The 45,871-nt window shown below is 41.3% G+C and carries 48 protein-coding genes; 20 read left to right on the top strand and 28 right to left on the bottom strand.

The window, feature by feature from the left end; genetic code table 11:
- Positions 1-208, top strand: a 208-nt coding sequence (locus M595_RS29175; RefSeq protein WP_023065878.1) for an IS200/IS605 family transposase, incomplete at its 5' end; no start/stop codon positions are given.
- Between the two features lie 336 nt (positions 209-544).
- Here M595_RS29175 and M595_RS31085 read toward each other — a convergent pair.
- The 3 genes from M595_RS31085 to M595_RS09360 all read right to left on the bottom strand — a co-directional run bounded on the left by M595_RS31085 (position 545) and on the right by M595_RS09360 (position 2,045).
- The gene (locus M595_RS31085; RefSeq protein ID WP_023065877.1) at positions 545-676 is read right to left on the bottom strand and encodes a class I SAM-dependent methyltransferase; all 132 of its coding nucleotides are present in this window, start codon (positions 674-676) and stop codon (positions 545-547) included.
- A 188-nt stretch (positions 677-864) separates the two neighbouring features.
- Complete coding sequence (gene rpsU, locus M595_RS09365; RefSeq protein WP_009787297.1) at positions 865-1,077, bottom strand: 30S ribosomal protein S21; 213 nt, start codon at positions 1,075-1,077, stop codon at positions 865-867.
- Positions 1,078-1,505: 428 nt separating this feature from the next.
- Positions 1,506-2,045 carry a DUF1349 domain-containing protein gene (locus tag M595_RS09360; protein ID WP_023065863.1) on the bottom strand — a complete coding sequence of 180 codons (540 nt, stop codon included), beginning with the start codon at positions 2,043-2,045 and terminating at the stop codon, positions 1,506-1,508.
- A 522-nt stretch (positions 2,046-2,567) separates the two neighbouring features.
- On the opposite strand from M595_RS09360, the gene M595_RS09355 reads away from it, so the two are divergent.
- From M595_RS09355 to M595_RS32245, 4 genes are read left to right on the top strand one after another with little or no spacing between them, the layout of a single operon-like run.
- Positions 2,568-4,823, top strand: a complete 2,256-nt coding sequence (locus M595_RS09355; protein ID WP_238987047.1) for an NACHT domain-containing protein — start codon at positions 2,568-2,570, stop codon at positions 4,821-4,823.
- Between the two features lie 18 nt (positions 4,824-4,841).
- Positions 4,842-5,039 (top strand): zinc-ribbon domain-containing protein, encoded by a 198-nt coding sequence (locus M595_RS09350; RefSeq protein ID WP_023065832.1) that lies wholly within the window; start codon positions 4,842-4,844, stop codon positions 5,037-5,039.
- A 26-nt stretch (positions 5,040-5,065) separates the two neighbouring features.
- Positions 5,066-5,302, top strand: coding sequence for a CHAT domain-containing protein (locus M595_RS32250; RefSeq protein ID WP_023065854.1), 237 nt, complete (start codon positions 5,066-5,068; stop codon positions 5,300-5,302).
- Between the two features lie 24 nt (positions 5,303-5,326).
- Positions 5,327-5,812 (top strand): hypothetical protein, encoded by a 486-nt coding sequence (locus M595_RS32245; protein ID WP_023065866.1) that lies wholly within the window; start codon positions 5,327-5,329, stop codon positions 5,810-5,812.
- 468 nt (positions 5,813-6,280) lie between these two features.
- On the opposite strand, the gene M595_RS09335 is transcribed toward M595_RS32245, so the two are convergent.
- Both M595_RS09335 and trpS read right to left on the bottom strand, forming a co-directional pair.
- Positions 6,281-7,171 (bottom strand): methylenetetrahydrofolate reductase, encoded by an 891-nt coding sequence (locus tag M595_RS09335; RefSeq protein WP_023065921.1) that lies wholly within the window; start codon positions 7,169-7,171, stop codon positions 6,281-6,283.
- Between the two features lie 121 nt (positions 7,172-7,292).
- Positions 7,293-8,303, bottom strand: a complete 1,011-nt coding sequence (gene trpS, locus M595_RS09330) for a tryptophan--tRNA ligase (protein ID WP_023065875.1) — start codon at positions 8,301-8,303, stop codon at positions 7,293-7,295.
- A 221-nt stretch (positions 8,304-8,524) separates the two neighbouring features.
- Between trpS and M595_RS09325 the strand changes: the two genes are divergently transcribed.
- On the top strand, positions 8,525-9,118 hold the full coding sequence (locus M595_RS09325; RefSeq protein ID WP_071809897.1) for a DUF2062 domain-containing protein: 594 nt from the start codon (positions 8,525-8,527) through the stop codon (positions 9,116-9,118).
- 141 nt (positions 9,119-9,259) lie between these two features.
- On the opposite strand, the gene M595_RS09320 is transcribed toward M595_RS09325, so the two are convergent.
- The 4 genes from M595_RS09320 to M595_RS09305 all read right to left on the bottom strand — a co-directional run bounded on the left by M595_RS09320 (position 9,260) and on the right by M595_RS09305 (position 13,736).
- Positions 9,260-10,654: a cytochrome c biogenesis protein gene (locus M595_RS09320; RefSeq protein ID WP_023065843.1), complete on the bottom strand. Its 1,395-nt coding sequence runs from the start codon at positions 10,652-10,654 to the stop codon at positions 9,260-9,262.
- Positions 10,655-10,687: 33 nt separating this feature from the next.
- On the bottom strand, positions 10,688-11,425 hold the full coding sequence (locus M595_RS09315; RefSeq protein ID WP_023065895.1) for a cytochrome c biogenesis protein CcdA: 738 nt from the start codon (positions 11,423-11,425) through the stop codon (positions 10,688-10,690).
- Between the two features lie 69 nt (positions 11,426-11,494).
- Positions 11,495-12,178, bottom strand: a complete 684-nt coding sequence (locus M595_RS09310) for a pentapeptide repeat-containing protein (RefSeq protein WP_023065869.1) — start codon at positions 12,176-12,178, stop codon at positions 11,495-11,497.
- Positions 12,179-12,356: 178 nt separating this feature from the next.
- Positions 12,357-13,736: a peptidylprolyl isomerase gene (locus M595_RS09305; RefSeq protein WP_238987046.1), complete on the bottom strand. Its 1,380-nt coding sequence runs from the start codon at positions 13,734-13,736 to the stop codon at positions 12,357-12,359.
- A gap of 193 nt (positions 13,737-13,929) precedes the next feature.
- On the opposite strand from M595_RS09305, the gene M595_RS09300 reads away from it, so the two are divergent.
- Positions 13,930-14,478, top strand: a complete 549-nt coding sequence (locus M595_RS09300; protein ID WP_023065935.1) for a peroxiredoxin — start codon at positions 13,930-13,932, stop codon at positions 14,476-14,478.
- Between the two features lie 44 nt (positions 14,479-14,522).
- On the opposite strand, the gene M595_RS09295 is transcribed toward M595_RS09300, so the two are convergent.
- From M595_RS09295 to M595_RS09285, 3 genes are all read right to left on the bottom strand, one after another.
- Entirely contained in the window at positions 14,523-15,089 is a 567-nt protein-coding gene (locus M595_RS09295) for a metal-dependent hydrolase (protein WP_023065910.1), read from the bottom strand.
- A 146-nt stretch (positions 15,090-15,235) separates the two neighbouring features.
- Entirely contained in the window at positions 15,236-16,720 is a 1,485-nt protein-coding gene (locus M595_RS09290; protein WP_023065852.1) for a M16 family metallopeptidase, read from the bottom strand.
- 73 nt (positions 16,721-16,793) lie between these two features.
- Positions 16,794-18,377, bottom strand: coding sequence for a M16 family metallopeptidase (locus tag M595_RS09285; protein WP_023065888.1), 1,584 nt, complete (start codon positions 18,375-18,377; stop codon positions 16,794-16,796).
- 243 nt (positions 18,378-18,620) lie between these two features.
- Between M595_RS09285 and M595_RS09280 the strand changes: the two genes are divergently transcribed.
- Positions 18,621-19,244 (top strand): TetR/AcrR family transcriptional regulator, encoded by a 624-nt coding sequence (locus tag M595_RS09280; protein ID WP_023065924.1) that lies wholly within the window; start codon positions 18,621-18,623, stop codon positions 19,242-19,244.
- Positions 19,245-19,370: 126 nt separating this feature from the next.
- Here the strand turns inward: M595_RS09280 and M595_RS09275 are convergent, their stop codons facing one another.
- Entirely contained in the window at positions 19,371-19,808 is a 438-nt protein-coding gene (locus tag M595_RS09275) for a DUF4332 domain-containing protein (RefSeq protein ID WP_023065851.1), read from the bottom strand.
- Between the two features lie 284 nt (positions 19,809-20,092).
- The gene (locus tag M595_RS09270) at positions 20,093-21,253 is read right to left on the bottom strand and encodes a histidinol-phosphate transaminase (RefSeq protein ID WP_023065856.1); all 1,161 of its coding nucleotides are present in this window, start codon (positions 21,251-21,253) and stop codon (positions 20,093-20,095) included.
- 110 nt (positions 21,254-21,363) lie between these two features.
- Between M595_RS09270 and M595_RS09265 the strand changes: the two genes are divergently transcribed.
- Positions 21,364-21,834 (top strand): SAM-dependent methyltransferase, encoded by a 471-nt coding sequence (locus tag M595_RS09265; RefSeq protein ID WP_023065930.1) that lies wholly within the window; start codon positions 21,364-21,366, stop codon positions 21,832-21,834.
- On the opposite strand, the gene M595_RS09260 is transcribed toward M595_RS09265, so the two are convergent.
- On the bottom strand, positions 21,816-23,024 hold the full coding sequence (locus tag M595_RS09260) for a glycosyltransferase (RefSeq protein ID WP_023065929.1): 1,209 nt from the start codon (positions 23,022-23,024) through the stop codon (positions 21,816-21,818). The two genes, M595_RS09265 and M595_RS09260, sit on opposite strands and share 19 nt — an antisense overlap.
- Positions 23,025-23,158: 134 nt before the next feature.
- On the bottom strand, positions 23,159-24,364 hold the full coding sequence (locus M595_RS09255; RefSeq protein ID WP_023065871.1) for a glycosyltransferase family 2 protein: 1,206 nt from the start codon (positions 24,362-24,364) through the stop codon (positions 23,159-23,161).
- 618 nt (positions 24,365-24,982) lie between these two features.
- Here M595_RS09255 and M595_RS30100 point away from each other — a divergent pair.
- The 3 genes from M595_RS30100 (at position 24,983) to M595_RS09240 (ending at position 28,854) form a co-directional block, all read left to right on the top strand.
- Positions 24,983-25,867, top strand: a complete 885-nt coding sequence (locus M595_RS30100; protein ID WP_023065857.1) for a polysaccharide biosynthesis/export family protein — start codon at positions 24,983-24,985, stop codon at positions 25,865-25,867.
- Between the two features lie 47 nt (positions 25,868-25,914).
- Positions 25,915-26,412 (top strand): SLBB domain-containing protein, encoded by a 498-nt coding sequence (locus tag M595_RS30095; RefSeq protein ID WP_023065918.1) that lies wholly within the window; start codon positions 25,915-25,917, stop codon positions 26,410-26,412.
- 177 nt (positions 26,413-26,589) lie between these two features.
- Positions 26,590-28,854, top strand: coding sequence for a GumC family protein (locus M595_RS09240; RefSeq protein ID WP_023065906.1), 2,265 nt, complete (start codon positions 26,590-26,592; stop codon positions 28,852-28,854).
- Positions 28,855-28,976: 122 nt separating this feature from the next.
- On the opposite strand, the gene argJ is transcribed toward M595_RS09240, so the two are convergent.
- Both argJ and M595_RS09230 read right to left on the bottom strand, forming a co-directional pair.
- Positions 28,977-30,218, bottom strand: a complete 1,242-nt coding sequence (gene argJ / locus M595_RS09235; RefSeq protein ID WP_023065931.1) for a bifunctional ornithine acetyltransferase/N-acetylglutamate synthase — start codon at positions 30,216-30,218, stop codon at positions 28,977-28,979.
- Positions 30,219-30,432: 214 nt separating this feature from the next.
- Positions 30,433-32,556, bottom strand: a complete 2,124-nt coding sequence (locus M595_RS09230; protein WP_040483834.1) for a S8 family serine peptidase — start codon at positions 32,554-32,556, stop codon at positions 30,433-30,435.
- A 221-nt stretch (positions 32,557-32,777) separates the two neighbouring features.
- On the opposite strand from M595_RS09230, the gene M595_RS09225 reads away from it, so the two are divergent.
- The 3 genes from M595_RS09225 (at position 32,778) to grxD (ending at position 34,186) form a co-directional block, all read left to right on the top strand.
- Complete coding sequence (locus M595_RS09225) at positions 32,778-33,443, top strand: hypothetical protein (protein ID WP_023065846.1); 666 nt, start codon at positions 32,778-32,780, stop codon at positions 33,441-33,443.
- Between the two features lie 44 nt (positions 33,444-33,487).
- The gene (locus M595_RS09220; protein WP_023065849.1) at positions 33,488-33,748 is read left to right on the top strand and encodes a BolA family protein; all 261 of its coding nucleotides are present in this window, start codon (positions 33,488-33,490) and stop codon (positions 33,746-33,748) included.
- A gap of 114 nt (positions 33,749-33,862) precedes the next feature.
- Entirely contained in the window at positions 33,863-34,186 is a 324-nt protein-coding gene (gene grxD / locus M595_RS09215; RefSeq protein ID WP_023065887.1) for a Grx4 family monothiol glutaredoxin, read from the top strand.
- Positions 34,187-34,313: 127 nt separating this feature from the next.
- Here the strand turns inward: grxD and M595_RS09210 are convergent, their stop codons facing one another.
- Positions 34,314-34,568, bottom strand: coding sequence for a DUF6761 family protein (locus M595_RS09210; protein ID WP_023065855.1), 255 nt, complete (start codon positions 34,566-34,568; stop codon positions 34,314-34,316).
- 600 nt (positions 34,569-35,168) lie between these two features.
- Here M595_RS09210 and M595_RS09205 point away from each other — a divergent pair.
- A complete protein-coding gene (locus M595_RS09205; protein WP_040483833.1) occupies positions 35,169-35,918 on the top strand; it encodes a response regulator transcription factor in 750 nt (249 codons plus the stop codon).
- 33 nt (positions 35,919-35,951) lie between these two features.
- On the opposite strand, the gene M595_RS09200 is transcribed toward M595_RS09205, so the two are convergent.
- The 3 genes from M595_RS09200 to M595_RS09190 form a co-directional block, all read right to left on the bottom strand.
- On the bottom strand, positions 35,952-36,719 hold the full coding sequence (locus M595_RS09200) for an ABC transporter ATP-binding protein (RefSeq protein ID WP_023065881.1): 768 nt from the start codon (positions 36,717-36,719) through the stop codon (positions 35,952-35,954).
- 68 nt (positions 36,720-36,787) lie between these two features.
- A complete protein-coding gene (locus M595_RS09195; protein WP_238987045.1) occupies positions 36,788-37,489 on the bottom strand; it encodes an ester cyclase in 702 nt (233 codons plus the stop codon).
- 480 nt (positions 37,490-37,969) lie between these two features.
- Positions 37,970-38,704, bottom strand: coding sequence for a hypothetical protein (locus M595_RS09190; protein WP_023065903.1), 735 nt, complete (start codon positions 38,702-38,704; stop codon positions 37,970-37,972).
- Positions 38,705-38,734: 30 nt separating this feature from the next.
- Between M595_RS09190 and M595_RS31080 the strand changes: the two genes are divergently transcribed.
- The gene (locus M595_RS31080) at positions 38,735-38,875 is read left to right on the top strand and encodes a hypothetical protein (protein WP_161809814.1); all 141 of its coding nucleotides are present in this window, start codon (positions 38,735-38,737) and stop codon (positions 38,873-38,875) included.
- A gap of 32 nt (positions 38,876-38,907) precedes the next feature.
- Here the strand turns inward: M595_RS31080 and M595_RS09185 are convergent, their stop codons facing one another.
- The 4 genes from M595_RS09185 to M595_RS09170 form a co-directional block, all read right to left on the bottom strand.
- Complete coding sequence (locus M595_RS09185; RefSeq protein ID WP_023065927.1) at positions 38,908-39,240, bottom strand: DUF5615 family PIN-like protein; 333 nt, start codon at positions 39,238-39,240, stop codon at positions 38,908-38,910.
- Complete coding sequence (locus tag M595_RS09180; protein WP_040483832.1) at positions 39,237-39,467, bottom strand: DUF433 domain-containing protein; 231 nt, start codon at positions 39,465-39,467, stop codon at positions 39,237-39,239. Before M595_RS09180 ends, M595_RS09185 begins: the two co-directional genes overlap by 4 nt.
- Before the next feature lie 221 nt (positions 39,468-39,688).
- On the bottom strand, positions 39,689-40,279 hold the full coding sequence (locus tag M595_RS09175; protein WP_023065919.1) for a hypothetical protein: 591 nt from the start codon (positions 40,277-40,279) through the stop codon (positions 39,689-39,691).
- A 227-nt stretch (positions 40,280-40,506) separates the two neighbouring features.
- Positions 40,507-40,899, bottom strand: coding sequence for a DUF1830 domain-containing protein (locus M595_RS09170; RefSeq protein WP_023065868.1), 393 nt, complete (start codon positions 40,897-40,899; stop codon positions 40,507-40,509).
- Between the two features lie 379 nt (positions 40,900-41,278).
- Here M595_RS09170 and M595_RS09160 point away from each other — a divergent pair, with 379 nt between their 5' ends.
- Positions 41,279-42,859, top strand: a complete 1,581-nt coding sequence (locus M595_RS09160) for a photosystem II high light acclimation radical SAM protein (RefSeq protein WP_023065901.1) — start codon at positions 41,279-41,281, stop codon at positions 42,857-42,859.
- Between the two features lie 119 nt (positions 42,860-42,978).
- Here M595_RS09160 and M595_RS09155 read toward each other — a convergent pair whose 3' ends face one another.
- On the bottom strand, positions 42,979-44,130 hold the full coding sequence (locus M595_RS09155) for a hypothetical protein (RefSeq protein ID WP_023065892.1): 1,152 nt from the start codon (positions 44,128-44,130) through the stop codon (positions 42,979-42,981).
- Positions 44,111-44,998, bottom strand: coding sequence for an adenine-specific DNA-methyltransferase (gene yhdJ / locus M595_RS09150; protein ID WP_023065907.1), 888 nt, complete (start codon positions 44,996-44,998; stop codon positions 44,111-44,113). Before yhdJ ends, M595_RS09155 begins: the two co-directional genes overlap by 20 nt.
- Positions 44,999-45,210: 212 nt before the next feature.
- Between yhdJ and M595_RS09145 the strand changes: the two genes are divergently transcribed.
- Both M595_RS09145 and M595_RS09140 read left to right on the top strand, forming a co-directional pair.
- A complete protein-coding gene (locus tag M595_RS09145; protein WP_023065834.1) occupies positions 45,211-45,465 on the top strand; it encodes a ribbon-helix-helix domain-containing protein in 255 nt (84 codons plus the stop codon).
- A gap of 9 nt (positions 45,466-45,474) precedes the next feature.
- Complete coding sequence (locus M595_RS09140; RefSeq protein ID WP_023065879.1) at positions 45,475-45,768, top strand: type II toxin-antitoxin system RelE/ParE family toxin; 294 nt, start codon at positions 45,475-45,477, stop codon at positions 45,766-45,768.
- Positions 45,769-45,871: the final 103 nt, after the last annotated feature.

Genomic DNA, 45,871 nt, shown 5'->3' with positions numbered 1-45,871 from the left:
CATTGCTTTAAGTAATTTGGTTAATAATCTCAAATCTGTAACGTCTCGAAAGCTTAGACAAGAATTTTCCGACCACTTAAATTCTTTTTACTGGAAAGATGTTTTATGGAATGGCTCTTACTTTGTTGCTAGTTGCGGCGGAGTTACTATTTCAACTCGGCGACAATATATCGAAAATCAGAACAAACCTAATTCCGATAAACCCTGACCGCAATTCATCTCACGCTGCTCTGTCGGGTCAGACGTGGGGCTTCTTGGGGAAGAAGCTAAAGTTTGACTAACTTTTAGGGCTGATCATAAAATCGTTCAAACCGTTCTGAGTAATCTTGGGGTTGTGCTTCATCATTGAGCATTTTTTCGCTGAAAACAACCCATTTTGAGTGCTTCGAGTCCATCAATTGCCCACAAGTTGAAGCCAACGAGTATCATCCAGTGTTCCGGGTTTGATCTTAATAATTTTAGGGTTACGGGCTGGAGAATGATCAACCCAATGCAGCACAGCGTTGGAGAATACGATCTCAAATTCGGTGGTAAACCGAAGTGATCACGCATCGAGACAGGCAAAAGAAAGATTTGCATACTCAAAAGGTCGATAACTCTGTGCTGCATAGGCAATCAATTCGGGAGAACTATCGATTCCGACGACTTTTCCTGAAGATAGAGAAGCTGCTGGCATTCGCAGTTATTTTTCTATCTCCACAGCCGACATCAAGAACCGATTCACCCCCATTCAAATCGAGATGAGAACGCAATTGCTTTGCCCACCGAAGTTGAGCATCAGAATTTTTTGTATATTCTTCTAGGTTCCACATCTGAGGGCAAATCAAACAATTGAGTTTGGATGATCATTCCATCTCGGAAATCCTAACGAACCTGTTCAAACCGTTTTCGAGAGTTCCGCATTCTGCGGCGTTCTCTATGTCTGGCTATTTCCTTTCGCTTTTGTTTTTCGGCGAGTGTTTCAAAATAGCGGTTCTTTTTCATGTCTGCAAAAATACCCGCCCTAGAGACTTTTTGTTTGAACCGACGCAGGGCTGACTCCAACTGTTCGCTTTCCCCGACGACCACTTGAGCCATTCAATATCCTCCCTTATGAATTACTTGTTAGTTAGTTATTGACACTCTCACCGACAAGTTTTGCGCTTGCTTGGAGATTCTTGCTTCAACCTCTCTTAACTAGACTAGACTTCAGAGAAATCTAACCCCCGTCAGACCGAGTCCACAGGCATTTTGATTTGACTTCCACTGGCTGCCCGACAGCAGAAGGATCTCAATTTTGACTTTTGGTGTTTTTTGGCTCTGCTTGTCAAATGCTTTAACCTGAGCGCTATATCACCGTTACATCTTCTCCGGCAATATTTCAACGCTCTGAGGTTAGGAAAAGCCACTCCCTTTACTCGACTAGATTTTAACACGAGTCGTTCAGGCTTGGATCTGATCAGATTATCATTTTTAACTGTGCGATCGCTGAAAATCTCGAAATCATTTCACCAACGATGATCTGATCAACTCAACTCAGAGAACTTCAATTCTTCAAAGGTGACTGAAAACCCTTTTCCATCAGGTGAGGCACACATCAACCCAACTTGTAGCTTTTCGGTGTCACTGAGATAAGCTAATCGTAACAGATTATAGCGATCGCCATCGAGAGAATATTCAACCTCTACGGCTTCTGCATTTCGTTTTAACCGCAAAATGATCCATTCCGGGTTTTGAGGTAAGGGAACCACTGACCAGTCAGAATAATCTCTAGTCACGACAACACTCGCCTGTTGTACCCCGTTGACGAATTCTATCCCACATTTTAACCAGGTGTTTTCATCCTGACGAATCATCAGCCCTGCTTGATCATAGAGGTCTTGATATTCTCCAATAATTTTAACTTCTGCGGTAAAGTTTCCCGAAACTTCTTGATAATAAAAGTGACCGTTATCCCGAATAAAACCATAATGGGTTGTTCGCCAAAAATCGGTTTTAGCCCCAGACAACACTTGAATTTTATTTTGATCTTCTGTCCATTGGGGCGGTTCATTATACCATTGCATCGTTTTTTTTAGATTAGTAACAATTCAATAATAAGTCAACTGAAAAAGTAATAGTCGGAAAAGTCTAAGTTGATTGGATAGCCCCTAACCCCGGGTCAGTAATACCTGTACTTTTGGCTAGGTAAAAAACTAATCGATGGGTGAGTACCTTTCTTGGATGTATCTCTGTATGGTGGCTTTACTGTCGGAAATTAACTTTGCAGACAGGTCTTAAGAATGTCCAAATGCCTTAAAAATTACTAATTTTGAAAAATTTATCAAAAATTGGGTGAAAAGTTCGGGGATTCCCCGAAGTCAAATAACTTACCCCACTGCTAAAACTCAATCCTGAAGCTAGATTCAGCCTTTAAATTTTCGACTTGCTTGTGTGCAGTTCATCTTGATATTCTCGATACAGCAGCTTTAGAGAGGTTCAGAACCCCAACTCTGAAGCCAAGTGTAAATGCTAATTTATAGTCAAACAAACATTATCCAACCAATGACGAATTCCTTTTTTTCACCGAGGTAAAGGGGGATAATAGCATGATTAGAAGAAAAATATCGGAACAATCGTCAACATCAGTTCTGTACATTTATGATGAGGTAATGATGAGTTTACAACCCAGTCATAACCAACGAGTCAATATTGATGGTGCATCCATAGAAGGCTCTCAAATTGCTCAGGCTGGACGCGATATGATTCAGACTGTAACCATCTATGAGCGTTTGAGTTTTACAGGTTTATTTAGTCGAGAAGTTAAACCCCCAACCCAACAAGAATATCGCTTCCGACAAAAACTATTGAGCCAAGTCAAAGAATTTTGGGTAGAGGATGTCTTAGAACGGTCATTGCATAATAAAGCGATGATTGACCTCGGACTCGAAGAACGACCCGATTTGGTAGAGCGTCCTTTTAGTAATGTTCAAATCTCCCCAGAGCAATCACAAAAACCTTTATCTACAAGTCGAGGAATCACCACTGCATTTAATCAGATGGGAGAGGGGGGAACGCTGCTGATTTTGGGTGAACCCGGAGCCGGAAAAACAACGATTTTGTTGAAGTTAACACGGGATTTAATCGCTCGGACTTCGGAAAATTTTAATCAGCCCATACCTGTGGTTTTTAACTTATCTTCTTGGGCAAAAAAGCAGCAAAAAATCGCCGATTGGTTAGTCGATGAACTTGAGAGCAACTATGGTGTTTCTAAGTCTTTGGGTAAAGCATGGGTGCAAGAGCAACAACTGTTACTTCTACTGGATGGTTTGGATGAGGTGCGAGCCAAACATCGAGAAGATTGTGTAGAAGAAATCAATCAATTTATGAAAGACTATGGAGTAACGGAGATGGTGGTTTGTAGCCGAATAAAAGACTATCAAGCCCTCTCAAATCGCCTACAAGTGCGGGCTGCTATCTGCGTTCAACCTTTAACCTCAGAACATATTAATCAGTATCTAAACAATGCTGGGGAACAACTTCAAGGTATTAAAACTATCTTTCAACAAGATACAGCGATGCAAGAGATGATGAAATCTCCCCTGACTCTCAGTATTGCTAGCATGGCTTACAAAGATATCTCTATTGAAAATTTACAGCAATTCAGTTCTATTGAGGAACGTCGTCAGCATCTTTTTGAAAACTATATTGAGCGAATGTTTCAGCCTCATGGACGGGCTATGAGGATGAAATATACGCCTGAACAAACCAAACATTGGCTCACCTGGCTGGCGACCCGGATGGTACAAGAGTCTCAAACTGTATTTCTCATCGAAAAAATACAGTTTACTTGGTTAGAAAAAAAGGGTGAACGTATCTTTTATCGTATTGTTAGTGCATTGGCTTCTGTGCTGATTTTTGGGCTGATTTTTGGGCTGATTTCTGAGCCGATTTCAGGGCTGATTTCAGGGCCGATTTCTGAGCCGATTTCAGGGCCGTTTCCTGAGCCGATTCATGGGCTGATTTCTAGTCCGATTTATGGGCTGATTTATGGGCTGATTTATGGGCTGATTGGAGGAGAAATTAAAACTGTTGAAAGCTTAAAATGGTCGAGCCAAGAATTTAAAAAAAGTATAAAACAAGGGCTAATTTCAGGGCTAATTTCAGGGCTAATTTCAGGGCTAATTTCAGGGCTGATTGTTGTGCTGATTTTTGAGCCGATTTCAGGGCTGATTTCAGGGCTAATTTTTGGGCTAATTTTTGGGCTAATTGGAGGGCTGATTGGAGGGGAAATTAAAACTGTTGAAAGCTTAAAATGGTCGAGCCAAGAATTTAAAAAAAGTATAAAACAAGGGCTAATTTCAGGGCTAATTTCAGGGCTGATTTCTGTGCTGATTGGAGGGCAGATTTCTGTGCTGATTTTTGTTGGGGTGCCATATGCTATTGTTCAAGGATTAAAAGGGCCAGAAATAGACACTAAAAAGGTTCCAAATCAAGGAATAAAAAAATCTGCATTAAATGCTCTATTTGTTGGGATAATTATAGCTATAGTAGTAGGAATACTAGGATTATTAGGTGGGGAGCTATTTGATATTTTCCTGAAAAAATATGATGGTATATCGTGGGAATCTTTCTTCTTTAGCATACCATTCTGTCTAACAATCGGCCTAGCTTTCGGTGGTGGATATGCTGTCATCCAACACTTAACTTTGCGTTCAATGCTTTACAAAAAAGGCTTTTCTCCCTGGAATTATGCTCGTTTTCTAGACTACGCCACCGAACTAATCTTCCTGCAAAAAGTTGGGGGCGGTTACATCTTTATTCACCGAATGCTACTCGAACATTTTGCCCAAGTTGAACCCTAACAAGTTCCATAAAGTTCGGTGAAAGTTTCTCAGTCGATAGACCTGATAAATGCGGTTAATTCAGAAGAAGTTGAGACTTTAAAAACCGTTGAGACATTAGAACCCGAATCAGTCTCTAATAAAATTTGTGGAAATTGCCAACATGAAAATGCACCGGAGTTTAACTTTTGTTCCCAGTGTGGAACCGCACTAAATTCTGATAGTATTTCTAACTAAACTCGTAACATCAAGGAGATTCAACCATGAAGACCATTTTGATTTTATTATCCAATCCCAAAAATTCGGTTCAGTTGCGTTTGGGAGAAGAAATCCGCGAAATCAAAGAAGCGTTGAAACAGTCAAAAAATCGAGAACAATTTAAAGTTGTGAGTGAGTCAGCCGTTCGGGTGAAAGACTTGCGACGAGCATTATTAGAATATGAACCTGCAATTGTTCACTTTTCGGGTCATGGTTCTGGGAGTAACGGACTGATATTATAAAACGATTTGGGAGAAACTAAACTCGTGAGTAGTGAAGCCTTAGCCAAGCTGTTTAAACAGTTTCAAACCAAAGTTCAATGTGTTGTTCTCAACGCTTGCTACAGCGAAGAACAAGCCCAAGCCATTCATCAATATATTGATTGTGTTGTGGGGATGAATAAAGCCGTTGGAGATGTTGCAGCAATTAATTTTTCTACGGCGTTTTATGAAGCTTTAGGAGCAGGAAAATCCTATGATAAATGTTTCAACTTTGCTGGCAATTCGATTGATTTAGAAGGAATATCAGAGTCGGATACTCCACAAATTCGGTATCGTCCTCGACATTATATTTCTGATATTGAGGAAACTCAGCAGGCTCAAAATCAAGATGATTCATCTTTTAAACCTATGTCAGAACAACCTAAATCTCAATCTATGAACTTTAGTGGCGGGACTTTTTCAAAGGTTCAATTGGGTCAAGCCGGACGTGACCTAACTCAAACTCAAAAGTTCAATTCAGATCACTCTTAAAAACAACTTACTATTACAGAAATTATAACATTAATCCAAAAAATTTAAGCTATTTTTCGCAATTCAAATTTACCCGAAAAACAGCAGGAAAAAGCTCTAAATTACCTAGAAAATGCTCAAGAAGCAGTTCAGGAAGATGAACCTGATAAAAGTTATGCAGCCAAAAGTTTACAAAAAGCTAACAAAGTTCTTAAAGACGCAAATCTCTGGCTTGAATTCAAATCTCAATTAGAACCTCTATTCACTCAGTTAGAACCCTGGCTAGAAGTCGAAGCCAAAACGTTATCGTAATTTCTAGATTTGTTCTAATCCTGTTGTTCTTTAATCGTGTCACTAACTCCCTATTTTTTAAGGTAGATTTAGGGAGATCAAGTATCTGTAGCATTATTTTCTGTATTTCAGATCAGAAGTTAGAAGTCAAGATCTCCCCATCTCCTCCAATTGACAATTAAAAGGTGTGATAGCAGGTTAATATAAGGGTGGAATTCCCGCCACATCTAAAATTTTAGAAATCAAATCTTCTCGTTTAACTGCCATCAAATGAACACCCCGACAAAGTTGACGGGCTGTTTTCACTTGTTCGGCGGCAATTGTTACCCCTTCTTCTAGCGGTTTGGGGGCTTTTTCTAAGCGTTCTATTGTTGATTCGGGAATCTTAACACCGGGAACATACTTATTAATAAATCGGGCATTTTTAGCAGATTTCAATAAAAATATTCCGGCTAAAATCGGTTGGTCAATGCCTGCTGCAACTTCGGTCATAAACTTATCAAGGCGGTCAAAATCTGTGATTAATTGACTTTGAAAAAACTGCGCCCCGGCTTTTAATTTGCGTTCAAATCGACTTTTTAAGCCGGACAAACTGGGAGATTGGGGATCAACCGCCGCCCCCGCAAATAAATCTGTCGCCCCATCAGATAAGGCTTTATCATTCCAATTTGTACCGTTATTTAACTTTTGAATTGCGGTTAATAATCGTACTGATTCAAAATCAAAAACAGACTTTGCTTTGGGATGATCACCGACTTTGACAGGATCACCTGTGAGGGCTAAAACATTGCGAATTCCCAACGCATCTGCCCCCAATAAATCGGCTTGTAAACCAATTCGATTGCGATCGCGACAAGCCATTTGACAAATGGGTTCAATGCCATGACTTTTTAAAATAATCGCAGATGCCAACGAACTCATACCCAAAACCGCCCGACTACCATCAGTAATATTAACTGCATGAACCCGACCTTTTAGGGTGTTTGCCATCTCAATCATGTGAGTCGGATTTGCCCCTTTTGGCGGTGCAATTTCTGCGGTAATAATAAATTCTCCGGGGGTTGAACAAGCTGTACGAAAATAATTCATTAATTGATTGTGAATGTTAGATTAATTAGGGTTTGATTGTTTACTCAAAACTCAGCTTCACCTCTAAAATTATCGAGATGCTTCCTATTTGATCAACTTATTGGTTTGAGTCTGTTTCCACTTAAAGCGGAGTTGAATAACCCAATGCTTTTTTAACTCGGGCTAACGTTGCATTCGCCACCGCTTCTGCTTTTTCTCGACCGTCTTTGAGGACAGATTCTAAATAAGCGCGATCGCCCATTACTGCTTTATACTTTTCTTGAATGGGTTTGAGGGCCTCAATTGTTGTTTCCGTTAATAGGGGTTTAAATTGACCCCAACCCATATCCTGACATTGAATTTTAACTTCGTCTTTAGTTTGACCAGAAAGAATAGCATAAAGCATTAAAAGGTTATGACATTCGGGGCGTTCAGAATTATCAAATTCTAAACCCCTTACCGAGTCCGTTTTACAACGCTTAATTTTTTTAGTGATGGTTTCTGGAGGATCAAGTAAATTAATCCGACTCAATTCAGAAGGGTCTGATTTTGACATTTTGCGGGTACCATCGGTTAAACTCATCACCCTAGCGCCTTCTGTTCTAATCATCGGTTCAGGGATTTTGAGAATTTCTTCTTCTTCCTGACCAAACATATGATTAAACCGCGCGGCGATATCCCGAGTTAATTCTAAATGTTGTTTTTGGTCTTCTCCAACCGGAACTTGATCCGCATCATAGAGTAAAATATCGGCAGCCATTAACACCGGATAATCCAGTAAACCCGTACTGACATTTTCACCTTGTTTGATGGCTTTTTCCTTAAACTGGATCATATCTTGTAGCCAGTTAATCGGCGTAATACAATTGAGCAACCACGTTAACTCGCTATGAGCGCTAATGTGAGACTGAACAAAAATAGTAGAATGCTCTAGATCAATGCCACAAGCCAAATACAAAGCTGCTATGGTGTAGGTATCAGCCGCTAAGGTGGCGGGGTTGTGCGGTACGGTAATGGCGTGTAAATCGACCACACAGAAGAAATTATCATACTGACTTTGACCTTCAACCCAGTTGCGAATTGCGCCTAAGTAGTTGCCGAGATGAAGGTTTCCGGTTGGTTGAACGCCTGAGAGAACTCGCTGTTTACCCATAATCGGTCAATTTCGGACTGGACTTATACTATATTGGCACGTTATGCTCACACCTGAGTGGTGAATTCCTCGGAATCAAGGTAAATTGTAGTCTATTCTCTCTATAATCTCATTGATCACAGAGCAGTTTGCAGAACGTTACCCAAATGTTTAGGGTTAACTGGCAGGATCATGAGAATCTTCTTAAAATAAAGATCAGTAAAAACCAGGAGAAATCACCCGTGTTCCGGTTTAAAAACTCACTACGCCAAACAAAGAAGTCTGTAGTGCGAAGATTTAAACTTCTTTATCGATATTGTGGACGATGGCTGCGCCGTCTCTATCGACGTGTGATGGCGATGAAGGGAACACCGGAATATTTGGCGAGAGGGCTAGCGTTAGGCGTGTTTGCGGGATGTTTTCCTTTCTTTGGCTTACAGATTTTGATGGGTGTCTCCTTCGCCGTGGTGTTTCGAGGTCACAAACTCTTAGCCGCAGCCGGAACTTGGGTGAGTAATCCTTTAACTTACGTGCCGATTTTTCTATTTAACTACAAAATTGGACGATTGTTGCTCGGTTCTCAACAACCCTTATTTGAGGATTGGGGAAGTTTACACTCAATTGAAGATATTTTAGCGGTTGGGGCAGAATTTGCGATCTGTTTATTATTTGGATGTTGTGTCATCGGGACAATGAGTGGGATTTCGACCTATTTGGCTAGCCTAAAAATTATTCGACATTGGCGCAAACAACAAGTTAAACAAGTTTGGAATCTTCATAAAATTTCGAGTAAAATTCCTCCCAAACGTAGAAAGCAGGAACTCGGAGAAAGTTAGGTTAAAACTTCTATAAAAGACTTAAAGATTTACTCCCCGTGCTTTCTCTCCCCTCGCCCTGCTTTGAAACTGGGGAATCAGAATATAAAAAGTCCCCCGCCCCCCCGTGACCCCCAATTCTGGGGGTATTTCTGAGGGGAATTAAACTGGGGCGGTTTTTGATGATGTTTCGTTGTCCGATGTCGGTTGAATTTCATCCAAAATTGCAATCACTTCTCGTTCAAACACAACTTTAGCACGATTGGTTTTTCCGCCCAGATACAAACGGTTATCGGCTTCTAAAACCCAAATTTGGGAGTGAGAAACATAACTCATTAATACACTCACCATCAACAACCCAAACCCTAAATAAACAATCGGAATTCCGGGGTCTGCTTTAATTTGGAGTCCGGTACTTCCAACGACTTCATCGATAAATAACGTGACGCCATTGACTTCGGTAGACATTCCGGGGCGCAACGTTGATACCAGTTGACCTTCATTATCATACAATAATAAAGTTCCTTGTAAATCCCTCGCTAACAGGGAAACACCCGCACTCAAATCAGGTTTTGTGGGAATCCAAGTTCCCCAAATTCGCCCATTTCCGCCTGTATCTAATTGTGCCATTGGCAGTTGTAAAACAGGGCTTCTATTCATCCGAATCTTAATTCCAGCAATTCCCCAATCTGCTTGATAAAAGGTCACACCATTGTGTTTGAGGGGTTTGTTGACGTGAATAGTTTGACGGTCAACTTCTGAACCCTGATTATCGAGAACGGATAAGTCGGAATAAAATTGATCAATGGTTCCGTCTGGAGTATAATCAATCCAAAATCTATTGACTCTAACTGACCAATCTTGAGGAACTTGAGAGGCAGCAAATGGCCCTGCATCAATAATCCGTTTAACTTGAAAGGTTTCTCCACTGGGAACGATTTCTTGGGCGATAAACCCGGTTAAAGAACCCACTAAAGAACCGATTAAAATCAAAATCATACTAGCATGAACAATAATCGGCCCGATACGTCCCATTAATCCTTTTCTGGCATAGAGTTTATGGTCTTCTTCAAAGATACGATAACGACGTTTTTGTAATAGCGTTTTCAGCGTTTCTAGAGAACCTGTTTCTATTTCTGCACTTAATGCGAGGTTTTTAAATTGTTTCGGACTTTGATAATAATTCCAGCGGCGAGCAGATTTCAAGTTGGGGAGTTGTCGGGTAAACGTACAAGCAATTAAGCTACTCCCAAACAGTAATAACAGCGTCAAAAACCACCAAGTTCGATAAACATGATCTAAGCCAACTAATGCAATTATTTTCCAGGTCAGAAACCCAAATAAAGCAGGATTTTCTGGATAATTCGCTTGATAAAATTCCAGAGATTCACCCTGTTCTATAACGGTTCCAGATACACTAAAAATCGCAATCACGAGTAATAATACAATCGCTAATCTTAAGTTTGCTAGAATCGGTAAAATTTCCTTCTGCAAAACTTTTAGAGGCGTTGTTCCCCAGTCAGAAAGTTTAGATAAAAATAATTCTTTTGCTGTCATTTTATGAGATTTTTTCTATATTTTAATATCGGTCTAGGTTATTGGAACAAATCGAGATAACAGCGAAAACACACCAAATCCGACTAATAACGCCCCACTCACGGGAGTAATCCAACCTGACCATTGTCGTAGAGAAAGCAGTTTTTTGATGCTAGCTGTAAAGGTTCCGGCTAAGACTAAAGGGGCGACATATCCAGCCGCATAAGCCAGGAGAAAAACCCCACCTAAGACCCAATCTTTTGAAGTCGAAACCCAAGCTAATAATGTTGCTAAAACGGGAGTGCTACAGGGAGAAGCGACTAAACCAAAAGTCAGTCCTAAAAAGTAGGAACGAACACCATTGGGAATGTTTTTAGGAATCCATTCCATCGTATCAAGAGCAGGTAGGGGAATGGGTAAAGCTTCCAATAAATTTAACCCCATTAAAATCGCAACAATACTGACAATTATCGGTAAGCCAATACCAATCTGACCATAAACTTGTCCGACGACTGTTGCTAGAATTCCTAAACCTGCTAAAGTTGTCGCTAATCCCAATGCAAACCAAGTCGATTGGGCTGCGGCTTGTAGACGATTTTGGGTTTCATAGCCGCCAATATAGCCAATGGTAATCGGTAGCATAGATAGCATACAAGGAGTGAGGCTAGTCAGCAAGCCCGCTAAGAAAATAATCCCCACACTCACCCAACTGAGTTGCGTTAATTGGGTTTTGACGAGGGTGTTGGCATATTGAGCAATTTCATACAGTTGAGTTTGGAGGCTATCGAGCATGAGTTCCGATACAGTTCACGTTCATCACAAATTGTAACGTTTTCTCAGTCTGACTAGAGTTATACGTCCCTATTCGTTAATATGACCATCGGGCATGATTGTACCTCGCATGAGAACACCTTTCAAATTTGTATCTTTTAAATTAGCGCCTTCTAAGTTAGCATTACTGAGATTTGTGATGTTTTGAGATTCTCTAAAATAATAGCTATGCAGGTCAGCATTACTGAGGTTACTGTGTGCTAAATTAGCATATTGAAGATTAGTGCCGTGTAAACTGGCTTGCTTTAAATTAGCTTTGGTTAGGTTCGTTCCCCACAGTTTTGCTTGTAATAAATTAGCATTTTCTAAGTTAACGTTGGTGAGATTTGCTAAGGTTAAATCTGCCGCCCACAACCCGGCTTCTCGTAAATCTGCCCCTTCTAAATTAGCCCGACGTAAATTCGCTCTAAATAAGTTCGCTTTTGTGAGTTTAGCATCTCTTAAATCAGCCCCGGATAAATCAGCAGATTTAAGGATGGCATTTCTTAAGTCTGCCCCTCTCAAATTGGCGCCTGAAAGTTTGACTTCAGATAATGCTAAACCTCGCAAATCGGCATTTCTAAAATCACAGGTTTTCCAAAGAAATGTTTTACAAGACTTGCTTTTCATCAGTCGATTGAGAGCTTGAGAATTTGAGGCTTGAACCGGAGTTGTTCCCCCGAATATCAATCCAATTACTAAGAATAGGATGATGACCAATTTCTGAAGATTCATACCTTTTCTCAATCCTCTTTATGGACGACAACCGATTTCGATATCTGATGATTGCACCTAATTTCTTGTGATAATCAGTCATCTGACTCCAACCCACAGATGTAGATTGAAGTCAAACCAAAGCAAAAAATTATCAACTTAGATGTGATTTTAAATCTATACTAAGTTTACCCAATCTCTATCCAATTGTCAAACCTAAATCATTAGGAGAAACGACAACAACTGAGTTTTGAACCGCATCCGGAAGAACATTCTGGACGATGCCCAAAAAGTCGCCATTGGTGCGGAAAATATAGGTATCTTGCCGGACAATATTATAACTAAGTTCTGAAGCACTAATATCGCCAATAATCGCAATGCGATCGCCTTCACCGATGTTAAAATCAGTAATCCGATCAACAGCATTAAAATCTCTGACTCCTGCCGATTCATCGACTCTCAACATAAACGTATCTGCACCGACTCCTCCTGTCATTGTATCTGATCCTAAATCCCCAATTAAATAATCATTTCCTCCGTCTCCATTTAAAACATCATTGTCTTGTCCTCCGCGAATAAAGTCATCTCCGTTCCCCCCAGAAATCACATCTTGTCCGCGATTTCCATTAATAATATCATTGCCATCACCACCATTAATGAGATCATTATCTTGACCCCCAAAAATATAGTCATCTCCGGCTTCTCCAGTAATCGTGTCATTACCTTGATTGCCATTAATCACATCAGCAATCGATGAACCTGTCGCCTGATCATTACCCCCTCGCAACAAAATCCCTGAAGTCGCTTGTTGAGCATCTTCCGGGGTAATTGTCACTTGATTATCGGCATCAAAGTCACTCGGAAACAAGGAAAAATTCAGAGGTAAACTGGTAAGATTAACCGTATTAATAAAGTTGTTTAACAATAGAGGATCGTCAATAACAGCAGACTCTCGACTAGGAACAATTCCCGCAACAACTTCTGCATCTTGAATGCGATCGCCTTGTTGAATTTGATCGACAACTGCAAACCCTTGAATGACCTCACCAAAAACGGCATAATTCCCATCTAAGAAGTCAGAATCCGATAAATTAATAAAAAATTGTGAGGAGGCAGAATTCGGGTCATTTGTACGCGCCATGGCGATAGTTCCCTGAGTATTTGGTAATACCGGAGGAACAGTTATTCCAGCTTGTTCAAAGGTTTGACCATAAATCGGTTCTGTAGCACCTTGAGGTAAAATTTCTAAAGGAATTGTCCGTTCTTGACCTGTTGTCGGATCAATAAAACCCCCACTTCCCAGTTGATTTTCTGGAAAATTGGGGTCAAGACTATTGGGATCACCCGCTTGAACAACAAAGGGATTGGGTTCACGAGCAACACGATGAAATGAAATCCCATCATAAAAATCTCGCTCAACTAAATCAATAAAATTTCCAGCCGTAATTGGGGCATTATCGCCATTAACTTGAATAACAACGGGTTGTCCATTAATAATCATAATCGCAACCGCAGAGCCAGTTAATACAGGTAGATCTTCCATTTTTTGAGGTAAATTGTTTGCAATAAAAGTCGTCAATTTGTTTAGCCTTCAGAAGTTGTAAAAAAGTTCAACTGACCGAGGTTAACGCCTTCATCTTGACCCGAACTAGAGCAATTAAGTTCCTTCAATCATCTAAAGACGAGATCAGGATCAACCGCAAAATTAGGATTGAGTCTATTTTTCTAAATTGTGTAAACTTATGTAAAGTACCTTCCCATTTTAAGTCATCATGTCCCGTCGAACCTTGATCCGTTTATTTCTAGCCGCTTGTTTGGCGGTCTTGAGTTTCAACCTAACTTCCCCGGCGTTGGCATTGGGGGGAACCCTACCGACCTTAAACCAACCCGCTCCTGAGTTTACATTACCGACGAATACCGGAGATGGAGAAATTTCGCTTTCTGATTATCAAGGTCAGTGGGTAGTTGTGTATTTTTATCCTCAAGATTTTACCTCGGGATGTACATTAGAAGCCCGAAGATTTCAACAAGATTTGCCCAAATATTTAGATCGAAATGTACAAATTTTAGGAATTAGTGCAGATGATGTTGATTCTCATGCTGAGTTTTGTGATTCAGAAGGGTTGAAATTTCCCTTGCTTGCAGATACAGACGGTACTGTGAGTAAAACTTACGGTTCTTGGTTGAACTTTTACTCGACGCGACATAGTTTTATTATTGATCCTGAAGGTCAATTACGAGAAACTTTTGTAAATGTTCGACCTGCAATTCATAGTCAAGAAGTTTTAGCACGTTTGGATGAATTGCAAGCCGATTCCTAATGTTTTGAAAAAGAGTCATTGACTATAAAAAACAGTCTATCTTTTTAGGTAGGCTTTTTTATGAGATATTTTTTTCCGTACCAAATAAACCAAATACAGGGAACTAAAATTACAATTTCCTGTAAAACAAAAATCAGATTTTGGAAGCTAAAAAGGGAAAATAAAAAGCCAAATAATCCAGAACCTCCATAGTTAAAACCGCCAAAAATAGTCAAGGGAAAAATGAAATAATCAGAAGTAAACGGCCAAAACAATTGTACTCCAGAAGGAGGGGCATCATCTGCGACCATTAAATCCAGAAAAATGTGACCTGCATAAAGTCCCCCTATCCATAAACTGAACCAATTCCAGTGTTTAAATTTTATTGATTTAGCGATCAAAGCTGTTAAGACACCAACAATAATTGCTAAAATCAAACTATGAGTTGCTTGACGATGAAAAATTCCAGGTTCTCCTCGCAATAAAATTCCTGCTAAGATATCTACATCGGGTGCATTGGCAATAAAAACGGACGTAAATAAGCAAGAAAGCCGCTGATATTTAGGGATATGGGGTTGAACGAGAATATACCCACAAATGCCTGCAAGTGAATGTCCGACGGGTGATGGCATGGGAAAGTTAGAAAATAGATAAACAACAAAACAGTCAGATTATTTCTACTCTCAATACTGTGAACTTTAAGCAGCGATTACATTTAGGGCGTAAGGCTTACGCCCCCTGATGAATAATCCTATAACTCGATCAATCTTTTCAGTGATTAACTGGGTTCAGGAATGCTAATATCAATCGCTGTAATTTTAGTTTCACTATCTAAAGTCGATAGCGGGGGCTGAATTTCGGCTTCATTTCCAACCACTAAAGTCACGATTTTGTCAAGCTTGAGATACTTTTGAGCAACTCGTTGAATATCCTCAATCGTTGTGGCTTCTACTTGACGTTGATAGTCAAAGATAAAATCTTGAGGATAATCATAAAATTCATACAACATTAAGCGAGACAAGGTTTGATCGGGAGATTCAAAATTGAAGATAAAGGAGTTTAGGGTTGACTCTTTAGCATAGGATAATTCTTCCGGTTTAACGGGTTCACGTTGAACTCGAGAAAGCTCAGTTTGAACGGCTTTAAGAAAGTCAACAGTCGCATCAGATCGAGTTTGTCCACCTGCAATAAAAACACCGGGATAATCATAATTAGCATTCCAAATCCCATAGACGGTATAAGCTAACCCTTGATAGGTGCGAATTTGGTTAAATAACCGTCCACCAAACCCATTTAATACCCCATTTAACACCATTAATTCGGGATAGTCCGGATTATTTCGTTCACCTCCGATGTGACCCATTTCAATATAACTTTGAGTCAATTGAGGTTGATTAATAAAATAGATTCCGCCTTGATGAACTTGATTTGTGTTAGGTTCAGGTGGAATTTCTAGCGTTCTTGCAGGTTTCCAGGTGCCAAATTTTTCAGCAATTAATGCTTTCATTTTATCAGTTTCAAAGTCACCCGAAATGCCTAAAATCATATTTTTGGGGTGAAAATATTTCTGATAAAACTCTACTAAATCTTCTCGCTGAATGTTATTGAGTGTCTGATATTCAACAGTACGAGCATAAGGACTATCTTTGCCATAAATTAACTTCTGAAACTCTCGTCCTGCGATCCGTTCAGGACTATCATTTCGCCGAGCAATTCCACCTTTTTCTTGAGTTTTAGCCAATTCCAATTTTTGAGCATCAAAAACAGGTTCTTGGACAACTTCTGCAAACAGTCCAAAAACTTCTTCTAAATCTTCACTCAATGCACTAAAACCTGCACTTCCGGCTGTTGTACCAATTCCAGTTTCGACGGCTGCCGCTTTTTGTTCAAGAATTTGATTTAACTCATCTGCGGTATGATCGGCTGTTCCTCCGGTTCGCATGACTTCTCCAGTTAAGCTGGCCAGTCCGACTTGATCGGCGGGTTCATATCGACTTCCAGTGTGAAATAATGCGGTTCCTCCAATTAAAGGAAGTTCCCGATCTTCCATTAGATAAACGATGATTCCATTATCAAGTTGATAGCGGGTATATTCGGGTAATTGAATTTCAGGTAAAGGCGGAAAATCCAGTTCAGTGTAATGTTTGGCGGTCGAGGCAACTGCCGGAGAACGCCAGGTGATAATTAATAACATCGTGGCGAATAGCAGTCCGAATAGAGATCGTTTTGATTTTCTCAGGTTAAATTTGGCTTGAGCTTGCATAATTGATGAATCGTCGAAATCGTTTAGAGAGGTGATAGATGGATGAATGAGAGTAACTTTTGGCAGTTAAAGCCTAAGACTCTTGGGATAATAATTTGCCAATGGTGCGATTTTCTGGGCGGAATGTTTCTTGAGCAACCCGTTGAATATCAGCCGGAGTAATCTTAGAAATGGCATCCAATTGTTTGAATAAATTCATCCAATTTCCGGTTTTTACCTCATATTCTAGTAAAGCAAAAGCCATCCCCATATTAGAATCTAACGATCGCAATAAATTCGCCCTGGCCTGGGTTTTTACCTGTTCTAATTCCGTTTGAGAAACAGGTTCGGTTTTCAATTTTTCGATCTGGTTTCGCAAGGCAACCGCCACCTCTTCGACAGAGTGACCCGGAGCAGTCAGAGCGTAAAATAATATTAAATTGGGATATTTATCACCCGGATAACCACTAAACCCTTCTGCCGCTAAAGCCACTTGTTGATCTTCGACTAAAGTTTGATAAAGGCGAGAGGTGCGACCATTACTCAAAATACTCGCGATCGTTTCATAAATCACATGATCGGGGTGAGACAGTGCCGGCCGATGATAACCCTCAAAATACCAGGGTTGAGACGGCAATTTCATCGTTACTTCTCGCGTTTCCTGTTGAGGCGGTTCAACGAGTTGTATTTTTGGCGGTTCAGGTTTGGCGGTGTAGCGTCCGAAATAAGTTTGAGCGAGTTGTTTAACTTGAGTGGGATAAACATCACCCACAATCGCAACGGTGAGATTATTAGGAACGTAGTAACTCTCAAAGAAATCCTCTACATTGTCTCGATCAAGTGTCTTTAAGTCTTCTACATAACCAATGACCGGACGACCATAAGGATGAACTTTAAACGCCTCTGCGGTGAAGTTTTCAATCATTTGACCGACAGGCGAATTATCAGTTCGGAGTCGTCTTTCTTCTAAAATCACCTGTTTTTCTTTAAAAAATTCTCGGAAAACGGGTTCAAGAAAACGTTCAGATTCTAGAGACATCCATAATTCCAGTTTGTTGGCGGGTAAACTGTAAAAATAAACAGTTGAATCGGTAGAAGTTGCGGCATTTAATCCCACTCCCCCCGCTCGTTCGACAATTTGAGAAAATTCATTCGGTTTAACAAACTTTGAAGCTTCAGTTTGCACCGTTTCAAATTCAGCCACTAACTGAGAAACCTGTTCAGATTTTCCTTGTTTTTCAGCCGCTTGAATCTGTTCAAAAAGCTGATCCATGCGTTCAAGTAAAGGCTTTTCTTGTTGATAATTCGTTGTTCCGATGCGCTTTGTTCCCTTAAAAGCTAAATGTTCTAAATAATGAGCCACTCCTGTTTGACCTGTCGGTTCATTGGCGCCGCCCACATCTGCATAAATGAGAAACGAAACAACAGGGGCTTTATGGCGTTCGAGAACAATAAATTTCATCCCATTATCGAGGCGAAATTCACTCACCTCATCCATCACCTGATCAAGATAAGGCTGAATGGAAGCACTGGAACGGGTGGGATTTTCATCAGCAAGCAAAGGGGTTATAGACAATCCCCACAATAAACCAATCAATAGGGTGCCAACAAATCCCCGCCAAATTCGGCTGCTTGGGATATGCTGAATACAAAGGGGAACACGCCAACTCGGAAACATAGGCTTCAGTCTCGTAAGGAAATACTTTCAGACGAATTTTAACATTCAAAGCATGAAGAGTTTTGTCATTTAAGCAATTTGCTCAATCACAAATGATAGGCTAATACAGCAAACTCAGGCTTTGAGAATACAGAACCCATTGGCTGAATGTGGGAACGGTATCATGCGATCTAGACTTACCGCCACTGATAACGGTTCCAAATCTCTCTTTCGACAAATCATCAGATATTTAACGATTAAACGATGAAAACTTTAAATCATACTCCTCAGTTGGAAACAGAAACTTCGGCTCGGATTTTAAAAGCGGCACAGCGATTATTTGCCCATAAAGGTTATGATGGCACAACAACTCGGGATTTAGCACAGGCGGCGGGTATTGCTGAAGGAACGATCTTCCGCCATTTTCCCAACAAAAAGGCGATTTTAATTGAAGTGGCGACGGAAGGATGGATTGAAATACTCACCGACTTGTTGACTGAATTGAGTGAAATGGGCAGTTATAAAGCCGTCGCGCAAGTGATGCGCCATCGAATGTTAAGTTTACACGAAAATACGGATTTAATGCGGGTTTGCTTTTTAGAGGCTCAATTTCACCCGGAATTGCGGGATCGCATTCAGTCGGAAGTGATTGCTAAAATGACGGATGTTGCCGAAGCATTTTTTGAGACGGCGATGGAAAAAGGGGCTTATCGTCCGATGAATCCTCGAATTGTCGCTCAGGTGTTTTTAGGAATGTTTGCGGTGGCTGGATTTAGTTACACGACGTTAATTGAACCCGGAGCAAATCCTAAAGCAATGCAGGAAATTGCCGAAGGTTTAGCAGATATTTTTCTCAATGGGGTCTTAAATACAGAAGCCAGTTCTTAAGAGATTTTTGGATCGCGAAAGTTAGGAAAAAGAGAATAAAAAATCGGATCAATTGTGGGCTACCCAAACGCGAAAAATTTGGCTTTACTCAAGTCGAATGTGTTGGGTTAGCCCCTTTTTATCGATCTAAAACGACTGCGCTTCCTGCACCCATCGTTGCACCACGGCTACAGACGGACACAAATCGCGCCGTTGCAAGGTGATCACGTGCAGACGGAGAACTTGTTGGTGGAGTCGGTGAACAGGCATTTGCGCTAACTGAGTGACTGAGCCAATTCCGGCATGAAGCAACAGTCCGCAATATTTACATCCAACACTTGGAATTCGTGATAAATCAGCCATCGCCACCCATTTACTGACTTCTCGTAGGGTGGTTTGCAAAACATTTGCGAGCATCATTTTTTGGGCTTGGGTGCGGCCTTTTTGTAGAAGTTCAGTCGTTGTGGTAATTTCACATTTCTGACTGAGAAGCTTTTGATTGTTTGAGGTTAACCCTGGAAGTTCAGCAATCGGCCAATCACAAGCTTGTATTGAACGTTGAGGTTTGGATGGAGAGACGGCCATAGGAGCATAGATGAATTTAGAGTACAACAAATTTCTGAACAGACAACTTTCACAAATGTGTTCTTGATGTCCGTTCAGTTTTAGCATCATAACCTTTAAATCTCGAACCGAGTTCTTTTAGATCGTGATGCGGGTTCTTTATTGTAGCAGTCTATTCTCGGAAATTCAGGTATAGGAAGACACCAGAATTTGTTACAATTATTAGCATAATTTTAATCTAATTTGTCTAGATGAGTTTTTGCTATTTTTCTTCGCTACAGGACGGGGTTTCCGCCCCAATTTTTCTAGGGATAGACTGAAAGTAAATTAATCCGTTCTATTGTCCGCTGATTTTCTTCAGGTGTCCCTACAGTAATGCGTAATCCCCCCCCAGTCTGACGAATTAATGTTCCTTGAGACTTGAGTGTTTGCAGAACTTGATCTAGAATTTTATCAGTATCGCGAGCCAAATCTTCAGACTCTAAAGATTTCGGACGAACATAAACAAAATTTGCGTTACTCGGCCAAACTTTTAACTGGGGATGTTGAATAATTGCATCCACTAACAAACGACGTTGAGCAAGAATTTCAGGAATAACAGTTAATAACTGGTCTTGATAACTTAACGCCAATTCAGCCGCAAGTAAAGAGAAACTGGGGAGATTATAAGGAAGTCTAACTTTCTCTAAAATCGCAATAAAATCAGGATGCGCGATCGCATATCCCACCCGTAACCCCGCCAACCGAAACGCCTTAGAAAAAGTTCGTAAAATTACCCAATTTGGATGTTGAAGAAGTTCACCCAAGAGAGTTGTTTGACTAAACTCAAAATAAGCTTCATCAATCACGACTAAAACTTCTCGGGGTAAGCTTTTTAACCAGTTGATTTCGGCTTCTGTTAAAGCATTCGCTGTTGGGGAATTGGGATGAACCACAAATACAACTCGAATCGGTGCTTTTTCTGGGTGTTCAATTGCATTTTGAGCGGCGGCTAAGTCCATTTCAAAATTGTCTTCACAACGCCCAATTTTTACCACCGGAATTCCTAACGTTTTTGCTAAAATCCCATACATTGAGAACGTCGGATTTGCCACTAAAATAGAACCTTCTCCTCCTAAACAGGTGGCAATTAATAGAGATCGAATTAATTCATCTGAACCATTTCCTACACAAAGATTAGTAGAATTAACAGGGCTTTCAGCATCGGGAACTCCCCGATTGACATAATTAACAATCGCATCTTTTAGTGTAGTATGAGAACCATCCGGATAACGATTCGTTTCAATTTCATGCTGATAGGCCCAAGCCAGCTTTTGTTTTAACTCCAAGGGGAGATCATAAGGACATTCGTTGGTATCTAAACGATCTAAAATAATCTCAGATGCGACTGGACTCCCAGAGTCTCCACCCGGATGAGGAGCATAAGCTTGAAATTGAGCCAGATCATTGCGAATGAAGGGAAGCATAGGGCTAAAAATAGTGAATAGGTTACAGGTATCAGGTGACTAAATCCTAACCCCTAATCCTCTAATCCTACAAAATCGTAACTTGAATATTGGACAAACTCTAGATTTTTATGGTTTCTCTTAAACTTGATATTGGTTATCTTCCCACACCACCGGAATTAGTCACTGCGATGCTGGATAGACTCCGGTTAAACAATCAGGATGTATTGTATGATCTCGGCTGTGGAGATGGACGAATTGCGATCGCTGCGGCCGGGCGTTATAGTGTTAGAGCAGTCGGAATCGATATCGATCCAGAACGAATAGAAGAAGCAAACCGGAATGCTAAAATAGCCGGAGTTAGTCAGCGAGTAGAGTTTCGTTTGCAAAATTTGTTTGAAAGTGAGATTGGGGAAGCAACAGTCGTTTATATTTATCTATTACCTCACCTCAACCTCAAACTCAAACCTCAGTTTGACCAACTCCAACCGGGAACTCGTATTATTTCACGAGATTTTGAGATCGGAGACTGGAAACCTGATCAGCAGTTTCATATTAAAGGCGCAGAAGAAGAATCAACCTTTTATTTTTGGCAAACCTGACGAAATAATTCGGCTAACTTGTTGGCTTCTGTGGTAATATTATGCTGATTAGCAACTTGTTCTGCTCCAGATTGACCCATTTCTTCAAGTTGTTCACGAGGAGTTTGTAAAACAGTTTTCAGCCCTGCTGTCAGTGCTTCAGTCGAACCGGATGGAACCAGCCAACCGCTTTTATTCGGTTCAACCAATTCCGGAATTCCAGCAATATAAGTGGTTAAAGCCGGACGTCCTAGAGCCAGCGCTTCCATCAACACCACCGGGAGTCCTTCTGCAAAACTCGGTAAAACGAGGGCTTGAGCGGCTAAAATTTGTTCTCGAACTTGTGTATTGGTTGCCCAACCTGTAATTTCAATGTAATCTTTGAGATTGAGTTGAGCGATCAGAGTTTCCATTCGTTGGCGAAATGGCCCATCTCCGACAAATACCAGCTTAAATTGAATTCCTTGGGCTGCAAGTTGACTAACCGCTTCAAGGAGGACTAAATGACCTTTTTGTTCGCTCAGACGTCCGATACAAACTAAGCGCGGTTCATCGGGAATGGGAACGTGAGGTTGCTCTAGAAACAGATTATCAACTCCGCAGCGAACCACCTGAATTTTAGACCATTGTTTATAGTCACACCAGCGATACAGTTGACTTTTTCCAAAAGAACTAATAGCGACAACAAAACTAGCTCGATTGATTTTTTCGGTTAAATTAATGGCTTGAGGTTGATCAAATTCTTCAGGGCCATGAACAGTAAAGCTATAAGTTGGCCCTCCTAAAGCGTGACAAAACATCGCAACAGTGGTGGAATTTGTCCCAAAGTGAACGTGAATATGTTCAACCTGTGACTCTAAAACCCATCGTAACATCACACAGGCTTCTGCCAGATAGATCAGATGATACAGGATACCCCGTTCAGATTTTTGACCGACTTGGAAAGCGAGTCTGAGGGCGGAAAAGAAACGAAAGGGACGAGTGACAATTCCCCACAATACACTTAAAAATAAACCGATTGCTCCCACTTTGAGAATAAATCGAGTTTTGGTAAATTCCTGTTTATCCGCTTCGTCTACTAATTGACTTTCTAAAGAACGAACAGAAAATCTCTGAACTTCAATTCCTGTGGCTTCAACCGCCAAGATTTCCCGACGAATGAAGCTATGGCTAACTTTAGGATATTGGTTAACAAGATAGGCAATTTTCATGGTTTTAAAAGTGACAGGTTTCAGGGGTGAGATTTCGGAAGAGGGGGAAATATTAACTGTTCCCTAATCACAATTAATCAGTCAGGAGTTTGGTAGACCCGTCAATATTGTTGATGAGGAAATAGAACCCATCCCTACTTTAAATTAGCCCCGACTTGATCTCGTTCCGTTCTTACCCATTCTTTCTCCCGTTTAACAAGAAAACCGAAATAAAGCGGAATTTTCCAGAGGATATACACAGGTACACTGAGTAAAGTCCAGCCTGAAATTCGCTCTCGACCGTATTTTGCCCAAGCTGCTACAATTGCTACTAGCATTAGTCCACCTGTAATACTATTGAAAATAGCAGGTTGCCAAGATAAACCCAAAATTCCGACGATTGTACTAATAACTGTTATCCCTAACCATAGCATCACCAGCAAGGACAGAGGCGGTACAAACAGGTCTAAAGCCATTACCAATAAGTCGAGACGTTTTTGCTGAAGGGAGGCTTTTAGGAGTCGTGGAACTTGAGTTAGGATGGTTTGGAGATGGCCATGTTCCCAACGGGTTCTTTGTTTGGTAGCGGCTTGTTGCTGTTGAGGGAGAATACCTGTGACTCGCCCTTGGGGACAGTATAAAGGCGGATGACCTGCGATCGCTAAATCGACACCAAGCTGCATATCTTCGACAATATTACCACTGGCAACGCTGATTTGACGCAAAATTGACCAGGGAAAAGCCATTCCCGTTCCAGTTAAAGCACAAGGGAAATTGAGGCGTTCAAGTCCTTGAGGACGAACTTGATTTTTGACTAAAAAGGCTAAGGCTGAGATCGAGTCTTTGGGTGTAGGTTGATCGGGAATTTCCATTAAGTATAAAGCTTGTACGGGTCTTCCGGTAGCGATCGCTTTTTGAGTAATTTGTTCTAGGGTTCCCGGTTCGACTCTACTATCGGCATCAACCATCACTAAAACATCGGGCGGATCAGTTTCTAAGAAGCGCAAACCATAGTCTAAAGCGTAACCTTTTCCGCGTTGATCGGGGTTTTGACGTTCTAAAACGGTGACTCCGGTTTGACGGGCAATGTCGGCTGTTTTATCGGTACAGTTATCGGCAATTACGATTATTTTATCCTGGTTTTTTAATTGAGGTAATAAAGATTTAATTGTAGCTATAATTCCCAATTCTTCATTATGAGCTGGAATTAAAATTGTCACTCGTGGCTGGAAGTTATTTAGGGATGAATCTTTAGATAAGTCAGGAAAGACAGCGAAAATACATTCAAAAACAAAGACCAAAATTGGAATGGCTAATCCTAGCGCTATTCCCAAAATAAAAAGAATTAAGAATCCGCTCATACTTGACCTCTAATTTCCGCCTATCTCTTAAAATTTTATCAGGTCAAATTGGTGATGACAAGATAAATTTTTGTCCGGAATCTTAAATTGTATAATAAAGTTCACATTTTTTGTCTCTATAAATCGATAGATCTAGGTCTAACTTTTGGAAATGCTGGCCCGTATAATTTTAACTCTCCTGCCCCCGAATCACCGATTGAAGTGGCGAATAGTAGAACTTTACAAAAACTTTAATAAACTCGAAAAAATTTTACACAGTCTTTCCCTCGTGGGAGTCTAAGCTTGATAGGATCGCAAAAGTAGCTCAGTTAAATTCTAGATTAATCCAGATGCGATCGCTCCGGGTCAGAAGATTGCTGTAACTGACACTGTAGAAATACCACAACAAAGGGCTGACGATCACTAAAGAGAAGGATTATACTGGATTCGATAGAAATTCATTATAAAGTGAGGACTGCCTGATGTCTCTGTCAGATTTCAGAGTGAGGCTGATATTAGTTCAGCAGATGTGCAGAATGATTGACCGACGATTTAATTTGGACGTGTATCAACAGGTCAAAGCCTAATTTAGTAAAAATAGGGGTGTAGACTTCAAATTATTTTTTGAAACGAAGAACAATGCAAATCCAATCGATTGGGATATCTGTCACCAACTTAACCCTATATACGATTCTCAGTCTGAATCTACAATTACCCGTTTTTGCCCAAAATCGACCGTTGATTCCTCCCGTAAATCAGACTCCGAATGCGACAGAGTTACCCCAACTCGATAGTACCTATAATCTGGGTACTGGTGATCGACTGCGGTTGGATGTATTTGGAGTTGAAAAGTATAGCGGGGAGTATCTGGTTTCAACGGATGGAACACTGAACTTACCCGGAATTGGTACGGTTCCAGTACAAGGACTGACGTTACCCCAAGCCCAAGCCCGCATCTCTGAGCGATATCGTGCTTTATTGAAACAGCCTGTAATCACTCTGAGTTTGATTGAATTTCGTCCAGTACAGATTGCGATTTCAGGAGAAGTGAAGCGTCCGGGGTCTTATCGGATGGCGGGAGTTCCAGGTCAAGCAGGGGGGGGTGATGGACAACTTCCCCGAGTCACACAAGCGATTCAGTTGGCTGGAGGTTTAACAAAGGCGGCCGATTTAAGTCGTATTCAGCTTCGACGGACGACACCCAATGGTTCAGTCGTGACCTTAAACCTACAAGAGTTGCTAGAACAGGGAAGTTTGAACCAAGACCCAATTTTACTCGATGGGGATAGTATTTATGTTCCGACAGCAGTGAGTATTGATTCCTCCCAGATTCGTCAAATTGTTTCATCGGGTTTGGTTTCAGCAGAAAATGAACCGTTACAAGTGGTTGTCGTTGGCCAAGTATTTCGTCCGGGAGCTTACACGGTAAGTGCAGAAAATGATAACTCCAATCCAGATCGGAAGAGACCCAAGCGATTCAAATTGCGGGAGGAATTACCAACTCAGCCGATATTCGGAATGTAGAAGTTCGTCGAATTACAAGAACAGGCTTACAAACGACTGAGATTAATTTGTGGGAACTGCTTCAGTCTGGTGATATCAATCAAGATCCTTTTCTGCAAGAAGGGGATACAATTGTAATTCCGACAGCTTCAGAGATAGATCCAGAGGAAGTAGAAGCTTTAGCAACTGCCAGTTTCTCACCAGAAACGATTAATGTTAATGTCGTTGGAGAGGTGGTAGACCCCGGTATTTTGCAAGTTCCTCCTAATACGCCTCTCAATCAGGCTATACTCGCAGCAGGGGGATTTGATAGTATTCGCGCTCGTAAACAAGAGGTAGAATTAATTCGCCTAAATCCGGATGGTTCAGTGACTCAGGAGAATCTTACTATTGATCTAGCCCAAGGAATCAACGATCAAAATAATCCGATCTTACGGAATAACGATATTGTTGTGGTTAGCCGATCAGGTTTAAGTCGTTTTGGAGATGCCACATCAGAATTTTTTAGACCTGTAAGGGATATTATCACTCTAGGTGCAGTTTTGAGATTATTTGGAGGTAATTAATTATTCGGTTTGATGAGAAAGTTTTTATTGAGAGACGCTTTGAATTGTAATGGGTAATCCCCGCAAGATTGTGGGGAGCTTTGGGAATCTCAAGCTTCCAACCTGCATCCTTTGATGCTGTCATTCAAATGCTCAATGATTAAGATAGAGTAAGACTATTTAAAGTTCTAGGTAATTATGCAGCGCGATACTGTAGCAATTGACTCAGATGATCTAAAGGGTTCACAATTTGCCGATGAGACGGAGGAGTTGACAGCTTCTTCGACTGGCGGCGGGTTGAGTTTAGGCCCAGTGTTAAGAACCGTTCAGCGAAAAATTATTTTGATTGCTGGGGTAGCTGGAATTGCCACCATTGCAGCCAACAGGTTTATTGAAGACCCACCTCCAACTTACGTGGGCAATTTTCAGATGTTGGTTGAACCTGTGACTTCAACCGATAAGTTGACTGATCCTTTAACCCTTAACCGCACCCAAGGAAACCCCAACGATAATTTATTTAATTTAGATTATCCCACTCAGCTAGAGATTTTGCAAAGTCCAGAAGTTTTAGATGAAATTGTTGCGAAGGTTCAAACGCAATATCCAGACTTTAATCTGAAAAAAATTCAAAAGAACTTAGTCGTTGAGCGTTTAATTGGAGAAAACAGGAGATTTGATATAACTAAAATTCTAGAAATTAAATACGAAGGCTTAGATCCGGGTTTGATTGAGCTAGTCTTACAAGAAACGGCTGAACGGTATTTGACATATAGTGTAGAGGAGCGCAGTAGTGGTCTTCGCGAAGGGATAAAATATATTGATACTCAACTCCCGGACTTAGAAAAACGGGTGAATAGCTATCAAAATCAACTCCAAAACTTGCAACAAGATTATCAACTCTTTAATCCCCAAACTCGGGGAGAAGAACTCTATGAACAAATTCGCCAACTTGAGGCTCAACGAAATGAAACTCAAAGACAACTTCAAGAATTAACAACTCAGTACAATAATCTGCAAGCTAAACTGAATTTAACCCCCGATGAAGCGATTGCGGCTTCGAGCTTGAGTGAAGCTCCTAACCGAACTCAATTATTAGCCAGTTTAGCAGGAATTGAAAACGAAATTGCTAAACAGTCTGCGGTTTATAATAATAATACGCCGGAGATGCAATTACTCCTGCAACAACGAGCCAATATTCAGCAATTACTAGATCAAGAAACCCAAAGAGTTTTAGGTGAAAATTCCTCAACAATTTCGCCAAGTTCTTCAGTTTTAGGATTTCAAAGTTCAATTCGTCAGCAACTGATTGGACAGCTTGTGGAAGTCAGCAATCAAATCCAAATGCTCGAAGTTCGTTTAGCTGGATTAGAGCAATCTCAATCCCAGTTAGAGCAACAAGCGGTAGTTTTCCCGAGTATTTCTCGTCGATATGCAGAATTACAACAACAACTTGAACTCGCCAATGGAAACCTCAGGCGACTGCTCGAACAGCGAGAAAGACTGCTCCTAGACACGGCTCAAGATAACGTTCCTTGGGAAGTAATTTCTCAACCTCAAGTTACAGAAGGTGAAAGTGATGGGGGATCGAAAAAGTTAATTATGGGTCTAGGTGGCGGTTTAGCGGTGGGATTGGCTCTGGCTCTTTTAATCGAGAAACTCCACAATATTTTCTACAGCATTGATGATCTCAAGGATGCGATCAAGCAGCCGATTTTAGGGATTATTCCCCGCCAGAAACGACAATCTACTCTGAGCTTATTTGGGAGTTCTCAACAAAAGCTCTCTCAATTTATGGATGCTTTTGATGCGCTTTATGCAAATATCCGCTTTCTCTATGGAGATTCTCCAATACGTTCCTTAGCAGTTTGTTCGGCTGAGTCTGGAGATGGAAAATCCATGGTAGCTTTACATCTGGCTCAAACCATTGCGAGTATGGGTCAAAAAGTATTAATTGTTGATGCTAACTTACGTCATCCGCAACTCCATCAAAGCTTAGGTTTACCCAACCAAAAAGGACTCAGCAATCTTCTGACTGATAGCCGCATTGCTCCGAGTATTCTGATTCAACAGTCGGCAATGGCAGATAACCTATTTGCCTTAACTGCGGGAGTGCCAACCGCCGCAGCAATTAAACTTTTAGGGTCAGCTCAGATGCGGCATATCGTCGATGAACTTCAGAAGACATTTGACCTGGTAATTTACGATACACCTCAGTTAAAAGACTATACCGATGCAACTTTTCTCACCGGACATCTCGATGGTTTGATTATGGTGGTCGGAATTGCCAAAACCCATCAATCTGTGACTGAAAATGTACTCGCTCAACTCAATAAGTTTCATCTCCCCTGTTTAGGTGTGGTGGCTAACCATACCCAGCGTTACTCCGACCGTAAAAATGCTCCTTACTTAGCACAGACAATTTCTGTTCAGAACACAACAGAAGAGATGGAACCGTTGATCTAAGTCTGACTTTCAGCGAGTTATCGGTGAAACCGCAACAATAGAAAGTCCTGACTTCCTGATGAAACATTGAACTTAATTTAAGAAAACATCAGGGTAGCCATCTTCACAATAGACTTGAGAGGTTAGGTCGTGTATTCGGCATTAATCTTCACATAGTCATAACTCAAATCACATCCCCAAGCTTTCCCTACGCCTGAACCATTTCCTAACTTGACTTGAATTAAAACAGTATCACTTTTGAGATATTCTCCCGCCGATGCTTGTGTCAAATACTGACTGGCTGCGGCTCGATCAAACGGTAAAGGTTGACCCTTTTCCATCAGAACAAACTCTCCCAATTGAATCCGTAGATCTTCTTGCTTAAAGTTGACCCCGGCCCGTCCGGCAGCGGCGGCAATTCTTCCCCAATTGGGATCATGGCCAAAAATTGCTGATTTCACCAGTGATGATCCGACAATCGTTTTCGCCACTTGACGAGCATCAGGTTCATCGGGAGCGCCACTGACTTGCACTTCAATCAAACAAGTCGCTCCTTCACCATCGCGAGCGATCGCTTTGGCTAAATGTTCACAAACTGCGGTGAGCATAGCTTCAAGTTGATCGGCTTCTGGCCCTTTCCCTGTAATTGCAGGAGTACGAGATTGACCATTAGCCAATGCAATCAAAGTATCGTTGGTGCTGGTATCACCATCAACGGTAATCTGATTAAAACTGCGATTAGTGGCTCGACTTAACATTTCTTGCCATAACGGGGGTGAAACGGCCGCATCACAAGTGACAAACCCTAGCATCGTCGCCATATTGGGATGAATCATTCCAGACCCTTTAGAAATTCCCCCAATCCGAACAGGGCGATCGCCAAACGTTGTTTCTAAAGCAATGGATTTTGTGACTAAATCGGTGGTAATAATGGCACGGGATGCGGCTTCTCCTCCCGACTCTGAAGCTTGTGCCACTAACTGCGGAATAGCGGCTTTGAGGGCATCCATTTTTATGCGTTGACCGATTACCCCTGTCGAAGCCAGTAAGACCGATTCTGGTGCGATATTCAAGGCCTTAGCTAAGACTTCGGAGCTTTCGACGGCATCGAGCCAACCCTGTTCTCCGGTCGCCGCATTTGCCTGTCCCGCATTACATAAAATCGCCCTCGCACTAGATCGAGCTTGTAGTTGTTGACGACAATAATCGACACAGGCTGCTCGGACTTGCGAGGTTGTAAAGACTCCGGCGGCGATCGCATCGACATCTGACAAGATTAATGCCAAATCGGGTGCGCCCGATGGTTTTAATCCCGCAACGATACCGGAGGCTTGATATCCTCTGGGTGCGGTTATACCCCCTGAAATCTCAGTCCAATCTGACATGATTTACCCTCCCCCCTGTCACTTTCTACAGAGGTAATTAGCGTTTCAAGCCCTTTATTGTAACCTACCTCTGCCTAAAGGCAATAGGCTTTTAGTCGCCCTTTGGAAGTTGGGGAGAGGAGGAGTTGGGGAAATTTTGACCTCACGACTTTTGATCAGGAATTAGTCGGGGCAATTTATGAACTGCCCTTGTTTTCGGTGATTGAAGAATCATCTACAGCCCTAAATCGAGCTTCCACTGTTTTAATTGCCCGATATTTCCGGGGGCGCAGTCAATCACCAACAGTTGCCAACTCCCTTGAGGTGAAAGATTAAGAAACTGCCTTAAATAGGGTGTTGTTTGCAGTGAATAAGTCTTTTGTAACTGCGTTTGACGACCCAACATCCGATTTTGGAGTAACACTTTCTCCCCATTCGGTGCTACCAACCACACCTCAAGATCTCCCAAAAAGCTATGTTCGATTTCTAAGGTGACTTGAATATCTTGCAGGGGAGAGGTTTCAGAAATGACGATCGAGCTTTTAATGCCTTGAGGCTGATCATCGGGAATTTCCAGGGTTCGATTATTGGTTTCGACCAGACGCCGAGAAGGTTTTTGAAAAGTTACTCGTTGACTTTGTGCCATTCTCACGGCTTGATAAGCATTCACTTTACCATAGCCAAACCACTGAGAATAACCATTTCGATCATAACTTCCCAGACGAACCCCTAATTGTGGATCGGGGTCAGGATCAATCACTTTATCGGCTGTTTGTTCGAGAATGCGTCGGACTTCTTGAGCGGTGAGATCGGGGTTCGCGGACAAGACTAAAGCCGCCACTCCAGCGACAACAGGCGTAGCACTAGAAGTTCCCCCAAAATAGGGGGTAAAATCTGATTGGTCATAACCTGCGGCACCCATGCGATCGGTGGTAAACACTCCTAACCCTTGCAAAGAAGTCCGAATGGTCGGGGGAGTACCAATGTATCCGGTTTCGGGTAGCCACATTCCGGGAGGGGCGTTATTACTGGGCGCACAGACAGAAATTCCGGTTCCCCAGTTACTATAAGCTGACTTTTTATTAAGACTATTACAAGCTGAAACTGCAATCACATCAGGGTGAACTGCAAATCCGGCTAACCATTTAACCTGACCTTTAATCACATCATTTGGCCAGCCTTGTTCATTAAGAAGACCATTAATCGGACGGTTAGCGTTTCCTGCCGCGAAGATAATCACACACCCTTTACCCTTGCGCCCTTGTTTAGCGGCTTTGGTCATTGCAGCACTTTGTCGCAGGGATAGGGGAAAATAGACAGCACTTGCCCCCCAACTACAGGAAACCACCGACGCACCTCTTTGAATCGCCCAGTTAAAAATTTGTTCAACAGATTCATCATCAAGATAACCCGTTGTCCGAATTGCCATTAATGCACAACCGGGCGCAACCCCCACAACTCCGCGACCATTTTCTTCGGCGAGGGCGACTCCAGCACAAGCTGTACCATGATTATCAGAGGCGGCCTCCGGCATGGGAAGCAGATCACGGCCTTTCAAGTCGAGGGGGGCGACAATTTTACCCATGCCTTGAAAGTCGGGATGATTTAAGTCTACAGAATCATCAGCGATCGCAATCACGATAGATCTCACGCCTCGGGTAATATCCCAAGCTTGTTCGACACCAATATGAGAGTTAACGCCGAGTTGGGAAGAACCGCCATTATGATTGAGATACCATTGTTTGGTGTAGAGCGAATCGCCTGGGCGATAGTAGGATTGAGAACGGACGATAATATTGGGTTCAGCGATTAAAACTTCCGGATTCCACTTGAGATAATTAGAAATCTTGATTGGATTTTCACTCGCTTTGGAAGTGACTCGATAAACAAAAGCGTTATTCACTCCGTCTACTGGTTTGAGGTATTCTAAGCCGACAGCAGAGGCGATTGAGTTGCGTTTCGCCTCCTCTACAGACTCATCAAATTGAATCGTCACTTGATCGCTGAGGTAAAAGACCATACCCGGATCGTTGTCTACTCGGTAGACATGACTGGCAAAGGCGACTTTATCGGACTGTCGCACCAGTTCCATGGCTTGATCAAGTTGATCGGGGGCGACTTCGATTTCTTCTAGTTCCGGGAGAGTGTTGCTGGTATAAACCATCGGAATTGCGCCTCGTGAGAAATCCTCTAAGACTCGTCCATCCATAGACAGTTGCACGGTGAAGCGATTGGGCAGTTTCTCAACGCTCAGTTCTTCGCCTCCTCGCTGTAAAATCGAACCGATCTTTTCTTCTGAAACTCCTATGCCTTGGTGTTCTCGGGTGCTGATATTCAATGAGTTCTCCGGTGATGTCATAATGAAGTAACCTTTTTTAAACCTAAATTCTCATTCACCACCTAGACTGATGGAATCTGGATGGTTAGCGGTTGGCGTTGGAGAAAATCCGGAGCCACTCAAAACTATAACTTGTGCGGGTTGAGCGTAGACAATCTAAAAAAATCTTAAAATGGGAAGCTAAAATGATAAAATTCTTTAAACTTATTCACTTGCCGTTGCGCGATCGCGCTCACTCAGCCATGGAATCTTCCGCAACTGTCTACCCTCTCCGCTTTACAGCCCATTGGTCTGTTTGGGTTTGGGCGATCGGGATGATGTTGATGCCGATCAATGTTCTGGCTCAGGAGTCTCTGCCAGAAAACCTAGATGAGAGTTCAACGATGGATGAATCTGTCGAATTTTCTAATCCGGTTTCAGGTGAAGGAGTTCAGCCCATGGACCCCAATGAGATGCGTCCTCTGGCATTAGAGGATAGTTTTCTGAGTATACAGGGTGGTAAGCGTTTGCTGGAAGAAGCTAGCCAAGCTGTTGCTAGAGAAAATTACACTGAAGCGGCCACCAAATTACAAGAAGCTCGTCAGGTTTTTAATCAGTTGTCTAATTTTTATCAACAGTTAGCGACTAGCTTTTCAGGAATTGATAACCGCGTTGCGGATCAACATCGTAATAATGCTCGACAGACGGCTCAGATGCGGGATGATGCGACTTATCAACTGGCTTTAGTGCATCGCGCTCAAAATCAACCGGAACTTGCAGTGCCTTTGTTGATTCAAATTATTCGTTCTCAAGCCCCGACTCGGGACTTAGGGAAGAAGGCTTATCAGCAGTTGTTGGAGTTGGGATTTGTGGATTCTCCTCTACCCGGAGGTGAACCGACTGAACAATCGACGTCTTCTGCTCAGTAATTTTTAGATAAAATAAAGCATACGGTCGTCTATTGAGAAAGTGTATGCTCACTTTAGGTCAGGTCGAGGCAATGATTCAATCGAAATTGCCAGGTTCTATGGTTCAGGTTCAAGATTTGACAGGAGGTGGCGATCACCTTCAGGCGGTTGTGGTTTCTTCTGAGTTTGAGGGAAAAACGCTGGTTAAACAGCATCAAATGGTTTATAGTGCAGTGAAAGAGGCGATGGATACAGAAGTGATCCATGCTCTGGCCTTAAAAACCTACACTCCCTCAGAGTGGGAAAAAGCTAACCAAGTCGCTTAATTAATATCTAACAGTGATCTGAGCGGTTAGGTATTGAGGAGAAAGAATCCCTAACCCAAGTGTCTTAATTTTCTTTCTCAAAAACGATTGCTCTCAGCTACTTCAGGAAAAACAATGACTCCAGAACTACAAGCTAGAATTGACAACATGGTCAATAGCCAGAAAATTTTCGTGTTTATCAAAGGCACTAAGTTGATGCCCATGTGTGGCTTCTCTAACAATGTTGTGGGGATTTTAAATAGCTTAGGTGTTCCCTTTGAAACTTGTGATGTCTTAGAAGATCCTGATATTCGTCAAGGAATCAAAGAATACTCAAGTTGGCCCACGATTCCCCAAGTTTATATCAATGGTGAATTTGTGGGTGGATCTGATGTGGTGATCGAACTGTATCAAAAGGGCGAGTTACAACAAATGGTTGAGGTGGCTCTCGCATCATAAGACTAGCTAAAAGGCTGTTTTCACATTTTAGGCACGCCTTTACCTTCTGAGCCGACTCCCGCCCTTCAAGAGTCGGCTTCACTGAGTCTGAGATCATCGAAAAATCCTCAGACTCATGCTAGCCTGGCTAATAGTAGTCAACTTCAGGCTGAACCATCGGCATCGCCATCTCAAAGTTAGAGGGGTCATTGAGATATCGAAACGTTTCTTCCTCTAAACGATGTACTAAATGGGGTTCTAAGACGCTGGAATGTCTCAGAGCCGCTAAATAACCATCGATATACATTCTTAAATCATCATAGCGATAACCACGATTCCACATTTCGACTAGGGAGTCGGTCAGCTTTTGATAGTGGCGAATAGTAGGAGCGTCTTGCAGCATAGTTACCAATGTATTTAGAGTGTGGGCAGAAAGTCAATGATAGGACTGGACGATTTAACGGGAGATTTTCCTCATTTTGGGCCAATTTCCTGCATCCAAGCCTTTTAGATTTTAGATTTTAGCTCAATCTTCTCAGTATCGGGGGAATTACCCTTAAATATGAAGCTCTTGAATGGATTTATGTCCTCGACACCGAAGCATCAACCCTGAGCTTCGTCAATCTCAATAGGAGAGTTGTGCTATAAGCTACGCTAGTCAGTTCAACTCTACTTGTATCACTCCAATAATCAGTGTCAAAGGCAGAACACTCGATAGATGCGAGTTAAGTTAGGCTTTAAAAGGGTTCACAACTAGATGATTTAAAGGACAGGTTAACCGACTCCGGTTGATTGAGTCTTTCTATTGTGATCATAACCTGTCTGTCAAGAGTCTGATTCTGACTCAATGGGTTGAGATCCGAATAATGTTATTTACGCGACATAAAATACAGAAAGTTCCCAGATAAATAAGAACTTGATTGAGGGTAACATCGGTTACAAAATATATCGGATTGGCTCTGTTAACCTGTAATCCAATAATAATAAGGATAACTAAACACTCGTGGGATCTGTTTGCATTTCTATTATTGAAGGAAATCCTCATTTAAGATCACTGTTGGGTTGGCATTTACAACAAGTTGGCTACTCCGTTTGGCAGTCAGCCGATTTTCACCATGCCAGAGAGATATTCCATACTCATCAACCCAATTTGGTCATTCTCGATGTTGAATTGCCTGGGGGAAACGCTTTAGAATTTTGTCGTTGGCTCCGACAGCAACAGTCATTGATTTTAATGCTGTCTTCTCGGAAAACAGAAGCCGATATTGTCCGAGGTTTGAAAGCGGGGGCTGATGATTATTTAACAAAACCTTTTGGAATGCAAGAGTTTTTAGCTCGGACTGAAGCTCTGATGCGACGCACTCATACTGCTGCTCCCCCTGCAAGTTTAGACTATGGCATTCTCAAAATTGATTTAGTGCAGCGTCGGGTAAGACTACGCGGACAACTGATTGAATTAACCCCTCAAGAATATAGCTTACTGTATGTTTTAGCTCAAGCGGACGGAGAACCTCTGAGTCGTTCGGAACTACTGCGACGGGCTTGGCCAGACTCGATTGATAATCCACGTACCATTGATACTCACGTTTTATCATTGCGGAAAAAAGTGGAAGTAGACCCTCGCCAACCCATTCTGATTCAAACCGTAAGAAACGTCGGATATCGGCTCAATTTGGAAATGCTAAAGCCTGATTCTTGGAATCCTCGAATGAATGGCAAACCTCCGACAATACCAGTCAGAGCTAGCAGTTAATTTGAGTGGATTGAACAGTCAGTAAAATCTTAGTTAATCTTCTGATTCCCACTCCTGGATATCCTGTTGTTGAGTGATCATCAATTGCTGTTTTAAAGCTTGCCAGTCTATCTGTCGAGTTGGATAATCTTGAACTAATTTTCCTTGTAATAAATACCATAATCGATTTCCCCAGTCTTGAATTAGATCGAGGTGATGAGTCGCAAAAATTACGGTCATCCCATCGCTGCTTAATGTTTGTAAAATGTTGAGTATCTTTTTCTGACTAGCAACATCTAACGCCGTTATTGGTTCATCCAGTAATAAAATTTGCGGTTGAATCACTAATGCTCGGGCGATTGCTATTTTTTGGCGTTGTCCCGTTGATAGTTGCACTTCTGTTCGATTTAACCAATCAGAGGGAATCTCTAAACGTTCTGTCCATTGGGTTAACTGTTGACTAATATCATCCTCAGATAAACCCCGCAACTGGAGAGGATAGGAAATCGCCTCTCGCACCGTCATTCCTAATAGTTTGGAGTCGGATAAAACGAAGGTGATTTGTTGTCGGAGTTGAACAACCGGAATCTGCGTGTAATTTTTTTCTTCAAAAAATATCTCCCCGTTTGAGGGACTATTTAAGCGATTCAATAACCGCAACAGTGACGTTTTTCCCGCTCCCGAAATTCCAATCAAAGCAATGCGATCGCCTCGTTGTACCTCTAGCGAAATCTCCTGCAAGATCGGCTGAAAACCAATTTTTGATTGTAAGGAGACGTTAGTTAACCGCAGTTGGGGATTTGAGGGAGGGTTAGAACTCAAGTTAGTGGCTATAGGTTGGCTTCACTTCCAACTTTAGATTATCGCAAACGGGGGAAATTTTGTCGAGTTCAATCAGAAGACTGTTGAGCATGGAACGGACAACCGCTTGTGAGTTTTTGCAGAAATGCACTATTATCAAAAAAATGTTCTAAAGAAACGATTTTTAAATCATCCGTCACCCGAGCAATACTCATCCCGACAATTTCTAGCATTTCTCCGGTGGGTGCGTGGTCTTTGAACGGGCCGTTAAAGGTTCCCCAATGGCGCCACTTAAAGGTAACATTCGGAGGCCCTGCTAAGACTTCTGTGACTTCCCAAAGAAAACCATTTGGAAAGGCTTTATGAAATACTTGAAAAGAAGATTCAAAGCTTTCTGCTGCTGAACTGTAATGCTCAGTTTCTCCCATGAATAAATTATAAGTTCCGGCTCGGGAAACGTCTTCTGCGGTGTATTCTGGCCCGCCGTTGGCTCTCATTCTAAACTGATCTTGAACAATTGATAACCACTGTTGAGGGTTAACTTTATTTGTGGCTTCTAACTCAAAAGTTCGGACTAAGTTTTCCGCAATTGCAGCTAAAGATCCTTGTTGATGATTGTATTGACTTTCTTTGTAGAGATATTGATTGGTATGAGAATAGTCTGGTCGTTCTCCGCCTCGCCATTCAACTCCGGTATCGTTAGCAATTACGGTTTCTCGGTCATTAACCCACAGGGGAAGATCGGAAGATTGGTTAGAACTCATGGAATCGGTTAATTCTTTTTTAGTCAAAACGTCTTTCCTATTTTGCTCAATATATCCTGTAAGTTTTAGTTAAAATTATCACAATTTTAGGTTAAAATAATGTTTTACAGTGACCAAAAATTTCTCCATAGTCAGGATGACAGTCAGAGCGCAATCCTTGCACCCCTACAGATGCACAAAATAGAAAAATTATGAGCCTTATTTCAATCTACATTGGGTTAATGCACAAAACCCAATAACACTTAATAATTTATAGATTGTTGCTTTAAACTTTACTAGGGCTGTCTTCAGTTAATCTACAGCCTCTTGAACGCATGAAGTGGGGAAAATTTTAAACTCGGATATCCATACTGTCGTTGCCACTAAGAAGGTAAAACCTAGTTATCAGTCTACTGATATAGACTTAACTTTCTGAGTCACAACCCTTACGGACAGCAGAGTTTAAAATTAACATTTTAAATATACAGGATTAAGCCAAAGGTTGTCAAGATCTTTTTTTAGATGTACTCAAGACTCTATTTTTTCTAAGGCTGCAATCAAAATTTCTGCTAAATTCTCCGTCAACACCTTGAAAATTGGCTTCAGCTTCCAATCTTGCACTTTACGAGGAACCAGAAATCCATGAGTTGTACAATTTCTAAAAGCTTTAGCGAGAAAGAACGCATCTTCCCAGGTCTGAATGGGACGAGACTTAAGCATCCAATCTTTGAGCGCGTGTATATCCTTGGATCTCAAGCCTAGAAATTTTGCAATTGATTCTTCTTCTTTACTTAACCACTTTTCCAAACTTTTACTACTATCAGAAGCAGGGGGATTTAATGGGGAATAATTGGGAAGATTAGATTGACATTTATTAATTAGCGATTTAAAATCCTCGACGTTGAGTTGACCTTCTAATTTATTAATCAATCCTTTTGTTGAAATCTCAAATCCACTGTAAGCGATTACCAATCGCCATTGAATTCCTCTGGCTTTACCTGTGAAATTTCTCTCTGAACCAATGGCTGGATGTTCCCAATCAATTGCGGCTTGGGTAAGATTGACACCCCGACTGAGAACTTTATAGACTAGATCAATATGTTCAGATGTTTTTTCGTGTTCGGGGTTTAAGTTAGACAACTTTTCTTGAATTTTATGACATTTATCATCATCATTCCACCAAGAGTCATTCGGTAGAAAAATATTATCAACATTTCCCCAAACTGTTTTCAGCTTATCCTGAATTGATGGCATTTCTGACATAATCTTCTCTTGAAAAGTGTTGAATTTTTGGTGTCAGTTGCAGAACTCCCCCAATTATACACTTTAAGCGATCGCCGAACTGTAGCGATCGCCTTTCCTTGTCGGTTGGGGTTGATATCAGGAAACCCAACAGATTTCAACACAATGATTAAACGAATGGCGATCGCATAACTATAACAAAGTGTGAGTTGAAAATTCGTTGATTAATAAAGCTCAAGACAATCTAAAATAGAATTATCGAGTAATTCTTGAATAGCGTCTGCACCAGAGCGAAGAATTGCTTCTACATTGTTTGTCTGTGTATTCCCACACCGCAGCCAAATTACCTTTGGTGGTGAACCGTAAAGACGACTTCTTTCTGCAAAGTCAGCATCCTGAGTCACAATACAAAATCCTTGAATCTTAGCAAATTCCCAAATTTCGCTATCATCTGCATCTGTAAGGTTGTGAAACTGAACGTGACTCGCATCTGGAAAAAGATCAGCTAGTCGGTTTACTAATTTACGACTCAGATTTTGATCAAAAAGTAGTTTCAACTTTCACCAACTACTGCAATTAAACGATGTTCACGATCAGCAGCAAATTCAAGACAAGCCCTAATATCTTCCTCTGTTAACTCTGGGAAGTCATCTAAAATTTCTGCATGAGACATACCTGCGGCTAACCAGCCCAAAACATCATAAACGGTAATTCGCATTTGTCTGATACAGGGCTTTCCACCTCGTTTACCTGGCTGGATAGTAATGATATGGCGATAGCTCATGGCAGTTAGTTTAACATTTCTAGAATCAGTTTAACCTAGCTTCTTGTGTTTGTAGTGTTCTGGTCTAGTGCGATCGCCTTTCCTTATCGCTTGGGTTGACATCAAGAAACTCCAACCTATTGTTCTAATGTCCATACAATAATTAAACGAATAGCGATCGCACTTTTTGAGTTGTGCGATCGCCAAAACTAAAATTACTGTTTATTAGTCCCCGTTTGTTGTTAAGGAAGACCAACAGAAAAGGCAGTTGTAACTGTCCAAATATCAACCAAAAACAAGAGCAACGTAAACCCAAATAGGATAAAATACATCCAAGGTTGAGCGAGAGGGCGAACATCGGTTGTATCAATTCCTGTTTTTTGCTGTACAATTCTGACCAGTTGAGCAAACCCAGCAATTCGCATTGGGAGTAAATACCCCTGTCCAGACTGACTGAGAAAATAATAAACCAGTCCTCCTTGTCCTGTTGTGCGGGGTTTGAGTGCTTTGACTTCATTCCAAGGTAAAGACCAACCTTTACGAAAAACAGGCTTAACCCAACGAGGATAAGTCACCTGAATTTGTTGGTCATCAACGATGACTTGTTCAGTCATTGCGGCATAAACAATAATCGCGCCTAAACTAATTCCGATCCACAATACGTTAGGAGATACAGGTGCATCGACCGCTTGAGATAAGAAAGGCAAAGGCAACATTAATGCTGTATACAACCCCAGTAGGGTGATCCGAATAATCGGAGAAATATGAAAAACAACATTCAGAGATGGGGATGAATGGCGTGAATCTGATGAAACAACAGCGTTAGATTCCATGTGTCATTAGATTTAATCCTTTACTCTACACGATAATCCATTTTTCGTTTCTTCAATCCCCTGCTCTCCTTGTTCCATAATTTATGACACCCCGCACTTCTCAAGGAAAAATATAAGTTAGTCCGTTGGAAGTGCAAGGAGTGTCAAAGATGATTTCAAGGTTATTGTGTTAAAAGTGGAACTTTTTAGCTAGATAGGAGATTTTAAAAAAGGTTTTTGTTCCGAATCTAGTCAACAGCAGTTAAAGCGGGTGTTGCTAAAGACTCAGGAACAGGTTGACGCGTTTGCGACATTACTCGCTGATGATAAGCTTGCGCGGCTTGAGAGGGATGAGTATCTTCTGTCGGAACGCTACTCGGAGCATTTTGATCAATCTGAAGACGAGTGCAAGGAATCCGATCTGACAGAATAGCACTGGCCATACTGCCGGTGTGAATTTCTAACAGAGCCTCTGATAAAGCCTCAAACAATAAACGCTGTCCCGGAAATACGACTCGCTCAAAATACCAATTGGCAATGTTGCTAATACGAGCGATTTGGATTTGGCTGGTTGCATTAACGTAGCAACAAAGAATCTGACTAGAGACGTTAGATGGTAGGGGATCAAGAATTTGAGCCATGACTGCTAAGGAGCTTTGGTGTACAAGTTGTAGGACTTATTGCCAAGCTAACACTTGCTGATCCCTGTTAGTTGTAAACGCGACTACCAATCCGTTTTCATACTCATTCGTAAATCGCGGATTTCTGATAAAATTCAAGGGTTTTGCCTGTCTTTGGGGGAAATTACCCAATCTTGTGGGTAATGCTTTAAAATCAAGACAGACGCGAGTAAATCCCCTCTTAGCATCTCCGTAACTCATCTTTAGAAAGTTTTAAAGATTTTCATAATCACCCCTCCTAAAATCAAAAAATTCCAGTATATTGTTAAGTTATATAAATAAAACGCCGTTAAAGCTTGTCGTTAGACTGTCGTTAGAGTAAAGATCCTTTCGCAAAATTATGGACAACAAAATCCTTTACGTTCGCCTCCCTTGTAATCCCATCTTTCCCATTGGAGTGGTTTACCTGGCTGATCATGTTCACAAGCTGTTTCCCGACGTACAGCAGCGAATCTTTGATTTAGGCGCGATTCCTCCCTTAGACTACCGTTCAGCCTTAGATGCTTGTGTAGATGAGTTTAAACCCACATTATTAGTATTTTCGTGGCGAGATATTCAAATTTACGCACCCGTAGGTGGACGCGGCGGAAATCCCCTGCAAAATGCCTTTGAATTTTACTACGCTAAAAATCCCCTGACAAAACTCCGAGGGGCCTTAGGGGGGCTACGGTTAGCCGCTTCCTACTATACTGAACTCTGGCGCAACCAGGGTTTAATTAAGCGAGGACTCAAACGCGCCCAAACCTATAACCCTCAAGCTAGTGTTGTTGTCGGTGGAGGAGCAGTCAGCGTCTTTTACGAACAATTGGGGCGCAGTCTTCCGACTGGGACTATTGTTTCGGTGGGAGAGGGTGAAACGTTACTTGAAAAGCTATTACGGGGACAAAGTTTAAGTGATGAACGCTGTTATGTTGTTGGACAAACAACGCCTCGCGATCGCATGATACACGAAAAGCCAACTCCGTTAGAAAAAACCGCCTGCAATTACAATTACATCGAAAGTATTTGGCCCGAGTTTGAATATTATTTCCAAGACCAAGATTTTTATATTGGAGTGCAAACCAAGCGGGGCTGTCCTCACAATTGCTGCTATTGTGTTTATACGGTGATTGAAGGGAAACAAGTCCGAATTAATCCCGCAGATGAAGTTGTCGCGGAAATGAAGCAACTTTACGATCGCGGAATTCGCAATTTTTGGTTTACGGATGCTCAATTTATCCCGGCTCGTCGGTTTATTAATGATGCGGTGGAACTGTTACAAAAAGTTCTCGATGCGGGGATGGATGATATTCACTGGGCGGCTTATATTCGGGCGGATAATTTAACTCCCGAGTTGTGCGATTTGATGGTCAAAACCGGGATGAATTATTTTGAAATAGGCATTACGAGCGGTTCTCAAGAATTGGTTCGGAAAATGCGAATGGGGTATAATTTGCGGGTGGTTTTGGAAAATTGCCGGGATTTAAAAGCCGCAGGGTTTAACGATTTAGTTTCGGTGAATTATTCGTTTAATGTGATTGATGAAACTTTTGAAACTATTCGCCAAACATTAGCCTATCACCGGGAATTAGAAAAGATTTTCGGGGCGGATAAAGTCGAACCTGCGATTTTCTTTATTGGGTTACAACCGCACACCCATTTAGAAGAATATGCCTTTGAAAAGGATATGCTTAATCCCGATTATAATCCCATGAGTTTAATGCCTTGGACGGCGAGAAAGCTGTTATGGAATCCCGAACCGTTGGGGTCGTTTTTTGGAGAAGTTTGTCTGGAAGCTTGGCAACGAAATCCCTACGATTTTGGCCGAGAAGTGATGAATATTCTCGAAGAAAGGTTGGGTTGTGCGCCGTTAGAAGAAGCGTTGAGTGCGCCTATTGAACCCGAAAAAACGAACAAAAAACAGCTTGTTAGTGCGAGTTAAAATTGTCGTCGGGTGTATCAGACCGAAGTGCTTGGATTGAATTTTTAAGTTGATTATCTGATGCACCCTACTCCTAATTTGAGCGATAGTAGGGGCGCAAGCAAGAGCGCCCAAAACTCCTACTGTACTGTATCATCATAAATGAGAATATCCTGGGTTTCCGACTCTACATTAAACTCAATACGACTCTGTAAAACGATTTCTTGAATAACTGCTCCCCCTTGACCCCGTTCTAAAACCGAGTTAAAACGTTCTATTAATTCGGGGATATTTATTACTTCTTCTATACATTCTAAATATCTGCTGACAATCGCTTTAATATTATATCTTGCTCTAGCTTGTTCTTCAACTTTAACTAAAATTTCTTCTGTTCTCTGGTCAGTTTTAACAACAAAAGTAATCGGATATCTCTGCACCTTATCAATATCTAAGAAATATTTTCCAGCGTCAATTGTTTCTGTGACTTGGAAGAATCGACCGAGAGGTTTCATAACAAAATCTATACCCCCATCATTTGCGTTGGTACGACCCGTTTTATACAAAATCAAATATTCAGCATTGAGTTCATCAAGAGACCATCCCCAATATATTTTTTGATCTCCGTAATACTCTTTTAAAATTGCATAGCTGACTATTTCAAAAACTCTTGCATCTATATTTGGTCTTAACAAACTCCGAATAAATTCAATTGCTCGTAAAGGATCTTGTTGTTGAATATCTATCATTTGTTGACAATAGATCATAAACTCGTTAAATGCTTGTCTGCGTGCGGTAACATAAGCATTAATAATGTCTATAATCGCCTCAGCAATATTGATTTGATTGCCGTCAATATATATTTTGATCAGATTTTCGTTAATCCAATATCGATTCGTTTTGGCATCTCTAATTATAGGTACATAAGATAAGGTAGGGAAATATTTTTTAAATTCTTGATTGAGTCGATGATTTAGTGCATGATTTTGTAGCTTGTTGCCAAACGGAAGTTCTCTTTGTCTGCGAAAAAGTTGGATAAACTGAGCGCCTTCATACTCATCATATCCACCCTTAATGTGAAACTCATTATTAAGATAGTCTTCAACTAAAACATAGATAGCGTAATGATTTGCGAATCCTGCTCGTGATTTAGATCCTCGATTTGCAGCTTTGGTTTTAATATTGAGATATTGCAATAACTCACTAGAGTTTAAAACTATATCTCCCCGGTTTGGAAAGTAATAATTTAAAATTTCAAGAATCCGTTTGGTAAATTCATGCTGTACTATCGGCATCGAAAAGGCTCTTTTGTATAAAGTTTTTTTCTTGGCTCTTTTTATTTTTTGGGGTATGATTTTTAGAGGGAGGTAATAACTTTTCTCCTTTGTATTCTTTCCATCCTAGAACCCGTCTCAGACCAATTTTTAGGTATTCTTCTTGGGATTCTATGCTGGTAGAAATCCGCCCCAAGCGTTTGGCTACCGCAGCAGATGTAAAAGTTCCTGCAAAGGGATCGAGTACCAAGCTATTTTGATTGCTACTGGCAAGAATAATCCTTTCTAGCAATGCTTCGGGTTTTTGTGAAGGATGATTTTCATATTCTTCCATTCGATAGCGAACACGGGGGAAATACCAGACATTACCGGGTACTTTTTCTGTATTGTATTGGCAGGGAACGGATTTTCTGTAATCAATCAATTTTCGTTGGGCGCCTGTTTTGGCTTCTATTTTAATATCATCTGAATTAAAAATATAATTATTCTTGTCTTTAACACAGTGAAGTATGGGTTCATACATCGATCCGAAGTATTTTTTGGCTTGAACTCCAGAACTATCATAATGCCAAACAATGCGGCTCAAAATTACCGTTTTTTGCCTTAAATAAAGGTCAAAGTAGGGCATTGCTTGAGTGCTTGTCATAACATATAATGTGCCGTTCGGCTTCAATACCCGAAGGCATTGATCTAGCATTTTGTAAGCCCAATTTGCATACTTTTCTTCGGATTCCCATTTGTCGTAGAAATTTGAAAAACGCTTTCCAATGTTGTAAGGAGGATCGAGAAAAATCAGATCTACTGAATTAGAAGAAATCTCATCAGACAAAATCTGAAGGGCGTCCCCATGAAATAGAGTATGTTGATCATCTGCATATCGTTCAAACATTAGTATTTATTGACAAAAGCTGTGCGGAACTACCATTAACTTTACATATTTTACACTGTTCGGCGTGTATCCGGTAGGGTGGGTGAAAGTCGAGAATTTACATGAGAATTAACACATCTTTGATCTCACCCACCCGACAATCAATTGAACTCTCAAAACTGATGATAAACTAGATGAGCTATGATTAGGATGAACCCTATTTTAATCATACCATGAGTATCAATCTCACCTCTGACCAAGAACAATTTATTCAAAGCAAGCTGAAATCGGGGAAATATCAAACCTCTGAAGAAGTTGTTTCAAAGGCGTTGCGACTGCTGGAGGTTTGGGAACAGGCTGAGGCTGAATGGATCGAAGACGTGGGAACGAAAATTGATGCTGCGATATCCGCTTCTGAGGAAACCCCACCCCTTGATGGAGAAACTTTTATCAATGAAATTTTAGAACGGTTTAATCCAGCCAATTAGGATATAACTATGAGTCGCTATGTTATTAATATTTTAGCCAGCCGCGATATCAATGACATTGCGGAGTATTTTGCCAACAATAATGTTGCGGCAGGCGAGGAATTTTTTCGTGAGTTTAATCGCAGGTGTCAACAATTGGTTAATTTTCCCAATTTGGGTAAAAGCTATGCAGAAATTCGTCCCGATCTTCGAGGATTATCGTTCAAGGGTTATATCATTTTTTATCGCTTATTAGACGATGGGGTTGAAATATTGCGGGTTTTAAGTGGTCGTCGAAATTTTCCTTCCTTTTTTCAGGAATAGTTGCGAAGATTGGGGGTAAGAAAGGTTGCTTAAATTGTTTTAACCTTTATAATTTTCAGTTATTGTAGGGTGTATTAGACTGCAACCACTTGGGTTGAATTTT

It is taken from the genome of Lyngbya aestuarii BL J (assembly GCF_000478195.2).
GTDB lineage: Bacteria > Cyanobacteriota > Cyanobacteriia > Cyanobacteriales > Microcoleaceae > Capilliphycus > Capilliphycus aestuarii.
Note: the sequence above shows the minus strand (reverse complement) of the source record. Positions and strands in the feature narration are given on the sequence as shown.

Coding starts and splice junctions, on each gene's coding strand:
- M595_RS09290 (WP_023065852.1), bottom strand. CDS start 16,720: ATGCAAGCTCAAGCCAAATTTAACCTGAGAAAATCAAAACGATCTCTA.
- M595_RS09265 (WP_023065930.1), top strand. CDS start 21,364: ATGGTTTCTCTTAAACTTGATATTGGTTATCTTCCCACACCACCGGAA.
- M595_RS09255 (WP_023065871.1), bottom strand. CDS start 24,364: ATGAGCGGATTCTTAATTCTTTTTATTTTGGGAATAGCGCTAGGATTA.
- yhdJ (WP_023065907.1), bottom strand. CDS start 44,998: ATGTTTGAACGATATGCAGATGATCAACATACTCTATTTCATGGGGAC.
- M595_RS32250 (WP_023065854.1), top strand. CDS start 5,066: ATGAAGACCATTTTGATTTTATTATCCAATCCCAAAAATTCGGTTCAG.
- M595_RS09280 (WP_023065924.1), top strand. CDS start 18,621: ATGAAAACTTTAAATCATACTCCTCAGTTGGAAACAGAAACTTCGGCT.
- M595_RS09335 (WP_023065921.1), bottom strand. CDS start 7,171: ATGAATTATTTTCGTACAGCTTGTTCAACCCCCGGAGAATTTATTATT.
- M595_RS09225 (WP_023065846.1), top strand. CDS start 32,778: ATGGAATCTTCCGCAACTGTCTACCCTCTCCGCTTTACAGCCCATTGG.
- M595_RS09315 (WP_023065895.1), bottom strand. CDS start 11,425: ATGCTCGATAGCCTCCAAACTCAACTGTATGAAATTGCTCAATATGCC.
- trpS (WP_023065875.1), bottom strand. CDS start 8,303: ATGGGTAAACAGCGAGTTCTCTCAGGCGTTCAACCAACCGGAAACCTT.
- M595_RS09160 (WP_023065901.1), top strand. CDS start 41,279: ATGGACAACAAAATCCTTTACGTTCGCCTCCCTTGTAATCCCATCTTT.
- M595_RS09360 (WP_023065863.1), bottom strand. CDS start 2,045: ATGCAATGGTATAATGAACCGCCCCAATGGACAGAAGATCAAAATAAA.
- M595_RS09145 (WP_023065834.1), top strand. CDS start 45,211: ATGAGTATCAATCTCACCTCTGACCAAGAACAATTTATTCAAAGCAAG.
- M595_RS09190 (WP_023065903.1), bottom strand. CDS start 38,704: ATGTCAGAAATGCCATCAATTCAGGATAAGCTGAAAACAGTTTGGGGA.
- M595_RS09300 (WP_023065935.1), top strand. CDS start 13,930: ATGTCCCGTCGAACCTTGATCCGTTTATTTCTAGCCGCTTGTTTGGCG.
- M595_RS09140 (WP_023065879.1), top strand. CDS start 45,475: ATGAGTCGCTATGTTATTAATATTTTAGCCAGCCGCGATATCAATGAC.
- M595_RS09220 (WP_023065849.1), top strand. CDS start 33,488: ATGCTCACTTTAGGTCAGGTCGAGGCAATGATTCAATCGAAATTGCCA.
- M595_RS30100 (WP_023065857.1), top strand. CDS start 24,983: ATGCAAATCCAATCGATTGGGATATCTGTCACCAACTTAACCCTATAT.
- grxD (WP_023065887.1), top strand. CDS start 33,863: ATGACTCCAGAACTACAAGCTAGAATTGACAACATGGTCAATAGCCAG.
- M595_RS09260 (WP_023065929.1), bottom strand. CDS start 23,024: ATGAAAATTGCCTATCTTGTTAACCAATATCCTAAAGTTAGCCATAGC.
- M595_RS09210 (WP_023065855.1), bottom strand. CDS start 34,568: ATGCTGCAAGACGCTCCTACTATTCGCCACTATCAAAAGCTGACCGAC.
- M595_RS09230 (WP_040483834.1), bottom strand. CDS start 32,556: ATGACATCACCGGAGAACTCATTGAATATCAGCACCCGAGAACACCAA.
- M595_RS09175 (WP_023065919.1), bottom strand. CDS start 40,279: ATGGAATCTAACGCTGTTGTTTCATCAGATTCACGCCATTCATCCCCA.
- M595_RS09240 (WP_023065906.1), top strand. CDS start 26,590: ATGCAGCGCGATACTGTAGCAATTGACTCAGATGATCTAAAGGGTTCA.
- M595_RS09270 (WP_023065856.1), bottom strand. CDS start 21,253: ATGCTTCCCTTCATTCGCAATGATCTGGCTCAATTTCAAGCTTATGCT.
- rpsU (WP_009787297.1), bottom strand. CDS start 1,077: ATGGCTCAAGTGGTCGTCGGGGAAAGCGAACAGTTGGAGTCAGCCCTG.
- M595_RS09180 (WP_040483832.1), bottom strand. CDS start 39,467: ATGAGCTATCGCCATATCATTACTATCCAGCCAGGTAAACGAGGTGGA.
- M595_RS09285 (WP_023065888.1), bottom strand. CDS start 18,377: ATGTTTCCGAGTTGGCGTGTTCCCCTTTGTATTCAGCATATCCCAAGC.
- M595_RS09310 (WP_023065869.1), bottom strand. CDS start 12,178: ATGAATCTTCAGAAATTGGTCATCATCCTATTCTTAGTAATTGGATTG.
- M595_RS09295 (WP_023065910.1), bottom strand. CDS start 15,089: ATGCCATCACCCGTCGGACATTCACTTGCAGGCATTTGTGGGTATATT.
- M595_RS09170 (WP_023065868.1), bottom strand. CDS start 40,899: ATGGCTCAAATTCTTGATCCCCTACCATCTAACGTCTCTAGTCAGATT.
- M595_RS09155 (WP_023065892.1), bottom strand. CDS start 44,130: ATGCCGATAGTACAGCATGAATTTACCAAACGGATTCTTGAAATTTTA.
- M595_RS09275 (WP_023065851.1), bottom strand. CDS start 19,808: ATGGCCGTCTCTCCATCCAAACCTCAACGTTCAATACAAGCTTGTGAT.
- M595_RS31085 (WP_023065877.1), bottom strand. CDS start 676: ATGCCAGCAGCTTCTCTATCTTCAGGAAAAGTCGTCGGAATCGATAGT.
- argJ (WP_023065931.1), bottom strand. CDS start 30,218: ATGTCAGATTGGACTGAGATTTCAGGGGGTATAACCGCACCCAGAGGA.
- M595_RS09320 (WP_023065843.1), bottom strand. CDS start 10,654: ATGACAGCAAAAGAATTATTTTTATCTAAACTTTCTGACTGGGGAACA.
- M595_RS09355 (WP_238987047.1), top strand. CDS start 2,568: ATGATTAGAAGAAAAATATCGGAACAATCGTCAACATCAGTTCTGTAC.